The 57,671-nt window shown below is 60.9% G+C and carries 48 protein-coding genes and 1 tRNA gene (1 of these 49 running past the window's edge); 31 read left to right on the top strand and 18 right to left on the bottom strand.

Annotated elements, in window-relative coordinates; genetic code table 11:
• From QW881_RS04540 to QW881_RS04520, 5 genes are all read left to right on the top strand, one after another.
• On the top strand, positions 1 to 556 hold the end of the coding sequence (locus QW881_RS04540) for an FAD-binding oxidoreductase (protein ID WP_315755919.1). The gene continues 890 nt to the left of window position 1, outside the view; only the last 556 of its 1,446 coding nucleotides appear in the window; its start codon lies beyond the left edge, outside the window; it ends in the stop codon at positions 554 to 556.
• A complete protein-coding gene (locus tag QW881_RS04535; RefSeq protein WP_315755918.1) occupies positions 553 to 996 on the top strand; it encodes a DUF4383 domain-containing protein in 444 nt (147 codons plus the stop codon). Before QW881_RS04540 ends, QW881_RS04535 begins: the two co-directional genes overlap by 4 nt.
• A complete protein-coding gene (locus QW881_RS04530; RefSeq protein WP_315755917.1) occupies positions 993 to 2,096 on the top strand; it encodes a hypothetical protein in 1,104 nt (367 codons plus the stop codon). The genes QW881_RS04535 and QW881_RS04530 overlap by 4 nt, the downstream gene beginning before the upstream one ends.
• A complete protein-coding gene (locus QW881_RS04525; protein ID WP_315755916.1) occupies positions 2,080 to 2,385 on the top strand; it encodes a hypothetical protein in 306 nt (101 codons plus the stop codon). Before QW881_RS04530 ends, QW881_RS04525 begins: the two co-directional genes overlap by 17 nt.
• 159 nt (positions 2,386 to 2,544) lie before the next feature.
• Complete coding sequence (locus tag QW881_RS04520) at positions 2,545 to 3,516, top strand: S1C family serine protease (RefSeq protein WP_315716217.1); 972 nt, start codon at positions 2,545 to 2,547, stop codon at positions 3,514 to 3,516.
• A 19-nt stretch (positions 3,517 to 3,535) separates the two neighbouring features.
• Here QW881_RS04520 and QW881_RS04515 read toward each other — a convergent pair whose 3' ends face one another.
• A complete protein-coding gene (locus QW881_RS04515) occupies positions 3,536 to 5,470 on the bottom strand; it encodes a calcium-binding protein (protein WP_315755915.1) in 1,935 nt (644 codons plus the stop codon).
• 353 nt (positions 5,471 to 5,823) lie between these two features.
• On the opposite strand from QW881_RS04515, the gene QW881_RS04510 reads away from it, so the two are divergent.
• The 4 genes from QW881_RS04510 to QW881_RS04495 all read left to right on the top strand — a co-directional run bounded on the left by QW881_RS04510 (position 5,824) and on the right by QW881_RS04495 (position 9,521).
• Complete coding sequence (locus tag QW881_RS04510) at positions 5,824 to 6,891, top strand: phospholipase (RefSeq protein WP_315755914.1); 1,068 nt, start codon at positions 5,824 to 5,826, stop codon at positions 6,889 to 6,891.
• Positions 6,892 to 7,047: 156 nt separating this feature from the next.
• Positions 7,048 to 8,397, top strand: a complete 1,350-nt coding sequence (locus QW881_RS04505; protein ID WP_315756095.1) for a hypothetical protein — start codon at positions 7,048 to 7,050, stop codon at positions 8,395 to 8,397.
• A gap of 4 nt (positions 8,398 to 8,401) precedes the next feature.
• Positions 8,402 to 9,223 carry a hypothetical protein gene (locus QW881_RS04500; protein ID WP_315755913.1) on the top strand — a complete coding sequence of 274 codons (822 nt, stop codon included), beginning with the start codon at positions 8,402 to 8,404 and terminating at the stop codon, positions 9,221 to 9,223.
• A 91-nt stretch (positions 9,224 to 9,314) separates the two neighbouring features.
• Entirely contained in the window at positions 9,315 to 9,521 is a 207-nt protein-coding gene (locus tag QW881_RS04495) for a hypothetical protein (RefSeq protein WP_172111383.1), read from the top strand.
• A 64-nt stretch (positions 9,522 to 9,585) separates the two neighbouring features.
• On the opposite strand, the gene QW881_RS04490 is transcribed toward QW881_RS04495, so the two are convergent.
• From QW881_RS04490 to QW881_RS04480, 3 genes are all read right to left on the bottom strand, one after another.
• On the bottom strand, positions 9,586 to 10,248 hold the full coding sequence (locus tag QW881_RS04490; protein WP_315755912.1) for a DsbA family protein: 663 nt from the start codon (positions 10,246 to 10,248) through the stop codon (positions 9,586 to 9,588).
• A gap of 5 nt (positions 10,249 to 10,253) precedes the next feature.
• Positions 10,254 to 11,039, bottom strand: coding sequence for a sulfite exporter TauE/SafE family protein (locus QW881_RS04485; RefSeq protein WP_315755911.1), 786 nt, complete (start codon positions 11,037 to 11,039; stop codon positions 10,254 to 10,256).
• Positions 11,040 to 11,230: 191 nt separating this feature from the next.
• Entirely contained in the window at positions 11,231 to 11,725 is a 495-nt protein-coding gene (locus QW881_RS04480; protein ID WP_315755910.1) for a hypothetical protein, read from the bottom strand.
• A 191-nt stretch (positions 11,726 to 11,916) separates the two neighbouring features.
• Here QW881_RS04480 and QW881_RS04475 point away from each other — a divergent pair, with 191 nt between their 5' ends.
• Complete coding sequence (locus tag QW881_RS04475; protein ID WP_315755909.1) at positions 11,917 to 12,228, top strand: PsiF family protein; 312 nt, start codon at positions 11,917 to 11,919, stop codon at positions 12,226 to 12,228.
• An 83-nt stretch (positions 12,229 to 12,311) separates the two neighbouring features.
• A complete protein-coding gene (locus QW881_RS04470; RefSeq protein WP_315755908.1) occupies positions 12,312 to 13,397 on the top strand; it encodes an AbrB family transcriptional regulator in 1,086 nt (361 codons plus the stop codon).
• On the opposite strand, the gene QW881_RS04465 is transcribed toward QW881_RS04470, so the two are convergent.
• Positions 13,394 to 13,927 carry a disulfide bond formation protein B gene (locus tag QW881_RS04465; RefSeq protein WP_315755907.1) on the bottom strand — a complete coding sequence of 178 codons (534 nt, stop codon included), beginning with the start codon at positions 13,925 to 13,927 and terminating at the stop codon, positions 13,394 to 13,396. The genes QW881_RS04470 and QW881_RS04465 overlap by 4 nt on opposite strands.
• A gap of 173 nt (positions 13,928 to 14,100) precedes the next feature.
• Between QW881_RS04465 and QW881_RS04460 the strand changes: the two genes are divergently transcribed.
• The 11 genes from QW881_RS04460 (at position 14,101) to QW881_RS04415 (ending at position 28,221) form a co-directional block, all read left to right on the top strand.
• Positions 14,101 to 14,185 (top strand) — tRNA-Leu (locus QW881_RS04460).
• 163 nt (positions 14,186 to 14,348) lie between these two features.
• Entirely contained in the window at positions 14,349 to 15,554 is a 1,206-nt protein-coding gene (locus QW881_RS04455) for a tyrosine-type recombinase/integrase (protein ID WP_316158326.1), read from the top strand.
• A gap of 399 nt (positions 15,555 to 15,953) precedes the next feature.
• Positions 15,954 to 18,146: a DUF4189 domain-containing protein gene (locus QW881_RS04450; RefSeq protein ID WP_316158325.1), complete on the top strand. Its 2,193-nt coding sequence runs from the start codon at positions 15,954 to 15,956 to the stop codon at positions 18,144 to 18,146.
• Positions 18,143 to 20,200, top strand: coding sequence for a hypothetical protein (locus QW881_RS04445; RefSeq protein ID WP_316158324.1), 2,058 nt, complete (start codon positions 18,143 to 18,145; stop codon positions 20,198 to 20,200). Before QW881_RS04450 ends, QW881_RS04445 begins: the two co-directional genes overlap by 4 nt.
• A 103-nt stretch (positions 20,201 to 20,303) precedes the next feature.
• On the top strand, positions 20,304 to 21,260 hold the full coding sequence (locus QW881_RS04440; RefSeq protein WP_316158323.1) for a replication-relaxation family protein: 957 nt from the start codon (positions 20,304 to 20,306) through the stop codon (positions 21,258 to 21,260).
• Between the two features lie 6 nt (positions 21,261 to 21,266).
• Entirely contained in the window at positions 21,267 to 21,590 is a 324-nt protein-coding gene (locus tag QW881_RS32560; RefSeq protein ID WP_410052019.1) for a DUF3768 domain-containing protein, read from the top strand.
• Positions 21,591 to 21,651: 61 nt separating this feature from the next.
• Positions 21,652 to 22,254, top strand: coding sequence for a hypothetical protein (locus QW881_RS04435; protein WP_316158322.1), 603 nt, complete (start codon positions 21,652 to 21,654; stop codon positions 22,252 to 22,254).
• 261 nt (positions 22,255 to 22,515) lie between these two features.
• Positions 22,516 to 23,619 (top strand): FRG domain-containing protein, encoded by a 1,104-nt coding sequence (locus QW881_RS04430; protein ID WP_316158321.1) that lies wholly within the window; start codon positions 22,516 to 22,518, stop codon positions 23,617 to 23,619.
• Between the two features lie 213 nt (positions 23,620 to 23,832).
• The gene (locus QW881_RS04425; RefSeq protein WP_316158320.1) at positions 23,833 to 24,207 is read left to right on the top strand and encodes a helix-turn-helix domain-containing protein; all 375 of its coding nucleotides are present in this window, start codon (positions 23,833 to 23,835) and stop codon (positions 24,205 to 24,207) included.
• 881 nt (positions 24,208 to 25,088) lie between these two features.
• Positions 25,089 to 26,312 (top strand): type IV secretion system DNA-binding domain-containing protein, encoded by a 1,224-nt coding sequence (locus tag QW881_RS04420; RefSeq protein WP_316158319.1) that lies wholly within the window; start codon positions 25,089 to 25,091, stop codon positions 26,310 to 26,312.
• Between the two features lie 571 nt (positions 26,313 to 26,883).
• Positions 26,884 to 28,221, top strand: a complete 1,338-nt coding sequence (locus QW881_RS04415; RefSeq protein ID WP_316158318.1) for a hypothetical protein — start codon at positions 26,884 to 26,886, stop codon at positions 28,219 to 28,221.
• 32 nt (positions 28,222 to 28,253) lie between these two features.
• On the opposite strand, the gene QW881_RS04410 is transcribed toward QW881_RS04415, so the two are convergent.
• Positions 28,254 to 28,559, bottom strand: coding sequence for a hypothetical protein (locus tag QW881_RS04410; RefSeq protein WP_316158317.1), 306 nt, complete (start codon positions 28,557 to 28,559; stop codon positions 28,254 to 28,256).
• 123 nt (positions 28,560 to 28,682) lie between these two features.
• Here QW881_RS04410 and QW881_RS04405 point away from each other — a divergent pair, with 123 nt between their 5' ends.
• From QW881_RS04405 to QW881_RS04395, 3 genes are all read left to right on the top strand, one after another.
• On the top strand, positions 28,683 to 29,975 hold the full coding sequence (locus QW881_RS04405) for an SUMF1/EgtB/PvdO family nonheme iron enzyme (RefSeq protein WP_316158316.1): 1,293 nt from the start codon (positions 28,683 to 28,685) through the stop codon (positions 29,973 to 29,975).
• Between the two features lie 240 nt (positions 29,976 to 30,215).
• The gene (locus QW881_RS04400; RefSeq protein ID WP_316158315.1) at positions 30,216 to 30,449 is read left to right on the top strand and encodes a hypothetical protein; all 234 of its coding nucleotides are present in this window, start codon (positions 30,216 to 30,218) and stop codon (positions 30,447 to 30,449) included.
• Positions 30,446 to 30,724 carry a type II toxin-antitoxin system RelE/ParE family toxin gene (locus QW881_RS04395; RefSeq protein WP_316158314.1) on the top strand — a complete coding sequence of 93 codons (279 nt, stop codon included), beginning with the start codon at positions 30,446 to 30,448 and terminating at the stop codon, positions 30,722 to 30,724. Before QW881_RS04400 ends, QW881_RS04395 begins: the two co-directional genes overlap by 4 nt.
• Positions 30,725 to 30,974: 250 nt before the next feature.
• On the opposite strand, the gene QW881_RS04390 is transcribed toward QW881_RS04395, so the two are convergent.
• Positions 30,975 to 31,940: a replication-relaxation family protein gene (locus tag QW881_RS04390; protein ID WP_316158313.1), complete on the bottom strand. Its 966-nt coding sequence runs from the start codon at positions 31,938 to 31,940 to the stop codon at positions 30,975 to 30,977.
• A 341-nt stretch (positions 31,941 to 32,281) separates the two neighbouring features.
• On the opposite strand from QW881_RS04390, the gene QW881_RS04385 reads away from it, so the two are divergent.
• The 5 genes from QW881_RS04385 to QW881_RS04365 all read left to right on the top strand — a co-directional run bounded on the left by QW881_RS04385 (position 32,282) and on the right by QW881_RS04365 (position 38,018).
• Positions 32,282 to 32,524 (top strand): hypothetical protein, encoded by a 243-nt coding sequence (locus QW881_RS04385; RefSeq protein ID WP_316158312.1) that lies wholly within the window; start codon positions 32,282 to 32,284, stop codon positions 32,522 to 32,524.
• A 20-nt stretch (positions 32,525 to 32,544) separates the two neighbouring features.
• Positions 32,545 to 32,814: a hypothetical protein gene (locus tag QW881_RS04380; RefSeq protein WP_316158311.1), complete on the top strand. Its 270-nt coding sequence runs from the start codon at positions 32,545 to 32,547 to the stop codon at positions 32,812 to 32,814.
• A gap of 824 nt (positions 32,815 to 33,638) precedes the next feature.
• The gene (locus QW881_RS04375) at positions 33,639 to 34,028 is read left to right on the top strand and encodes a hypothetical protein (RefSeq protein ID WP_316158310.1); all 390 of its coding nucleotides are present in this window, start codon (positions 33,639 to 33,641) and stop codon (positions 34,026 to 34,028) included.
• Positions 34,029 to 34,065: 37 nt separating this feature from the next.
• Positions 34,066 to 34,851 carry a hypothetical protein gene (locus QW881_RS04370; protein WP_316158309.1) on the top strand — a complete coding sequence of 262 codons (786 nt, stop codon included), beginning with the start codon at positions 34,066 to 34,068 and terminating at the stop codon, positions 34,849 to 34,851.
• A gap of 440 nt (positions 34,852 to 35,291) precedes the next feature.
• A complete protein-coding gene (locus tag QW881_RS04365) occupies positions 35,292 to 38,018 on the top strand; it encodes a TrlF family AAA-like ATPase (protein WP_316158308.1) in 2,727 nt (908 codons plus the stop codon).
• 393 nt (positions 38,019 to 38,411) lie between these two features.
• Here QW881_RS04365 and QW881_RS04360 read toward each other — a convergent pair whose 3' ends face one another.
• From QW881_RS04360 to QW881_RS04310, 11 genes are all read right to left on the bottom strand, one after another.
• The gene (locus QW881_RS04360) at positions 38,412 to 39,245 is read right to left on the bottom strand and encodes a hypothetical protein (RefSeq protein WP_316158307.1); all 834 of its coding nucleotides are present in this window, start codon (positions 39,243 to 39,245) and stop codon (positions 38,412 to 38,414) included.
• A 59-nt stretch (positions 39,246 to 39,304) separates the two neighbouring features.
• Positions 39,305 to 43,381, bottom strand: coding sequence for a DEAD/DEAH box helicase (locus tag QW881_RS04355; protein ID WP_316158306.1), 4,077 nt, complete (start codon positions 43,379 to 43,381; stop codon positions 39,305 to 39,307).
• A 693-nt stretch (positions 43,382 to 44,074) separates the two neighbouring features.
• Positions 44,075 to 44,983, bottom strand: coding sequence for a hypothetical protein (locus QW881_RS04350; RefSeq protein ID WP_316158305.1), 909 nt, complete (start codon positions 44,981 to 44,983; stop codon positions 44,075 to 44,077).
• Positions 44,984 to 45,015: 32 nt separating this feature from the next.
• Entirely contained in the window at positions 45,016 to 47,127 is a 2,112-nt protein-coding gene (locus tag QW881_RS04345; RefSeq protein ID WP_316158304.1) for a hypothetical protein, read from the bottom strand.
• Positions 47,128 to 47,912: 785 nt separating this feature from the next.
• Entirely contained in the window at positions 47,913 to 48,983 is a 1,071-nt protein-coding gene (locus tag QW881_RS04340; protein WP_315755834.1) for a hypothetical protein, read from the bottom strand.
• 10 nt (positions 48,984 to 48,993) lie between these two features.
• Positions 48,994 to 50,151, bottom strand: coding sequence for a hypothetical protein (locus tag QW881_RS04335; protein WP_315755833.1), 1,158 nt, complete (start codon positions 50,149 to 50,151; stop codon positions 48,994 to 48,996).
• Positions 50,152 to 50,197: 46 nt separating this feature from the next.
• Positions 50,198 to 50,446, bottom strand: a complete 249-nt coding sequence (locus tag QW881_RS04330) for a hypothetical protein (protein WP_315716235.1) — start codon at positions 50,444 to 50,446, stop codon at positions 50,198 to 50,200.
• A 91-nt stretch (positions 50,447 to 50,537) separates the two neighbouring features.
• Entirely contained in the window at positions 50,538 to 51,554 is a 1,017-nt protein-coding gene (locus QW881_RS04325) for a hypothetical protein (protein WP_315755832.1), read from the bottom strand.
• A 100-nt stretch (positions 51,555 to 51,654) separates the two neighbouring features.
• On the bottom strand, positions 51,655 to 51,960 hold the full coding sequence (locus QW881_RS04320; RefSeq protein ID WP_315755831.1) for a hypothetical protein: 306 nt from the start codon (positions 51,958 to 51,960) through the stop codon (positions 51,655 to 51,657).
• 263 nt (positions 51,961 to 52,223) lie between these two features.
• A complete protein-coding gene (locus QW881_RS04315; protein ID WP_315755830.1) occupies positions 52,224 to 54,341 on the bottom strand; it encodes a S8 family serine peptidase in 2,118 nt (705 codons plus the stop codon).
• Between the two features lie 17 nt (positions 54,342 to 54,358).
• Positions 54,359 to 55,474 carry a phosphatase PAP2 family protein gene (locus tag QW881_RS04310; protein WP_315755829.1) on the bottom strand — a complete coding sequence of 372 codons (1,116 nt, stop codon included), beginning with the start codon at positions 55,472 to 55,474 and terminating at the stop codon, positions 54,359 to 54,361.
• A 230-nt stretch (positions 55,475 to 55,704) separates the two neighbouring features.
• On the opposite strand from QW881_RS04310, the gene QW881_RS04305 reads away from it, so the two are divergent.
• Positions 55,705 to 57,408: a hypothetical protein gene (locus QW881_RS04305; RefSeq protein WP_315755828.1), complete on the top strand. Its 1,704-nt coding sequence runs from the start codon at positions 55,705 to 55,707 to the stop codon at positions 57,406 to 57,408.
• Positions 57,409 to 57,671 lie beyond the last annotated feature (263 nt).

Here is a 57,671-nt window from a genome sequence, read left to right as displayed (position 1 = left end):
GACCGGCTGGGAGGTCGCCAAGGGCCTGCGCTGGTTCATGGAGACGAAGCTCGGCCCCGCCATCTCCGACAGCCGCTACACCCGCAACTCGCTGATGGCCGAGCCGGTCGCCAATCTGGCGCAGAAGGACATGCACCGCACCGACATCCTGCATGAATATTTCGTGGCGCCCGAGCGGTTCGGCGACTTCCTCGCCGCCTGCCGCGAGATCATTCCCAAGGCGCGCGCCGAATTTCTCAACGTCACCCTGCGCTACGTCGCCGAGGACAGGACACCCGCGCTCACGATCGCGCCGGTGCGCCGCATCGCAGCCGTGATGTCATTCTCACAGGCCACCTCGCCCGAAGGCGAGATCGACATGCTGCGGACGACGGAGGCGCTGATCGACCGCATCACCGCGATTGGCGGCGCGTTCTATCTGCCCTATCGTCTGCACGCCCGCCGCGACCAGGTCGAGAAGGCCTATCCGGCGGCCGCGCGCTTCGTCGCCGCCAAGCGGCAGTATGATCCGAACCTCCTGTTCCGCAACGCGATGTGGGACACCTATTTCGCATGAATACATCAGCAGCAGATGGCTTCGCATTGGACCGCTATCGCATCGCCGCGCTGGCGCTCGCCATGGCGCTCCTGTTCGCAGCCGCGACCGACTACATCCCGGCGTTCATCGATGCGCAGGGTCGCGTGTTCGGCCTGTTCCAGCTCGACATCTACAAGGATGCGCTGCATGTCGTCTCCGGCCTGTGGGCGCTGGCCGCGATGCTGACCCGCCGCAGCGCGCTGTTCTTCCTGCGCGTGTTCGGCACGCTGTACTTCCTCGACGGCGTGATGGGCGTGTTCACCGGCTCGGGCTATCTCGACCTCTCGATCGTGATCGACGGCATCCGCAACACCTCGTGGCTGGTGAGGGTTCTCTCCAGCCTGCCGCATCTCGCACTCGGCGCGATCGGCATCGCTGTCGGCTGGTCGCCGTGGCGCACGCAGGCCGCCGTCGCATGAGCCTGCGTCGCAAAGCGCTATATCTCGCCGGCGCCCTCGTCGCGGCCGCAGCGATCGGCATCGCCGCCACCGTGATCAGTGTCGAGACGGTCTGCGTCGCCGACGTACCGACACCCGCCGTGACCTCGGAGTTCGGCATCACCGATCCCGCTTATGCGCGATCGCAGGGTGACAGCTTCCTGACCTTTCCGGAATGGTACATCGTCCACGCCTATGCCGACCTCGCTGCGGTGACCGGGCAGGCATCGGAATCGGACTTCCACTATTTGTCGAGCATCTCCGGCTTCTGGCGCAGCCTGTGCCGCGCCACGCGGCAGGCCGCGGGCTCCGGACCCGCCACCTCGGATCAGAAGCTGACGAACTACATCATCGGCTTCAGCTTCACCGCCGAGATGGCGCTACAGGGCGCTTACGAGAAGAGCATCGGAGCGATCAGCTGGGAGACCACGAACGGCGTCAAGACGGCAGAGGACGCCTTCAACCTTGCCCTGCTGAAGGACTACGCCGCGTTCCTCTATCAGACACCCTGGTATCGGTATCCCTTCGCCGCCAAGCTCGGTGAGTTTTGGCGCGAGACGCCGTTCGTGCCGTCGTTCCGCGCGATGGAGCGGCGCGTTTCGCTCAGCCTGCAATATGCCGCGCGCGCCGCCTATGCGGCCGTCATCGGCCATGCGGCGGGCTACGATCCGGCCGTGCTGACCATCCAGAGCGTCGTCACCGGCCTGCCCGCCGCCGAGCTTGCAGTCGTTCCGGGAGTGAAGGTGATCCGCGAGGTCGCGGACGCCAAGGGCGCGAAGGGCGTGCTGGTGGAGACCCAGCGCTACGCCAAGTTCGATGCCTTCGCCAAGGAGCTCGGCCGTCATGACGGTGCTTCGCTCGGCGAAATCGCAGGCAACCATCGTATCCTGGTCACGATCGTGGTCCCGCCCGGCGACGGACGGCTGGCAGCTTTCGACGGGCTGCCTATATTCAGCGTGCCGATCCAGTCGCGCCCCGGTGCCCGTCGCATCGGTGTCGACGTGCCGGTCCGGTCACTGGTTCAGGACATCACCCGTTTCGAAGCCGCGGGATATACGTTCGAGCATGCTTACGACTATTGACCAGCATCCCCGATCCCGCGCCGTTCCCGTGAAGGGCGTGCTGGCAGTTGCCTTCGCCTGGTTTGCGGGCATGGCTGCCATGGCGCTAGTGATCAAGCCGGATGCGGTGGTCGTGTTCGGTCCGCCAGACCGTGTGATCCCCGCGATCGTTACCGCCGATGGAGCCTTGCTCGACGCCGGGCGTTTCCACCTCGCGGCCAGAACGGGAGCCGCCACGGTCGGCAGCCTCTACGCCGCCGGCGCATGGCTGGTCTGGCCCATCATCGGCAGGGGCTGCGGCCGCAGGTAGTCGGTGAAGCGCAGTTCCTCCTCGCGCGAGCGCGGAGCCCTCAGAACTGGCGCCGACGCCCAAAGATGTTAAGCTCGCGTTCACGCTGTGGCCGTCACGCGACACGAAGCAGAAGCTTGGTCGATGCACCCGGGGGTATCGACAGAGCAGGAGAACGAAATGCCTTCTTTGACCGAATGGAAAGTGCCATCCGCCTTCCAGCCTCGCGCCGAAGACTATCAATATGATCTTGATCAAGCCCTGTCCTCGATCGTGGGCCTGCATGCCATCATTCCGTCCGACGCGTTCAGCGCGGAAACGCTGGGGACCGAGCGCGCCGGCAATGCCGTCGTCATCGACGACGGGCTGGTGCTGACCATCGGCTACCTGATCACCGAGGCCGAATCCGTCTGGCTGCACCCCAATGACGGACGCGTGGTCGAAGGCCATGTGCTCGGCTTCGACTTCACCACCGGCTTCGGCCTGGTACAGGCGCTCGGGTCGCTCGACCTGCCGGCCCTGCCGCTCGGCTCGTCGGCCGCTACCAAGGTCGGCGATCATGTCGTGCTCGGCGGCGCCGGTGGGCGGACGCGATCGGTCGCGAGCCAGATCATCGCCAAGCAGGAATTCGCCGGCTATTGGGAATATCTGCTGGACGAGGCGATCTTCACCCACCCCGCCCATCCGAATTGGGGCGGCACCGGCCTGCTCTCGGCCAAGGGCGAGCTGATCGGCATCGGGTCGCTGCAGCTGGAGCGCGAGCGCGACAGCAAGGACGAGCACGTCAACATGATCGTGCCGATCGATCTGTTGAAGCCGATCATCGATGATCTCAGGCGCTTCGGCCGCGTCAACAAGCCGGCGCGCCCCTGGCTCGGCATGTACGCGACCGAGGTCGACGATCGCGTCGTCGTGATCGGCGTCTCCGACAACGGTCCCGCGGCCCGCGCCGAGCTCAAGGCGGGCGACGTGATCCTCGGGATCAACGGCGACAAGGTGACGAGCCAGAGCGAGTTCTATCGCAAGCTCTGGGCGCTCGGCGCAGCCGGCGTCGACGTGCCGCTGACGGTGCACCATGAGGGCGTCACCTTCGACGTCACGATCGCCTCGACCGACCGCGCCAAGCTGCTCAAGGCCCCGCGGCTGCACTGAGGCGGCCGCGAGCCTGCGCTCACGCGTTGACGTGCCAGGCCGCCGTGATCTGGTCGTGCAGCTGCGCGTCCGTCGGCAACTGTGATGCCACCGTGGGATCGAAACCCGGATGCGCCTGGGCGTAGGTCGCCATGGCCTGCACGAGCTGCGAAACGTGCGTATCGATCTCGAGACCGCCGGCCTTGATCTCCTGCAGCTGATAGGAGCCGCCAAGGAACCAGTCAGCCACCGTGACCTGCTGATGGGTGCCGAGAATGTCGATCTCGAGATCGTTGCCCGATTTGACGAACCAGAAATTGTCGGCCGTGTAGGCGGTGCCGAAATCGAGCGTGCCGGTCGGCTTCGCCAGCGACGCGATGCCATTGATGATGACGTCGCTGCCGTCACCGGGCACGTAGACATAGGTGGCGCCGACGCCGCCAACCAGGATGTTGTCGCCGGCCCCGCCCTGCAGCACGTCACTGCCCAGACCGCCGATCAGCAAATCGTCGTTGGCGGTCCCGAACAGCATGTCGTTGCCGCCGCCCGCGATCAGCAGCGCACCATCGGTTGCAGCAATGGTCGCGCCCGACACTGGATCGATCGTCACCGTTGTCGCCGCGTCGCTCAAGGCTGCGCTGAGCCAGTCGAGATTGTCGGTCTTGCCGCCCCAGAGCACGCCGATCGCCATGTCGATCAGGCCAGCATCCTCGCCGTCGAAGCTGGCGACGGCATCGATGAGCGCGACCTTGCCCAGGATGTCGACCGCCGATCCCGTGTCCCAGCGCGACCACAGATCGGATGACAGGTCGGCGACCAGCAGGTTCTTGGCCGTGTCCTGATAGAGGATGCCGTGCTCGTGGCCGATCACGCCGGGCGTCGTCGACATCACCTCGTCATGGTTCTGCGCCAGCAGCGCCGAATACTCGACCACGATCTCGGCCAGCGCCTTCTCGACCCCGCCATCTTTCAGATAGGTCGCAGCCGAGGTTGCAGTCACACTGTTGCCGAGCACACCGCCGCCGTTGAACAGGGCCTGAACGGCGCTGTTGCCGTAGCCGCTCGCATCGGTGACGGTCGAATAAGCGATCATGTCCTTCATCTTGTCGGACGGCGCGCCTTCGCCGCCCACACCGGCCGCGGGAATGCCGACGGCCGAAGCAATCGCGTCATCCTGCAGCGGCGCCAGCAGCACAGCCGCCGCCTTCTTCCAATCCTGGGCACCGTTGTCACTCGCCCACTGCATCATCGTCAGCAGCGCGATCGAGTGCAGGCTGACCGGATCCAGACCGAGATCTGTGCCCGCGCCGAGCACGGTCTTCTGCTCGGACGAGATGCCGATCGCAGCATGTGCGATGGCGAGCGCGCCGGCGACCGGTCCGAGCTGCAGCAACGCCAGGGGCGCTTCCAGCACGGGCGCCGCGGCTCGGACATATTGCAGGATCTCGCCGGCGACGGAGACCATATGGATGTCGGAATAGCGCTCGACGGGGTGCGACGTCAGCGCGCCCCAGAAGCCGTGCAGCTGATCGTAACGGACCTCGGCGGCGAACTCGAACGGCATCGCGTCGTAGGCGTAGACCACCTTGTCGTTGAGCGCAGCGATGTAGCCGGCAAGTCCGCCGCCCAACGAATGGCCGGTCAGCGAGACGTTCGATGTCGCCCACTTCTTGTAGTAGGCTTCCGCATCCGGGAACTGCGTCGGCCAGCCGGTCAGACCGGCGCCGCCAAGCCACGACGGCACGTCGGCGAGACTGTCGGTGCCGCGAAACGAAATGATCCGTGTCGATGGATCGCCCGCGAGCTGATAGGTCGCGGCCTCGAAATTGTCGGCGGTCGAGGTCACGCTCCCCGCCATCAGCTCATAGCTCCCGATGCGACTGAAATTGACCACCAGCGTCGGGTTGACGCCTCTGTTGTAGACGTCCATGGCGAGCACCGCGTTGATCAACGCGGCCGACGGCGACTTGGTCATGATGCGAATCCCCCCCTCGGCAGCCGATCGGCAGTTTTGACCCAGGGCAGTGCTCCACGAGGAACCCTCCGCTGCGCCGTCGACTCTCACCAAGTGCGACATCGCGCCCGAATTTTGTCAATCAACTATTGTCTGCGCGTGTATTCGCGCACGACTCACCTGCCGCGCGCGATGGCAGCGTCCGCGCTGTGTTGACTTGCAGGAGCCGCATCGCGAGATTGTGGCTTCGCGGAGCGAACACGCGTTCGGAAAATGGTCATTGCCCGGACGTCCGATTTTGCGTTGCATGACAGCGCTCGCCGGCAAGCAGACGAGACGGCCAGACCCGCGTATCGCGTATCAAGGAGACCTGCATGACGGATGCCGTGGTGGATGACATTCTCATCGTGTTGCCGCCACTGCTGCAGACGCTCGAAGCCCTGTCCCACGTTGCACGCTACCTGAACCCGCCGGATTTCGATCGCGTGATGGCTGATGTCGGCGATCCCGAGCGGACGCTGCACACGGCGCGGATTCATCTCACGTCGTGGCCGGCGGACTTCGCCCATATCCGTATCGCCTTCGACACCGCGGCGGACGCCGCGCTGATGTCGTTTGCCGGCCTGCGCGCCGTTCAGCGCGGTGAGGGCGACCTGGTCGATGTGTTCAGGGCCCTTCGTCAATTGCCACGCGCACTCGAGGCGCTGTTTCCACTGGCAGCGACGCTGCCGCCACTGAGCGAATTCTTCCTCGATCCCGCCGTCGATGGCGACAACGGGCTGCGCCAGTTGCTGGCCGCTTCTTCTGCAGGCAAGGACGCCGTGTTTCACGACCACAACGAGATCGGCAATCGCGGCGGCTTTTCGCTGTATGTGCCGGAATACTACACGGCGGACAGGGCTTGGCCGCTGGTCATGGCGCTGCATGGCGGCAGCGGCAACGGCCGCGACTTTCTCTGGAGCTGGCTGCGCGCCGCGCGCAGCCTCGGCGCCATCCTGGTCGCCCCCACCGCGGCAGGACCGACCTGGGCGCTGATGGGCGACGACGCCGATACGCCGAACCTCCTGCGCATTCTCGACCTTGTCCGCAGTCGCGTCGCGATCGATCCCGCCCGCATGCTCCTGACCGGGATGAGCGACGGCGGCACGTTCTGCTACGTCAGCGGATTGGCCGCAGGCTCGCCGTTCACGCATCTTGCGCCGGTGGCCGCGACGTTCCATCCGCTGATGGCCGAGATCGCCGACCGGGACCGTCTGCGCGGCCTGCCGATCCAGATCGTGCACGGCCGGCTCGACTGGATGTTCCCGGTCGAGATCGCGCGGCATACGGCCGACGCCCTGGCCAAGGCCGGCGCCAACGTCGCCTATCGCGAGATCGACGATCTCAGCCATTGCTATCCGCGCGAGGCCAATGTCGAGCTGCTGCGCTGGCTGTTGCGCTGAGCTTGCCTCTCCTTGCTACGACATGGCTGATCGGCAATGCGGCCGACACAATGTCGGCGGATTTTGTCCGCATTGGTTCTGCTCGGTCATACAGCGGGGGCGCTGCACACGGGCGGCCATGACGCCGCCGAAGGTCTACTCATGCCCTCGCCGCTGATGCCCTCGCCTGCCGCGTCCGTCGCGCAAGTCTCGTCCGCCCGCTCCTCCACCTCCGTCGTGCTCGCCAATGGCGTCAACCGTCTCGAGGTGACGCTCAAGCTCACGACCGCGATCCTGGCGCTGGCCGCCGGCGTCTACACCTATCTTGGCGTCCGCGAGCTGCTCAACGGCAGTCCGACCACGGTGTTCTTTGCGGCAGTCATCTACTCCGTCGCGGTCTCGGTCGGCATCTACGCCTTCTGGGTGTTCATGATGCAGTTCATGCCGCACGTCACCAGCGCGATCGGGCGCTTGATGATGGCCGGCTGCATGCTGCTGGGCTCGCTGATGATCGTCGCGATGTCGTCCTGGCTGAATGCGTCGGCCCTGGCCGGCGCCGCGGCGATCCAGCAGCATCTCGCCATCACCGTGCAGAACTACACGCGCGACCTCGACAGGGCCAACAGCCAGGCCATCGCCGCGCAAAGCCTGCTGCCGGACATCCAGCTCGCCTCCTCCCGCTTCGCCAAGCTGGCGGACGCCGAACGCGCGGGCTCGCTGACCGGCACCTCCGGATCGGGCACCGTGGTCCAGCTTCTCGCGCAGATGTCGACGCAGCTCGACGGACTGGGCCAGCAGGTCCAGGAGTCCGGCAAGCGCGTCTCTGCTCTCTACGAGCAGGGCGGCAAGAGCCTCGCCAAGATGCGCGAGCTGATCTCCGACCGCGGCCCGATCGCAACGCGCAGCGATGCCTTCGCCACGGAGTCGTTGAACCTGATGGGCGTGATAGCCAATCTGCAGCAGACCTCGGTGGCGCCTGCGGTGAGGCGCGCCGCGGCCTCACTGTCCGCCGGTTTCATCGCGCCCGCCGCGGGCGGACGCAGCGGCGACCTGGCGGAGCGCCAGACCGCCGTCGTCGGCAAGGTGGAAGGCGCGATCGCCACGCAGGCCGCCTCGCTCGCCGACGCCGCCGACAAGATCCTGGCGATGCCGCGCATCGAGCCGACCCGGTTCCAGACGCTGTCGCCCGCTGAAGCCGTGCTGCGCTACGCTGGCGACTTCATCCCGAGCTGGGCCGGCGCGATCTCGATCGACCTGATGCCGGCGGTGCTGGTGCTGATCCTCTGCGTCGTCCATGCCGCCATCCGCCGCGAGGGCCTGCCCGCCGTGAGCGCCTCCAGCCTGACGGCCGCCGATCTCGTCACCGCATTGCAGATTGCGCGCGAGGTCGAGGACGCCAGGCGGGCGGCCGAGCGACGGCCAGCCGAAACGCCCACGGAAGCGCCTCCTGCATCGGCCGTTGAGCCAGCGCCGGCCGCGGCGGATGAGAACGTGACGTCGCTGTCATCAGCTCGAATCGGGAAGTAGTCCCGTGGCTTCGGCGCTGAACCGACGCGTCCATGCCTGGCTCGCGGGCAATCCCGACGAGAGCATTCTGCGTTGGGTCTTCCGCAGCATTCTCGTCGTCACCGTCGCGGTTCTCGCGGCGGACCTGCTCGAGTTGAATGCTCCGCAGGTGCCATCGGATGCAGCCCCGCCTCAGCTCGACATTCGGCGCGAGGCGCCGGACCTGCCGGCCGAGTCACCATCCTTGCTGGCGCCCCTGATGAAGCGATTGATGCCGCTGCCGCAGGGCGATCGTGCCTTGCAGCAGCCGATTCAGTTCGAGCTGCGCGGCGGCGGCCGGCTGTTCGCGACCGGCACGATCACGCCCGGCAGCGCGCGCAGCTTTGCGGACGCAGTCGAACGTCATGGCGAATATATCAGGACGATCGTGCTGAACTCGCCCGGCGGCTCCGTCGCCGACGCGCTGGCGATGGGGCGGCTGATCCGCGCGCGGAAATTCGCAACCGAAGTGGAGGCAGGAAAATATTGCGCCTCGTCGTGCCCGCTGGTGTTCGCCGGCGGTCTCGAGCGCCGGGCCGGCGAGCGGGCGGTCATCGGCGTACATCAGATCGCCGCAGTCCCCACGTCCGGGACCGCCGTGAGGTCCGGCGACGACATGAGCCTTGCGCAGAACATCTCGGCGCGGTGCCAGCGCCATCTCGCCGAGATGGGCATCGATCTGAAGGTCTGGGTGCATGCGATGGAGACGCCGCATGACCAGCTGTTCACGTTCAAGCCCGACGAGATGAAAACGCTCAATCTCGTCACTTCGCCGCCGGAATCGCGGCCTGAAAAATCGCGCAGTTAGGATGTTCTGATCGCGGCGGACCGGGACCGCGGCGAGCGCGGAACCAAGTTTCGACCACGGCGTTGTTGGCCGTCACACTGGAGAACATGACATGCGGACATTCGTGGGAATGATCCTGGGGGCCCTCATCCTGGGGTTCGGCGTCTACATCCATGATTCGATGCAAACCTCCGAGGTCGCCAACGGGCCGACCGCGCAGACGCGCCGGACCATCGTGAACTGGGACGTCGCGGCGGATAGCTGGAATTCACTCAAGACCCGCGCGCATGACGACTGGGTTCGCATCTCGTCGAAGTAACGCGCACGACGCTGCTGTTTTCAAGGCGCCTCGGCCGTTGGTCGAGGCGCCTTTGCTTTGCCCATCAGTTGGCCGCCTTGGCCTTGCGCGCGTCGGCGATGACCTGCTCGAACTGCGCCATGGTCAGCACGCCGGGCACCCTGAACTTGCCGACGATGAAGGACGGCGTACCGCGGAAACGCAAGCCCCGCGCCTGCTTGTCGTTGCGCGCCAGCATGTCGTCGATGGCCTTGGCGTTGGCGGCGAGGTCGCGCTTGGCGCGGTCGACGTCGACGCCTGCTCCCGCGAGCAGTTCGTCGATGCGCGGCTCGGTGAGCTTCGAGCTGACGCCGATCAGCGCCTCGTGCGCCTTCGCATATTTGTCCTGATATTTGCAGGCCAGCGCCATCCGCGCGGCGGTTACCGAAGTCGGCCCGAGAATCGGCCACTCCTTCAGCACCCAGCGCACCTTGCCATCATCGTGGATGACCTGCTGCAGTTCGGGATCGAGCTTGCGGCAATACGGGCAATTGTAGTCGAACCATTCGACGATCGTGATGTCGCCCGAAGGATTGCCGAGCACCGGCGCGTCGGGGTCGCGCAGCACCGCGCCCTCGTCGGGCTCGTCGGCGTCCTCGGCGCGACTGTCGCGGGGCCACAAGGAAAGCGCCGCGCCTGCGCCAAAAAGCGTCAACACGTCACGCCGGCTGCTGGCGGAGGTGATCGCAGTCGAGGGGACGCACTTCATTGAGGTCAGCTCCAGATATGCAGCAGGCTGCGCGTCAGCATGTACAGCGCCACCACCGCGATCACGACGGAAAACACCACGTTCAATGCGCCGCGCCGTTCGGAGAGATGGCGCGCCAGGCGTGTGCCGGCAAGACCTCCCGCGATTCCTCCAGCGATGAACAGTCCGGCGAGATCCCAGGCGACGAGCCCGGACCAGGCATAGCTCGCCGCGGTGGTGAGCCCGAAGGTCGTCACCGCGACCAGCGACGAGCTGACCGCATTCATGATCGGCATGCCCGTCGCAGCCATCAGCGCCGGCACGATCAGGAAGCCGCCGCCGATGCCGAAGAAACCGGACAGCGTGCCGGTGGCGAGGCCGAAGCCGACGACCGCCGGGACGTTGGCCATGCTCATCTTCACATCGGGGGTGCCGATGCGGGCGCGCGTCTTCAGCATCAGCATGGCGATGACCATCATCACCAGCGCGAACAGCGCCAGCAGCTTCTGGCCGTCGATCATCTTGCCGAGCAGCGAGCCGATGAAGGCGCCGACGATGCCCGCCGTTGCGAACAGCGCCGCGATCGGCCAGATCACGGTGCCGCCGCGCGCATGATTGGCGAGATTGATGGCCGCGTTGGTGGCGACCGCGATGGCGCTCGAGCCGATCGCGATGTGCGGCTCGGGCACGCCGACGACATAGACCATCAGCGGCACCGCGAGCACCGAGCCGCCGCCGCCGACGAGGCCGAGCGAGAACCCGACCATCGCGCCGCAAAACAGGCTGAGCACACCTTGGACAGCAGAGATCATGGCGAGAGCAGGGTCATTTCCCGCACAGGAAGGCAAGCCCCAAAATCACCGGAGCAGCAATGCCGCCGCCACCGCTGCGAACCGCCGCGCGACCGGCGCCGATCCGAGCCCGGCCGGCGGTCTCGCGGCGTCGAAAGCGTCGGCCGGACGCCTGATGCCCCCGGCCGCCGGCAACGTCTCGTCAGCCCGGATCAGGCAGCGCCCTTCAGCTTCTTGGTGCATTCGCTGTAGTAGCCGCCGCCCTTCTGGATCCACTTCAGGCCGCCATTGGCGTTGGTCGCCTTGTTGGCATTGTACTGATCGACGCAGGTCTGCAGCCGCGCCTTGCCCGGCTTCTCCTTGGCGTATTTCGGGTCCACCGCGTTGGGGAACACGGCGGGACCGGTCGGCGCGGGAGCGGCCTCCTTGGCTTCGGATTTCGCCGCCTTGGCCGGCTTGGCCTCGGCGGCAGGCGCGGCCGGAGCCGCCGGAGCCGCGGCCGCGGCGGCATCGCTGCCGCACTGGGCCTTGCGGAAGTCGTTCCACTTCTGGCCGCCCAGCGTGCCGGCCTCCTTCGCCTGCTTGTACTTGGCGCTGCATTCCTGCGCGGTCAGCGCCTTCGCCGGGGCGGCGGCGAACGTCGCGAGCCCAATCACGGCCAGCGTAGCGAGTGACGAAGCAACCAATGATTTTGCGTGAAAACTCATCCTCGATCTCCCTGTGGAGCATGATGGAATGGGACGGTAATTCTAGCGAGACGCCCGCGACCGACAAAGCAGGCGGGAGCGTGGCCGCGCGAAAATATAATTTGCGTCGCGCGGCGATCCGGCTCATTCCATTCACTGCGGGTTCAGCATCGCCGGACATCGCGCCGTGCCTTTCGTTCGAGGACTTCAGCATGAGATTCACTGCCCGGGCGGCGATTGCGGCCATCGCAATGGCCACCCTGTCGGCCGCGGGCCCCGCCCGCTCGCAACCCGGATTGACGCTGCCGGCGCGGCCCGATGCCGCCACCGACAAGTTCGCCAGCCTGGACAAGGCGGCGCGGCGGACGATTTCCGTTGCCTGCTCCAAGGAGGCCGACGAGCAGGGGCTGAAGGGCAAGGCACGCGGCAAATTCCGCTCGGCCTGCAAGCGCGACAAGGCGGCGGCCGCCGCCGCGGCGACACCAGTGCCCGCTCCCTTGCCGACGCCCGACAAGCCGAAATGACCGGCCCCTGCGGGCGCATGCGCGCATGGCGCCTGCGCAGCGGCGGGAATTGTTCGCGCAGGCAGCTTTTGGCATAAGGCGCCGTGCGCCAGATCATCTCTTCCCTCCCCTTTGACCTGCCGAGCCGCGCCAAGACCCTGAGCGCGATCGAGACGCTCGTGCTCGGCACCGCCGGCGGCCTGATCTTCCTCGTCGCCCATCTGCCCGGCGGGCTGATCTCCGGCGCGATGATCGCGACCGCAATCGCCGCCATCGCCGGCCGCCCGCTGGCGATGCCGCCGATTCTGACCCAGACCGTGCTGCTGCTGCTCGGCATCTCGATCGGCGCCGTGGTCTCGCGCGAGCTGATCAACCACGTCAGCGCCTATCCGGTGACGATCGGCCTCCTGGCGCTCGCGACGTTCTGCTCGACCTTCGGCTCCAGCCTCTATCTGCAGCGCGTCCATGGCTGGGACCGCACCTCGGCGCTGCTCGCCGGCAGTCCCGGCGCGCTGTCGCAGATCACGATGCTCGCGGTCGAGCGCGGCGCCGACCTGCCGGCGATCGCCGTGGTGCAGACGCTGCGCGTGATCATCCTGACCGCGGCGCTGCCGCTGGTGCTGGCGGTGGCGGGCGTCGCTCCGGCCGCGCCGATCCCGCTCGGCCAGAGCGTCGCCTCGCCGCTCGGCCTGCTCGCACTGCTGGTGGCCTCGCTGGTCGCGGCGACGCTGATGCAGCTGATCAGGTTTCCGGCGAGCTGGCTGTTCGGCGCGATGGTCGCCAGCGGCGTCCTGCACGGCACCGGCCTCGTCGAGGGCGGCCTGCCGGAATGGATGCGCGGCGTGGCGCTGGTCGGCATCGGCGCCCTGATCGGCAGCCGCTTCGCCCGGATGCGGGTGAAGACCCTGGTCGGCCATATCAGGGCTGCGTTGGGCTCGTTCGCGATCGCGGTGGCGATCTCGGCGCTGTTCGTCACCGTAATCGTGCTGGTGACGCATGTGCGCTTCTCCGACACCATTGTCGCGTTCGCGCCCGGCGCGATGGACGCGATGATGGCGCTGGCGTTGACGCTGCACATCGACCCGATCTTCGTCGGCGCGCATCACCTGTCGCGCTTCGTGTTCGTCACCATCGCCACCCCCGGCATCGTCCATTTGTTCGGACGGCCGCAGGAGGACGTCGACGACTAGGTGCGCTTCCGGGCGATGCCCCAGCCCGCGATGGCGGCGATCAGAAGCGAGATCAGCACGCTGTAGCCGGCGAGCGACAGGCCGAGGAAGCGCCACTGCACCTCGTCGCAGCGCACGACCTTGACGCTGTCGAGCCGCTCCAGCAGGTTGCCCGCGCTGCCGAGATTGCCGATCGGCCCGGTGCATTCGGTCGGCCCCGGCCAGAAGCCCCATTCGACGCCGGAGTGATAGACGCCGAGCCCGGCATTGCCGAGCGCGGCCAGCGCCACCACGCCGACCCCGGCGAGCACCAGCGCGCGCGGCGCGCCGCCTTTGGCGGCGAGCGCGATCAGCAGCCCGAGCGGCACGATCGCATAATAGGCCCAGCGCTGCTTCAGGCAGAGCTCGCAGGGCTGCAGGCCCCAGACCAGCTGCATGTACCAGGCGCCGGCCAGGGTCGCCGCCGCGATGCCGGCCGCGAGCAGCGCCGCCGTCACCGCCGGGCTCATGGCTCCCGCCGCCGGGCGCGCCATCACAGACGTATTGGTCATCGATCCTCCGCAACGGGCAGGCATCCGGTCCAATGCCGGGCCGGTCCGGCTCCTACTCCGGCTCGCGAAAGCTGTCGAGATGCGCGCCCATCACGTCCGTGCGGGTTGACCCGGCCCGGCCGCCCGCTATAGTCCGCCCGCTTCGCTATGGTTCCTGCACAGGCCCGGCGAATGCCCCTGTGGCGGAACTGGTAGACGCGCTCGACTCAAAATCGAGTTCCGCAAGGAGTGCTGGTTCGATTCCGGCCAGGGGCACCAAAAGCCTTCCTCATAGTTTCTCATAGATGCTCAGAAGTCCCCATTTTACGGGGCACTTTTGCGATTTTCGCTTCCTCATTTGGCGTCACGGTGACTCTAGATTTCTACTCACAATGTGAGTAGAAATGGGAGTACAAATCGTGGACATGGGAAAGCTACTCACATGGCCCTGTCGCAATTTTCGATCACGAGCGCCAAGCCCAAAGCAAGGCCGTACATGCTCTCGGACGGCGATGGTTTGCACCTGTTTGTCTACCCCTCGGGAAGCAAACTCTGGCGCCTCCGCTACCGCTTTCACGGCAAAGCCAACATGCTCTCGCTCGGCGCGTTCCCGGCTGTTTCTCTGCTCTCGGCCCGGAAACAACGCGACGAAATCAAGGAGCAACTGGCGGCCGGCATAGACCCGTCTCTTCGCAAGCGAATGAACAAGCTGGCGGCGACCACCGCCGCACAGAACACCTTCGGCGCGGTTGCTGACGAATATCTTGCGAACCTCCAAAAGAACGGCGCAGCCGCTCAGACCTTCAGCAAGAACCGCTGGATGCTCCAAGACCTCACCGCGCCCATTCGCAACCGCCCTATCGCCGACATCAAGCCCATAGAAGTGCTCGACCTCCTCAAGAAGATCGAAGCGAGCGGCCGGCGGGACACCGCTCACCGCCTCCGCTCCGTCGTAGGCGCCGTCTTCCGCTACGCCATTGCGACCCTTCGCGCAGAGACCGACCCCACCTATGCACTTCGAGGTGCGCTCTTGAAAGTGAAGGTCAGGCACCGCGCCGCCATCACGGACGAGAAAGAGCTTGGTGCGTTTCTCATCGCCCTCGACCAGTACGAGGGCTGGCCCATTCTTCAATCAGCATTCCAGTTTCTCATCCTCACGATGACGCGGCCCGGCGACGTGCGCGGGATGAAGCGCACCGAAGTGAACTTTGAAAAGCGCCTATGGACCATTCCGGGCGAGCGGATGAAAATGCGCGAGCCGCATGACGTGCCACTCTCGCGCCAAGCGCTCGCTGTGCTCAAAACGGTCTGGCCGCTCAACGAAGAACATGAGCTTGTTTTCCCGTCCCTGCGCTCGCACAAGAAGCCGCTTTCCGAGAACGCGTTCAACTCTGTCCTCCGCAACATGGGGTACCCCCAGGACAAAGCAACGGCCCACGGCTTCCGCTCGACCGCCAGCACCATCTTGAACGGCCACCGCTTTGACCGGGACGTGATCGAAGCCGCCCTTGCCCACCAAGACCAAAACGAGATCCGCCGCATCTACAATCGCTCCCTCTACATGCCAGAGCGGACCAAACTGATGCAGGACTGGGCCGACCTCCTGGACACCTTCAAGGGCAAAAAATCGGTCCGGCGGGCGGCATGAGTAACTATGCGCATCTTGCGGTTGCGCGCTCTTTCTCATAGCATCGCGCTGTCCATCGGTGGTGAACCGGGGGCGTGCACGCTCTCTCTCAAGGGAGATGTTGCATGTCTACCAAGCCGCTCATCGTGGACTGGAAGGGGCTGCGGAAATTAGGCTGGCCCTACGCGCGTGCCCATACGTGGAGAATGATGTTCGACCCTGCTTACGCGGCCCGAGCATTTCCAAAATGCAGGAAGCTGAGCAGCCATCGAAATTCGCATCCTGTGTGGCGCGTCTCTGAGGTGCTGGCGTATTTCGAAGCCCACGGTCTGAAAGTGACTGAAGATTGGAACGCTCCTACGTAAGGGAGCTGGGCGGTCGGGAGTGCACATCTCGGCCGCCCATCTTGTGAGATGAACCATGCGCTGGTTCAAACAATACGCGCTGATATTTTTGGTCAGCTTGCTGAACAGCAGTCCCGCCTTTTGTTACGGCGCGATGGCAATTGCCGATTTTATCGGAACGAACAAAAAGGTACCCATCGTCGTTGTGAATGAGCCTTCGCCGACCGAAGCGCGCGAGACGGCTTTGCACCAGTGCGAGGCAAATACGCTGCACGAAAACTGTCGCATCGAAATCAGCTTCTCGTTTGAGTACTTGTCTGTCTTTATACCCACGGACGGCAAAATTCTCGACGGCGAGCTTTTCACTGCGCCGGGTACTACACCCGAGGATGCACGCGAGAACGCTCTTCAACTCTGCAGAAGTGCAAGGAGCGGAGAGCAATGCAGGGGTGACTTCTTAGTCTGGTCAGACGACACATCGCCACCAGCCCCTCGTCGGCCTAACGTTGCTGCCGTCGTTCAACCGGCTCCAACGACCTCTCCGCAAAATGACGTGACGCGCGTCGTCAGGGAGGTTGAGAATTCGGCCACAACCAGTCCGCAACCCGCTCGGCAATCTACCGACATCGTTGCTGTAGTGGGAGAAAGCCAATACGGCTGGCAGCTCGTCGCCGTGCCGGAATCCAGCGGAAGCGCCTTGGAAAAATGCGCGTCGTTCGGTTGGCGATCATGCAGGACAATCGGATTTATTCCCCCAGGTCGTTGCGGCTCCTATGCTACGAGCCCCGACGGGAAGGAGTTCCGCTTCGCCGTCGCAAGCAATCTGGAGGAAGCGAAAAAGCAAGCACTCCAATTTTGCTGGCCACCAGATAACAACTGCGCATCACGATGGGGCCAGTGCAATGTCGGCGCTCAGATAGCATTTACCGGCTCATCAATAGACGGCGAGTATTTCGCAAGAAAGCGAGCCGCGGCAAGAGATTCCGCTAACACTATTCCAAAGCCTCAACCGCCTACCATTCAACCGAATACTACTGCCGCACCATCAGTCCAGCTCCCACCCCAACGAGCACAAGCGACCTCTCCGCCCATTGTTGCCCAATCGTCCGCACCACCAGTTGCGAGCGAAACCGGCATCATCGAGTTCCGGTACCTAAACTATCTGTCGGTTGGAATATTGGCTGTCCTATTCATGTGGCTCCTGTGGGCGCTTAGCATCCGCACGCCGTACGATATCCTTCAAAAATATCTTTCAGTCGCCCTGTGGTCAGGGCTTCCAATACTTCTTGCCGTCTCGTTGCAACTAATCCTACTTGAGGGCGCTCAATACATTGCGCTTCCCCCGATCCTCATAACTCATTTGCCGGCATCTCTACAGCTCTACGGCATCGTCTATCTGTTAATCTACATAGCCAATCGCGCCCGCGTTACGGCATCCCCCCAAGAAGCTGAAGACGAAGGTCACACGTTCTTGCGCTTGCCCGCATTCACGGTGACGATACCCGTCGCACTAGCGCTGTACGTTTCGCAGCACCAATTCAAACTGGACACGGAGATTGCCGTTTGTTCGCTGTTGACATTCACCGTATTCGGCATCGGCTATTTTATACGACCCTATGACGCAGTCTCGCGTTCTGTTCTTGCCACTGAGCAACTCCAACCAGAAACTCCGGCGCAGCAGTCAATCGAGCCAGAGATTGCGTCGCAAATCAATGAGGTCGAAACACTCCTTGCTAACAAGTTGCCGGCGGTCATCCCACAAGCTACCCAAATCGTTCAACCGATGCCTCCCCTCGAAGGCATCGTCCTCAAGCTAAAGCGGTCGCAAAAGACCGGCGCCATGGGTGGCCTCATCTACATGCTTGACGCCCGTATCGATGCTTCTCAGGAAACCCTTTCTCTGATCGCGAAGCATAATCTTGGCGGCAGACTCATCTACGAGAGCGAGGCGAGGCAGAAGCATGTAGCCGCCGCACAGGGACATTTGGCGGCCACGCGAGGGGGCCCGAGCCTTTTGGCTCCGGCGTCCGAGCAAGCGAAGGGAGCCGCCGGTACCATTTGGAAACTTGGCCGTGCGGCTGTCAGCGCAGTCAGGGCATCGCTTGCACTGCGCATCACCGTAAACAGCTTGCTCTCCGGTGTGCACGTGGAATGCAAAAGCATGGAGGAATTACTGGAGGCGGAGAGCGCTATTCGGGAAGCAAAAGAAAACCTTGAAGGATTTTTGGAGACCGCGCAGACTTTTGACGGGCGCGAGGAAATTCATTGAAGCAGTCCCCTCACACACCGTTCCTGCGCGGCTTTACCGATGAGCGAGCAAAGGATCTCGCCGAGACGGCTTCCCTCTATGCCCGCGTTACAAGCGCGCACCGCGCGAGCGCATGGGCACGGCCGGACGCCGTCACACTCGTCAGCAACGCGATAGTCGAGCGAGTCTGCGAAGTAGTCGAACTGCCTGCATATCAGCCTCTCGGACGAGCGCTGGACGATTTCCAACAGGAAATGCTGCGGCTCGAAACGGCAATCTTTTCCTCGCCAACGGTCGATTTCTCCAGACCGATAACGCTGATAGAGCAGACCCAGCTCAATCGGCATTTGCGGTCACAAGAATACTTTCTCTCTCACGACGACAGGCTGGCCGAACAGCTAGCGGACACCATTGGCAATATCTCAGCAGGGTTGATCCAGTCGCTTCCGCCGCTCGTAGAAAGCGCCTTTACCGTCCCGCTTATCTCACTGCTCCACGATCCCAGCGATGTAGCCGATCGTATCGTCGGCACAATTTGTAGTAACGAGCTGATCGAGGTGGGACTGCTCACAGCAGTCGGCGAGCGCATCTATGAGAACATCTGCACTTATTCGGGCGTTCCCCTCGATGGAAACTCGAAGAGGCCGCTTATCAAGGCCTCAGATGCAGAATTGTCTCCCGAAGAGCTGGTCGAAACCTATTTCGCAGGCACGCCAATCCGCGACCTCCTTCTGTGCCCGCTTCCGTTCGCGCTTCCTGATGAGACGCGATTCAGCGGCCATTGGATTATCGCCCCGCCTGGGCGGGGCAAGACTACTCTGCTTCATGCCATGTTCCTCGATGACCTCCCGCGCCATGCCTCCATCGTCGTCATGGACAGCAAGGGCGACCTCATCAATCCGATAAAGAACATGGCCGCCGTTGCTGACAGGCTCGTCCTTATCGAGCCCGACAGTTACCACCCGCTTGCCCTCAATCCCCTCGATGTGCCGAGCGAGAACATTCCGCATACCATCGCGCTCATCGAGTACATACTGTCCGGGCTTTTGGATGCCAAATTCACCAACTTACAATCCGCGCTCTTCCGCCATGTCCTCCCGGCCATGTTGCAAGCGTTTCCGAATCCGACCATCGACACGCTGAAGCGCGTTCTGGCCGACGGCCTGACCCGAGACGAGGTCGAAAAGCTCGATAGCCGATTGAGGCAATTTTTCGAGAACAAGGCGAGCGGCTTTCACTCGAAAACGTACGCGGAGACCCGGAGCCAGATCATCTGGCGCCTCGACTTCATTCTCACCAACGACACCATGCGCGCCATGTTCGCCTCTCCCACCACTCGCCTCAAGATCGGGGAGGCAATGAACATCGGCAAGATCGTCCTCATCGACGCCAGCAAGGCGAAGCTTGGCGACGAGGGCAGCGAGTTCTATCAACGGTTCTTCCTGGCTCTCATCCTCGGGGCCGCTCAGGCGCGCTCAACGCTCAGACCTTCTGAAAAGCTCCCGGTGTATTGTTACTTGGACGAGTGCCAATGGGTGCGTAACGATCAGAAGCTTGCGACCATCCTGGATGAATGCCGCTCTCAAAAAATCGCGCTCATCCTCGCTCACCAACGCACGGACCAAATAACAAACCCCAACGTCCTTAGTGCGGTGGCGAACTGTGCTATCCGCTTTGCCAACAGCGACGACGAGGCAAAGTATCTTGCGCCGAAGCTCCGATGTGAACCGGAGTTCCTGCACAACCTACCGCGCGGGACGTTTGCCGCCTTCGTCCGCGACCTCACACCGCACGCCATCGCTCTAAAAGTCCCGTATCGGAACATCGAGGACTTGCCGCGCATGACTGCCGCCCAGCAAGTCGCCATTCGCCAGCGTATGCGGGACGATTACGGATTCATTCCGGAGCCCCCACCAATCCATGCCGCGGCTTCTTCGTTCTCGGCACGTGAAGCCCCGGCAAATGCCACCGCATCTCCGGCAAGAGCGGGTCACGATAAGCCCCGATCAGCCGCGACACGTCGCGACGACCCGCCACCGGCGAACGACAAACCTGAGACCGGCTCAACCTGGTAGAAAATGTTTCGTTAGCGCGTAGCGTCTCATAGCGACGCTGGCTTCCCCACCACACCTTTTGCTCACCGTTATTCGAGCGCGCGCTCCATGTTAATTCAGTGGCATGGATCAACGGTCACGCAATTCACGTTGGGATAGAGAGCCGAAGCTCGATCGGGCCGGCAGGCCGATCATCGCTCGGCTTTCTGAGGACGATCTCGCTATTTTCAAATTGCTGGGTCGGTATCGTTACCTCCCGTCTGACTATCTCGCTGCGCTCACCGGCCGGTCAATCCCCGCACTGCAGGCGAGACTTGAAGTCCTCTGCCGCAAGCCCAACGGTTACGTCAATCGGCCGCACCAGCAGCGCGCAAATGCCAACGCGAATACAAGACGTTTAATATACGAATTGGACGATAGGGGCGCGGACGAGCTTCGCAGCCGCGGCCTCACCTATTCTCGGAAGAAGTACCTGCGCAACTTCGCGCATGAACTGATGGCGTGCACGATCGCGGCGTCATTCGAGATCGGTGCTAAGAGCAGCAACACGATTCGCCTTATCGGGTGGCACGACCTCCTCGATAGCCCGCAAATGCCGAGTGCCACAAAGCGGCTCGCGAACCCACAGCTCCTTCCAATCGAGCGTGACGGGCGGGCCGAAAGTCTCGCGAGTGATTGGCGGCCGTTCGTCGTTGAGCGAAACGCCGGTTCGAAATCCTATGCATTCGTCTTCGGGTTCGAAGCCGATTGCGGCACCGAGCCGATTGATTCAGGCGACGACCAGCGCACGTCGATCCGCAATAAGTTCATCGCCTATCTCAACGCCCTCAACCAGGGTGTGCCGGCACGGCACTTCGGCGCATCCACATTTCTGATCCCCTTCGTCACGACTACGAAGACTCGAATGCTTTCCATGATCGATCTGTTAGAGCGGCTCAAGCCGGGCGCATATGGCAGGCGGTTTCTTTTCAAGCATATTCCCTCTCTCACCTCGTTTGAGAAGCCTGCACCCGCCTCAGGCCACATGCTTTTTGAGCCGTGGCAGCGGGCGGGATTCGAACCGTTCTCTTTGGCTGAGTGATGGATCATGCGCCGGGACCGGCGAAGAATCGTCGAACTTAACGACCAGCTCCGTACCACCTTCAAGGGGGGACGCGTGCAGATGACGCCCGACGTCTATGACCTCGAGCCTCGCCTGCGTGGCCGAGCGCTCCTCTTCCTGTCAAAGTATCGAAAGTTCGACCCCGAGAGCGAGCACGACTGGGGCACGTTTATCTTCGGCGGCTACGCGTTCGAATGGCGTATCGAGTATCGATCCGCAACTGGATCAGGCCTTTCGCGCGACCCGGCGGACCCACATTCGACCCTTCGCGTCCTTACCCTCTTCGTTGTCGCAGACGCCTTGCGGTAGCGCCATCCCCCGCTGGGGATAACCGGTGAGACGTGGGACGAACCGCGTTATCCTTACACCCATGGATATCGACACGCCGCGACCTGTCGCGACAAGTCCCGACAGCGATTTTACTCTCACGATCGATGAAGCGCTGGAACGATACGGGCGAGCTGGTCTACCGCGTACGCCGCGGAGCATTCAGCGCTATTGCGCAAAAGGCCATCTCGAATGCCGCTTAATCGAGACGCCCATTGGCGAGAAGTACATGATCTCGCCCGCATCCGTAGACAAACATATTGCGTACATTGAAGAGGTCAGCGCTAACGCGACAGGTCCCGACCTGACGCGACAAGGCGCGACAGGACGCGACAAGGCGCGACATGTCGGCGCCGAAGGCAGCACTTTGAACATAAAGGAAAAGCTAGTCCGGGGGGACGCGACAACCCCCGACAAGTCGCGACAAGACGTGCCAGAGACTGAATACGTCCAGCAGCTTGAAAAACGCCTCGTCGAGAAGGACGGCGAGATCGTGTTTTTGCGCGGAGAGGTTTCGGTCAAGAACGATCAAATCAAGGACTTAACCGAACGAGCAAGAGAGACCAATCACCTCATCGCAGGACTCCAGAGAATGCTTACGCCGTTGCTGGGGCACCCCGACGGCCCGAAGTCGGCCCCAAATTGACCGCCGCTCGACGCGCTTACTTTCCCGGTCTCAATCGTTTGGAGGTATCGCTTGCATACTACAACTTGGCAGATATAGTCTTGCATTTGGTTCGCATGGAGGACACATGCGACGGGTATCCGGACTGACGACGCTTTTTGCTTTTGTAAGCACAAGCACACCACTGGCGCTTACCCCTGCCTCACTTCGGTACTTTCGGTGTTCCTCAACAGGCGAGTATTGAGCTGACAATAGCCGTCGGCAGCCGGGTACATATGCGCAATGTTTAGCTTGCTCAATCCAGCTCGCTCCATACGGGAGCTTCTTGACTACCTCCTGGCTGAGGATCACGAGAAGTATCTGTATAGAGGGCAGACCAAAGATTATTCCACGTTGCTCCCGTCACGCTTTCGACGCGGTGTCACGGACAGAAAGCTCGATTACGACTGGATCAGCGTCGATAGCACAAAATCCAATCTGTCTCTGACTGACCGCGATCGGGTCAAATCCATGGTGCGTCGCAAATTGATGCGGACGCATGGGAAGGGTCTGGGCAATATTATTGCCCAGCAATATGGAATGGGTTCAGAGGTCGTTGATGTTACAGAGTGCCCTAAGATCGCTGCATTTTTTGCAACGCGCGCCTACCCCGCATACGACCATTTCGGAGGGAACGAGAACAACGGATATGGCGTCGTGTACCGAATACGAAGATGGCCCCAAATCAGAAACGTTGCTCATCTCGAAGACACCGTGCACGTCATGGAGCTTAAGGATTTCAAGGGAAAAGAAGTTGTCTGGTTTAAGAATCGCGTTGCATTGCCTGCACTAACCATATCGGGGGACGCCGAAACGGTTGCCATGCTGGAGAAGTATTTCAAAAAGTATGGTTCAATGGAAGCCGACATGAATACGGCTCACGCGAGGGTTACGTTCTCCAACGTCATCGATATCGCGGAGCCACTGGGTACGGCGCATGGTGGTTCGTTGCCCGATTTGTCCAATTCTCGGCTGGCAAGGCAACGAGGTGGTTTGCTCTATCCATTGATATGGCACAGGTGCTTGCATCCCACACGCGTCAAGCTTTCGAGGAACGGGAATAAGGACGAGTATTTCGCAACACCGGATCTGGTGGCAATAAAGGACATTGTCGCAGTCCACGACTTGAAGGGCGCGCCTGACTTCGAGGCGTTCTATTTTAGACATGGATCGAACATCATCACAGAGTACGCGCCTGACTATCTGTGGCCAAACCTAGCCATCGATCGAGCCTATCAATATGTGGCCGAGGTCTCCGCTGAAGTGGGGGCGAGATACCTGTCCGACTATGGCGTCTCTGTTCATGACGCTGTTCATGGCCTCGTCGATCCTGGTTATCGGACATAACTTCAAGCCTTGAAACCTCTGCCAGGCCGGTGTGCTCTACTCATGTTGCGATTGGCGGCGTGTCTGGCCGGTTGCCGCGACCAGCCGCGACAGATCGCGCCACGTCGCGAGTAGCTGACAAAATTTCGCTCGCGTTGTTTGATGGCGTTATCCACTCCGAAGTGGGGGACAAGTTGGCCATCGTCCGTTCGGCGCAACGTATAATGGCAAGGTATGGAAGGTCAGTCGGAACGGCACATCAGCAACATCTTGCGTGAGCGCAACATCGAAATTATCGGAGCTGACCTGGCCACGCGTCACGGATTCACGCAGGTCCCGAACTTCATTCTCACGAACAAAGAACTCTCTGTTGGAGCTAAGCTCGCTTACGCAATGTTGCTTAAATACGCATGGGGAGATGATGCCTGCTTTCCGGGTCAGGTGAAGCTTGCGGAAGACATGGGTTCAGGCGAGCGAAGCGTCCGCCGCTATCTCGATGAGCTCGAAAAGACCAAGCTCTTGGAGATTGTGCAGCGTGGCCTCGGTAAGACCAATCTATATCGGCTCTTCCTCACAGTGCAGAAGCAAGCCACACATGGCCGGCACTGAGCGGCCAATTTGGCCGCTCTTGAGCGGCCATCGTTGCCGAACTGGAGCGGCCAAATCAGCCGCTCTCTCTATATAAGAATACGCATTTAAGAATACTCATGATAAAAATACTCAGTTCAGGGAATGCATTTTCAAATAAGGGAATACAAGCAATCGACTGACCAAAAGTGCTGAACAGTTCGTATCCTCAGGACGTCCCACCCAGGCACCAGATTCATCAGGATAAGAGGGTACAACAGCTATACACCTGACTTGTACCCCTCGGTTCTTACCAATCGCCAATGTGTTCTGATAGCACGGCATAAGTCGCCCCCGCTTTGTCGGGCTCGCCGCCCGACCCCGCGCCGCCACTCATCAAGCAAAGCTTGATCGAGCTGGCGGCGCTCCGGCGTTCCTTCCCGGAATTCGCGTGCCGCTCCATTCCGTCCAGTCCCTCCGGAGCGCGCTGCGGTCTGCGCTCCCCGCACTGGAGTGCGTGGTGCTCGACTGGCGGCGCGGGGTCGGCCGGCTCACGCCGGACGACGCGCACCCTGACGGGTCCTCTTGGCGGATCTCGCCCCACGGTTCTCAATGGGGCAACCAAACATGGGCGAGATTCCGCCGGCGATGCGCGTCTCCGACAAAGCGGGGGCCGACATCACACCGGTATCCACACGGCATCCACACCTACCTAGCGAACCGCCAACAGCCTCCGGGGCTACAATAGACGGACCACGTCTCACGGCGTGGCGACAGCCTCGGGTAGTTCACCGACCACACCCCACCATAGGTCGCTCGGTGAGCCGCGGGTCGCTTCACTCCCACAGAAAGCGGCGCGCACGAATGGCAAACGCGAGCTGCGCCTGGCAGCACGGGTTTTCACCGGAGGCAGTCGCGACGTTATGGAGCAGGAGCCTATTTCTATTGCAACGACTGCTAGCGGCGGCGGCATCACGTTCTCGCGCGAAGAACGCGAACGCCACCTATACATTGTCGGCAAGTCAGGCAGTGGCAAAAGCACTCTGCTATTCAATCTCGCAATCGACGACATCAATAGGGGAGAGGGGATCGCCGTCATTGATCCTCACGGTGACCTAGCCTTCGACATTCTCGATACGATACCGCGCACTCGCATCAACGACGTGTGCTATCTCGACGTGACGGATATCGAGCGGCCGGTCGGATTTAATCCGATCACGCGCGTTGCGCCGGGAAGGCGGGCGCTTGCCGCGGCCGGGGTGGTATCGGCGTTCAAGCACATTTGGTCCGACAGCTGGGGGCCGCGACTTGAGCATTTCCTCTATCATGGCATCGCGGCCCTCATCTCGCGCCAGCATTCTACGCTGATCGACCTCCCACGGGTTTACATCGACGACCGCTTCCGGGAACGCCTTCTCCGCGACGCCAGCGACAGCGAGACGCTCCGGTTCTGGAACGAGGAGTTCTTGGCGTATCCGAAATCATTTCGCTCGGAGGCCATTGCTCCCATCCTCAATAAGGCGGGGCAAATTGCCGCGGCGCCTCAGCTCCGCATGATTCTTGGGCAAGTGGCCCCGCGATTCGATCTCGGGTTCACGATGAACAACCGGCGCATTCTGATCGCCAATCTCGCCAAGGGATCGATAGGGGAGCAGGCGTCTAACCTGCTCGGCTCACTCATCGTCTCTCATTTACAGCTCGTCTCCATGGACCGATCATCCGTTCCGCCTGACCAGCGGGTCGCTTTCTTCGCCCACATCGATGAATTCCAAACATTTAGTTCAGACGCCTTTGCGTCACTGCTTTCGGAGGCGCGCAAGTTTGCAACCCATTTCTGCCTTGCCAACCAGTACACGGATCAGCTCCAGTCCGCCGTGCGCTCCGCGGTGATAGGCAACGCGGGAACGCTGATCATCTTCCGCGTTGGCAGCCGCGATTCCGAGCTCTTGGCGCCTGAATTTCGAACGATGGAGCGCGGAACGCTTGCGGATCAAGAGCCTTTCACGGCCTGGCTTCGGCGAGGCACCGGCCAAGAGCGGATTTTCGTGGCACCTAGACAGTACGCGCGGCTCGGCACCGCGGATACGATCCGCGCGCAGAGCCGCCAACGCTTCGGGCGACCGGGCTGGGCGATCAACCGCGGATGAGCCAGGCAAGACCCGCGCGTCTCGTGAATTCGTACTTTCGCGCTCTGATCAGCATTATCGTGGACACAACCAATTGGTGTGGTAGTATCTGTCGCCAATTTGAAGACTAGCGCGAGGAGGGGGCTCCATGCGCGAGGTCGCGATAGCGTGCGCATTCCTGATCGGTTGGGCCACCGTAGCCCAAGCGCAATTTCAATGTCCGCCTGGAAGCACAGAAGTGTCAGGAGGTGGCGGCATCATGTGCCAATGCCCCGACGGCTCGTATGCGGGGTTATATAGTGGGTGTCGGCAACAATACACACCGCAGGTCCAGCAATCGGTTTGCCCTCCCGATACGGAGTATTGCGCTCATGTCGGATTGTGCTGCGGCAGGGGGAATTACTGCTCCAAATATGGCTGCATAGCGAGGGGCTCCATCGAGTGTGGCGGCTATTATTGCGCACCGGGACAAAAGTGCGCAATCGGACGCCGGGGATGTTACGCCGAGGGGGTTGTGGATTGTGGACCCAGACACAATAGCTCGTGCGATGAAGGACACGTCTGCTGGACGGCGCCCTATGACATTCCCGGCGTGGTGAAGAAAGGACAGCTTAGGTGCCCGACACCAGAGCAAGCATCAGAGCTAGAAGCACGCATTCGAGACCTCAAAGCCGAACAGCAGCAACATGAACAGCAAGCTCGCGAGGAGACTAGACGCAAAGAAGAAGAGCGCAAGGCAGAGGTCGCTCGCAAGAAGCAAGACGCAATTGATGCAAAGACGAGGACCGACCAGGAACGCAAGGAGGCGGCAGCTACCGCGAAGCAAAAGCTCGAGGAACTTGCTCGCGAGAAACTAGTTCGGGAGAAGGCGGCTCAGGAGAAAGCGGCAGCGGACAAACTCGCGGCGGTTGAGGCGCAACGTAAAGACGAAGCGGAGGCAAAGCAAAAAGCAGAGAACGCGAAACGCGCGGAAGATGCGCTCCTCAAGAGTCTCCAGGCTGAGAAAGAGCACCGGCGCACCGCAGAAAAGGCGGCGGCAGAGAAGGCGCCTCCCAATAAGGCGGCGACAGTAAGGGCAGTCGCGGAGGAAGCGAGGCTCGCCGCAGCTCTGCAGGGACAGAATGTGTCGCAGCCGCCGGGTGTTGTCGTCCCAGCGCGGGCGCAGCCCATAAACGTTGCTACGGCACGTGAGGTTCAACCCTATTCAGTCCTGGCGGCGGACGTTTACGCCGATAAAAGCAAGGCCAGCGCCAATTTCTTTGGGTTCCGCCGAATAAATGATGACTGGAAGACAACACTAACAAAGAGTGGACTTAATGCGTCCCAAGTTGGCGCGTTTGCAAATTCGAATTTTTACGGTTCGACTTATGTGAACCCCGACAAGAAGGAGATCGTTGTCGCGTTCCGTGGGTCACTTTATCCTGGCATTAGTGGTGGAAGTTTGAAGGATTGGGCCACTAACATTGGGGCACGTTACTTGCCGCTTAATGGGGTAGTCCGGCCAACCCAATATGAGGCAGCTTTGGCATATGCCAAGGCCGTCCGCGATATGTCTGAACGAGACTACAAGGGCTTTACAATCAAATTGACCGGACATTCCGAGGGTGGCAGTGAGGCAAGCTACGTCGGAAATCAGCTTGGCCTCAATACGTATACCTTCAATGCCGCAAGGAATTCGTTTTCAACACAGGAGAGTTCTGCACGCGCGGGTCGGCAGGTAAACGTGTACACAATTAAGGACTGGGTAGGCGATCCTGATACAACCGCCGACATCGCACGAATGGCAGGGAAAGGTCTTCTTCCCGGCAACACCGTATTTGTTAGTCCGACGGGTGGTCCTGACTTGTCAGTTGGGGAGCGTCACTCGATGGATAACGTTGAGGCTGGTTTGGGGGAGTTCTTACTTAGAGCCGAGCGAGGGCGACGGTAGAAGTTGTCGGATTTGAGAGAATTCGTGCTGGATTAAAAGCCCATTATGACAACGGCCCATAGACCCACAAAGATTGCGGCCAACATAAATGCACCTGCGATGATCACGATCCTGAGAATGCGTATCAAAAGACTCGTTTGCGAAGGCTTCACTGCTGCATAATTTCTTTTTCTTCGAATGAAGAAGATCGTGAGCCCAGACAGGAGCACAACCGGCACAATCGCGATCAGATATAAAAAACTTGTAATGCCCAAAGGATCAGAAAATATAAGTGCAACGGGAAAGAGAACGAGCCCGAGAAGGATGACGGCAACGAGAAAGCTTTCTATGGCGCTCACACGTCAATTCTAACACGCGATAGGCAGTGGAAAAGTGCGGCGTGCTATTGGCAACGGAATTGCAACGCAGAATCCACCCCAACAAGTGAAGTGATGGGAACTCGCAGACTGGCAGGGGCTTTCGTGAATATCACACATAAAGTGATTTTCTTGCTGCTCACGTCCGTTATTTTTGTCGGCGCTGCTTCCGGTGACCGTGAGGTGTGCGAGAGGGGGCAAGATGAAAAGTCAGTTTCCGCGTGCTCTCGCTTGATGTCCTCAGGGCAACTGGATTTGGTAGATCAGGCAATATTGCACGCTCTTCGTGGTACAGCCTATCGACAGAAGGGAGAATTTGACCCCGCAATTGCGGACTTTACCCGGGTCATCGAGCTCACCCAGAAGTACGCTTCAGGCAAAATAATCGCGTCGGCGCATGTGGTTCGGGCTGGCGCTTATTCCCTGAAGGGCGATCTCGAAAAATCTCTTGCCGATTATCGAGCTGCGCTCGCCTTGGATCCGTCCAATGATCAAGCTGCGAACGGGATTGAAAGAATTGAAGCGGCGCGGGCAGAGGCGGAGCAGTCTCGAAAGAATGCCGAGGCGACGACACTGCCGTCTGCGGCGCTGTCAACCGGGGTATCGCTCACAGAAGATAGGGAAAGGATTTTGAAGGCCAAGGACAGTTTCAAGGAATGTGACACGTGCCCCGAAATGGTGGTGGTGCCGGCGGGGTCGCTATTGATGGGTGCGCCCATAGGCGAGCTTTCCCGGATGGAAAACGAAGGCCCTTTGCACAAGGTGACGTTCGCGAAACCGTTCGCTGTCGGCCGGTTTTCCGTGACACTGGATGAGTATGATCGCTGCGCGGCCGATGGGGCCTGCGAGGGATACAAACCTTCGGACCGCGGCTGGGGACGCGGCCGTCGGCCGGCAATCAACGTATCGTGGCACGACGCCAGGGCCTATATCGAATGGCTTTCGAAAAAGACCAGCAGGAAATACCGATTCTTGAGCGAGGCCGAGCGTGAATACGTCACGCGAGCTGGCACGCTCACACCCTTCTGGGTAGGCCAAACCATCTCCTCGAAACAAGCGAACTTCGACAACACCACGTCATACGCCGGCGGACCCAGAGGTGAATATCCAAGGAAGACGTTGCCCGTTGATTCCTTTGCCCCCAATCCATGGGGCCTCTACCAGGTACATGGCAACGTTTGGGAGTGGGTTGAGGATTGCGCCAGTAACAATTATCAAAGCACGCCGACAGATGGCTCAGCCTGGACGGACAGCGATTGTAGTCACCGTGCCGTACGCGGCGGCTCCTGGTACTGCTCTGCCGGACAGCTCCGATCCGCTCACAGAAGTTTCGTGCCCGTTGATCGCAGGGACACCGATGTGGGATTCCGAGTTGCGAGAACGCTCAGCTCCAAGTGATGAACGTTGTACGTCAAGTTCAGGGCGTGACTGTGGTCTTCGCGCAGCGCGCCAAAATGGCTCAACAAGGCCCTAGAACACCACCGCCGATTTATTGGCTCCATTGAGCCATGTTTTTCGTGTTGAGTTACGTCGCACAATATTGTTTTTACGACACGAAAATCTCGTGCCGTCAATGGCGCGCCTATAATTCAAGCACCTTGCGTGCGCAATTTCGATGATTTGCTACAATGCAAGGGTATGACCAAGTTGCTTGAGGAGGCCATCGAACAACTGCGCGACCTGCCGGAAGATGAACAGGATGCCGCGGCGGACGTGCTGTTTGTTTACATCTCGAACGACGCGCGCGAATACCAGCTACGGCCGCATCAAGTCGCGGAGGTCCACCGCATTCGTCGCGGACTGCGCGACGGATCGACCCGGATCGCGACGGACGCCGAGGTCAAGACTGCTAGGCAAAAATTCCGATCATGAAAGTGCGCTTCACGTTGGAAGCGCTGACTCATATCGACGCCATCGGGTTCTATCTTGGGCACCGTAGCCCGGCCGCCGCCGCGCACATCGTTGGTCGCATCTTCGCCGATTGCGACCGGCTCGCGGAATTTCCGCATCTAGGGCATGTCGGCAGCGTGCGCGACACTTATGAATGGACGGTTGCAGGACTCCTCTACATCGTGGTGCACGAAATCAATCAGGACGAAAGCGAACTCATCATTATTGGAGTCTTCCATGGGGCACAGCGTCATTAGGCGGCCGGCTCGGCCTTCGGCCGCCACGCTCTATCGCGCTGATCGCGCCACCGAGCCCGCTTCCCTCTTTTTAGATCGGTCTCGTCCCTTGCGGGCGACGATCGTTGCCGCTCCCCTATTGTGCTCCTCGCCGGAGGCACTCGGTCCCGCCTCCCGCCCGAAATGGGCGGCGCTATGCTGAGGCTCCTGCGGGTGCCTTCTTAACCGGCCTCGTCGCTGCAGTCGGTCCCGCGTCCCGGCTGCGCCGTCGCTATGCTGACGCTCCTACGGCTGCGTTGTTTATGATTCGTGCTCGCTCTCCTTTCCCAGTCAGCCACATCGCTTCCAACGGATTGCTCGCTCCTAGCGTCTCGAAATCGGCAAACAGGAACAAGTTTGAGCCCTTCCCATTGGTGAGATGATCGAGCGCAGTGAGCATCCGATCAATCCGGTTTGCGTCCGTGGTTATTGTGAGGACCCGAAAATTCTCGATACCGAGATCGTGCACGTGGCGGCGTTGCCGGTTGGCTTCGAGGTAGGTTTGCAGCTTCTTTGAAAAGTACGTTCGGTGCGCGTTGCGATAACGTTCGACCGGCATCTCTCCCCTATCGATTTCGACCATGAAGTAGCTCTCTTTTGCATCGCTCATCCGCAGACCGAAGAGCACATCCGGCACCACCGCGTTCCGCCTCAACACGCCGCCGATCCTGATGCTCGCTTCCAGTTTGACCAGGCGATCACGGTTGCACTTCGGCGCATCATCCAAGATTTCGTTTCGTTCCAAGACGCGCAGATCACTTCGACTACGCGCGGCCAGCTCAAGCGCGACCCAGAATTCGGCGATCGAAACCGTGTGTTCGATAAAGCGCCAACCGGCGCCACGCTCGCTGTCGATGCCATCGAGCAAACGCCGCCGCACGTCTTCGCCGTGCTTGCGCAGCAACCCGGCGCCTTTCCGCGTCAGCGCATAGATTGTCGGGCGCGACCCTTCGTACAGCAACCGGCTCGCGACCTGCGCGACGGGCCGTTCCACATAGCCGTTCTCAAACAGTGCGAGCAGCGCCCGCGAAACATTTTGCGCGCTCCCGCCGTCAAGCGCGGCGAGCTGCGCCGCCGAGGCCAGCCGCAGCCGGGCGATATTCCGAAGCAGTTCGATGTTGCGCGGAGTCAGCCGCACTGGCCGCGGATCTTCCGGCCGTTCGAAAAATCTTCGCCGCTCCCGAGCAAACGTTTCCATAGAACTGATTATAGCGCGTCAAAGGACGTTCCTTTTTGGTCGTGTGCATGGACGCCTTTGTTGCGGCGGACGCTCCCCTATCAAGGGCGGCCAACGCGCCGTCGCCTCCGGCGATTCCACCCTTGACAGGGTCCGCGTAGCGCCGCTTTGGGCTATCCATGCAAACGACGCCCTGTTCTACGACCGCATCAACCAAAACATCTGTTGAAGAAGTACGAGCGTTTCCTTGTGCAGTGGCCATCCTTGCGCAGCCGAATCCGACGGTGCATCCTTAAGGCAGTCATCCGTCTTGTTGACCGGCACCCTACTCGGATGTCGGTCTTGCAAGACGGAGAATAGAGATGTTGCAACGAGACGCTCCTGCGGTTGGGGCAACCCAACCCCCTGCCGATCTCGCCTCCCTCATTCAATTCTATTCCATCGAACTCGCACCGACGGATGACGGCGGTCTCTATGTCGGCGTCACCGCGACCGTTTGCGAGCACGAGGGTGAGTTGGAGCTGATGGAGATGGGCTCGGGCCGTGTCGATACGCTCGACATGGCACTGCTGATGATCCGCGACGCGGTCGCGCCGCGTCACTGAAACCTCAATGGAGAGACGACATGAGTACCGAAGTACACAGGCCCGATTTCCGGGCATTCACTGTCATCAAGCGGGGCGAGGGTCAGGACGATTTCTGGCTTCCGATCGGCGCCGCCTTCGCCCACCAATCAGGTGAAGGATTTAACCTGATCCTGCAGGCACTTCCGCTCCCGGACAAGGACGGGCAGTGCAAGATCGTGCTACGCCCGCCGAAGGATGACGACTCGCGTTCGCAGAATCCCCCAGATCGAAGCGACCGCAACAACAAATCCGGCTCTCGACGCCGGTAGCCGCCCTCAGCTGAGGGCAGGCTCGCAAGCCGCCGGCATAGCCGGCGGCTTCTTTCTATTGATACGCGCCCCCATACCTCCCCTGTTGCCGTAAGTACCCCCGTATCTGTTTGGGGAACGAAAATTTCGCAGCGATTTCAAATTGATTGCGCGACCCCTTTTTCCCTCGCCGCGCGCGACTGGATACTACGTTGGTTTGTTTTTCTTGCTTATGTGTGCGCTGGCGCGCTGCTCCCGGAGGGAGTTCGAGATTGGTGCCTCGGGCCCGCGGCCTGAAGGCCGCCGTGCCCTCGTGCACGTTCCTGCGCCGACCCCTGCCCGACCGTGGACCGCCTCAATCCACAGCGGAGAAACGAACGGACCGCCGCCGGTCCGCCGGAGTACCGCCGGAGCGCTGGCGGCCAGTTCGTTTCGCTGTCTACCCGCCGCCGGTGCAGAGATAACGAACACCCAGTGTCCGGGCTATCGGACAGCAGAGCCGTCCGATAGTCCTCCCTGGGCGTCACGTTATGCCGCCCGGCGGCGTCCCGTTCGCGTCCCGTGACGGCCTTCCGCGATAGGCCACGGCCGGGGGCTGGCTGGTTGCGGCCGGCGGCGTCAGGAGCCGAGACAAAGAGGCTCCGTTTATCCAGTTGCCCCGCGTCGCTCTCCTCATGGTAGTGGCCGCAGCACGCCGTCAAGGGCCGCGTCGCTTGCGTGGCTGCCGTCCGCGCGCATCAAGGCTTTCCCCCTTGACCGCGCGCTTTGCCGGCCGCCCGCATGAGAGCGTCTCGCGGGGCAACCGTGAGAGGTCGAACTTATCAGCCCTCATTACTAATCATCGTATGGAAATCGAAGTCTGTGCGCAGTGGGACCGCATGAGTATGGCGGAGGCCGCGGCCCAGCTCGGCGGAAAATTCGATGCCGGGTATGGCATCGAGTCCGGCAATGTTGGCTACTTGCATGAGCCGTACTACGGCGAGCCGTACGCGACGAAGGCGCTTGTTCCGGAAGCCTTCCGGTACGGCCGAGCGCGGATCGCCGCCAGCTCGTTGCAAAAACGGCTACCGGATGCACTCCACATCGTGGAGACGCGCGAGCGACTTGATGCGTTCAGCGCGCCCGATGAATCGGCCATCGAGCGCGTGCGAAAGCACTACCGCGACTTTGTGGCGTTGTGCGCCCGCAAAGAGGACGAGACCGGCATACCGTGTCTCATTATCGCGAGCCAGTAGCTTGCCTCTCACCCGACGCTAAAGCGTCGGGTGAGCCATGTTCGCTGCAAAGCCCGCCGCGGCGATCCGCTTCCCGAATTATACATTGGACTTCCTGCCGCCGCGGCTGGCTCTTGTGGTATTCGTGGAGACGTTCTCGGAGACGCGACAGATGGCCTTCGACGCGGAAAAATTCCTCAACACCCCAAGGTTCGCTCTCGATCAGCTCGGGGTCCTTTCCAACGTTGCTGACTTTCTGACCTTTTCAGAGGACAATATCGCTCACCAGAAAGCGGTCGCTCTGCAAGGAGTGGAAAAAGACGTTGCAGACGCTGGCCTTGAGAAGCCTGAAGTCTTTTCGTATCGCGAACACCTCTTGCATAACATCGACTTTCGTTTCGATGTCGCGCTCCCAATGAGAGTGCGCTACGCGGCTCTAACAGCCTTCACGTCGACCATTGAATGGTCGATGACCGTCCTGAAGCCCTCATTTCATGTCACACAGCCGCCCAAGCGCACTGCGCTTGCGATTCACCTGCTCACCGTTTTCGCTGAACGTTGCGACTTGCCGTTGACGCATCAAATTAGATACTTGGAATTTCTCATTTGGGTACGCAACAGCATCATGCACAATGCCGGCGCTCTCAAAGGTTACAAGCACGAGCCAGATATCCGCGCGAGTATTTCCGCTTATCAGCCGAATTTCACAATCTCAAACTGGCACTACATCGGTGATACGGTAGAAATCAAGCGCGGCGCGCTTGAGCCGCTTATCGAGTCGTGGAGCGAGATCATTCGCGAGCTGTACACAGTTGCCACGAAAAGGAAGCTTCTGCTTTTCTAATTGTCCCTGCCGCCGCGGCGGTCTATTCCTCTCGGGGAAATGCTTCCCGCATTCGAGTAATCATCCACTCCGCAAAAATCTTATCGCCCTCGGGCCCGGGATGCGCCGCCGCAAATTCTTCTGTCAGCCTCCGGAACGTCGCCTTAAATCCCGGGCGATCCTTTAGCTCCTCGCACGTCTTGCTGTAAAATAGAGCGACCTGACGCTCCGAGTCCGACGCATTCCAGTCGATCTCTTTGTACCAGTCCGGCTCCTTGGGTTGCTCGTTCGCTCCCTTGAAACTCTCCATACGGTCGTTGACCGAACAATATCACGTCGACCAACCGCGCTAACCAGTTGTCCCCACGCCTTGAGGAAGGGGGACCCTTGCCCACATGGCGGCCTACGCATAGAAGTTGATACCGTTGGTCGGTACCCGTTCCAAGGGGTAGTATGCAGCCATGAGCCGCCTGACTGATTCTCTAGCCCCCGAACTGGCGACCCTCGTTGAGCATGGGGCCGTGCCGGAAGAAATTGCCGCCGCCGTCCGGAAATCGTCGGGCGCCCGCTTCTACAAGTGCGCTCTTCAGGTCAACCCCTTCGCGTACCTGGCGCGTCATGCCAAACAAACCCCGTTCAAGACCGAGGAGGACTACAACGCGGCAATAGTGGCGGTCTGCCTCAAGGAAGGAATCGAGGTCGTCGCCATAACCGATCATTTTCGCGTTGCAGCATCGCAAGGTCTTGCCGCATCGCTTTCTATTGCGGGCATCGACGTGCTCGTGGGATTCGAGGCCGCTTCGAGTGAGGGCGTGCACCTCCTGTGCCTGTTTCCGGGGACTACTTCGAAGGAGGAATTGGAGCGCGTGATAGGTGCGTGCGGCGTCACCAATCTGGCCGCCGAGTCCCCGCAGTCCGATAAAACCTGCGAACAGTTGCTCAAGATTATTCCAGGATACGGAGGCATCACGATTGCGGCGCATGCCTGCAGCCCGAGCGGCCTCCTGACGACGTTGAGGGGCCAGTCGCGGGCGCGCGTATGGCGATCCCCTGATTTGCTCGCAATCGCATTGCCCGGCGCGCGTAGCGCTACTCCAGAGAACTGTCGCAACATAATCGCCAACAAGGATCCCGCTCACGCGCGGCCTCGCGCAGTCGCAGTAGTGAACGCGAATGATGTCAGCGAGCCAAAGACGCTCGCTGACCCCAGTTCCACTACGTGGATAAAAATGACGAAGCCTTCCGTTGAAGGGCTCCGGCAGGCGTTTCTTGATTGGGAATCCCGCATTCGCCTCAACAGCGATCCTACGCCGAAGGCGCACACCGAGTTGATTGCCGTCTCCTGGGCCGGGGGGTTACTGGACGGACAGTCGCTTCGCCTCAACGAGTGTCTGAATGTGCTGGTCGGCGGTCGCGGCGCTGGCAAGTCCACGTTGATCGAAAGTCTCAGATACGCGTTCGAGCTGCCGCCTAAAGGGGACGAGGCAAAGCGGACGCACGAGGGCATGATCAAGAGCGTGCTGGGATCGGGTGCCGCAGTCCGGGTTTTAATCCGCTCCCCACTTCCCTCCCCGCAATACTATTTGATTGAGCGCATCTTCGGCAGCCGAGCCCGAATTCGGAACCAAGCCGGAGAACTCTTGCAAGACGTCAGCGCGCAATCTGTGTTCGGGAATATCGAGGTGTATGGGCAGCATGAGATTTCAGAGCTGACCCGATACCCGGAAAAGCTCGCACAGCTTCTCCGTCGCTTTACCGAACCCGCAGCGAGCGGCGCTGTCGCGAAAGCCCAGCTCAAGGAACAGCTTGAGAGGTCCCGATCTGCGATTGATACCGAGATCGCGGAGATCGAACGCATCGAGCAGGCCCTCGCCGCGCTGCCGAGCTTGAAGGAACATCTCAAACGATTTGCGGCAGCAGGTCTCGACGAGAAGCTGAAGGACAAGACGCTCATAGACGAAGAGAAGCGCCTCTTTGAACAGGCGTCTGAAATCGTGGAGGAGGCCGAGTCGCTCGCCGACGATGTGCTTGCCGCGGCTGAAACCGACGGCGCGCTCGTGGGCGATGACGCGAAAAAGCTTCCGAACGGCGCGATCCTCTCAAAACTGAATGCGGTTCAAACGAAACTGCTTCAGAAAATAAAAGCCGCGGGCAAAAGCATCGAGGCTGCCGCTGCCGAAGCATCGGCATCGGTTACGAAAATCGCTGCAGAATGGGCGCCCAAGCAGAAGGCCGCTGAGGAGGCGTATCAACAGACACTCAAGAAATTGAAGGCCGAGGGGCACGATGCGGCGAAGTTCGTCTCATACAAGGATCAGGTCGATCGCTTGAAGCCCAAAGAGACCGAGCTGAAGGCGCGAAAGAAAACCCTCGGGCAGCACCAGTCGACCCGACGCGACCTGCTTGCGAAGTGGGATGGCGCGAAAGCGGAGGACTTCCGGGAACTGCAGAGGGCCGCGCAAAGAGTATCGAAGCGGTTGAAGGACCGCGTTCGTGTAACAGTCCGGCGCAGTCCTTCTCTTCAGCAGTTGGAGGCCGTGGTCCGAAAGCATGTTTCTGGAAATATCAATCAGGCGCTGGAGCGCTTGCGGATGCTGGATGACCTAAGCTTGACGGATTTCGGTGCTGCCATCATCGAGGGGGCACCTTCGCTCATCAAGAAGTATGGCTTCAGCCAGGTCTCTGCAGAGAAGATCGCGCAGGGCGGAACGTCTCTCGCACTTGAAGTGGAAGAGTGCGAGATTGTTCCTGAGGCTGTCTTGGAGTTGAATGTCGGAAGTGAAAAGGCGCAGACGTGGAAGGAACTCGACCAGCTCTCAACCGGACAGAAAGCAACGGCCGTCCTTCTCTTGCTCTTGCTAGAGTCTGACGCTCCGCTCATTGTCGATCAACCGGAAGACGATCTCGACAACCGTTTCATTGTGGAGGTCATTGTGCCGACAATGCGGGAGGAGAAGCGCAAGCGCCAGTTCGTATTTTCATCGCATAACGCGAATATTCCCGTCCTTGGCGACGCGGAGCAGATCGTTGGTCTTACGCCGGTTGTCGAGGCCGGCATCGAGCACGCGACGATTCCGGACGAGCTGTGCGGCTCGATCGATACTCCCGCGGTGAAGGACCTCATAAAGGAACTGCTCGAAGGTGGTCAGGAAGCTTTCGAGCTCCGCAGGGAGAAATACGGATTCTAGATTCTCGGCTCTGCCATCCCCACGGCGCCATGCCTAAGCGAGCGCGGTAGCGCAAATTCAACGACAAGTCCTTCCTTGGCGACCCGCTGATATCGATTGCTGATCGTGCGCCAGGGTCGTCGATCATTGAGCCTCCAATTGTTCAAGAATAGGTTTAGAATTAGCGCTCGCAACAGTCCGTGGGTCACCGAGGTATTTCTTGTAGTTCGCTAGACCCTCGATCGCCTTATATTGCAAGGCCTGACCAAGGTATGCGCGAAACTTCCCACCGCTCACCTCGGCCGCGAAAGAGTCACGGATCGTCCCTCCGCTAGCGGTCCTCCAAGCCAGATGCTCTCTTGCTTAGAAGGACTCGTTAGAAAGAGGCAGCCGGCCGACTGCAAGCGATCTAGATTAGCGGTTCAACGAAGAGATTGGGCGCGCGCATTCGATCAACTCGTTAAGGAATCTTGGGTCGTGGCACCGATCTGTGAGATATTGGGTGTATGACGTCTGCTCCCCGCCACTCGGGTAACGCCTGATGACCACTTTCCACTCCGTTCTGTCCGCGGACCTTGTAGGATAGAGATAGCAGCGGTGGTACATCACCAAGTCTAGCGTGGATGTCTTGAGGACATTCGCTTTCGCGACCCGTCCCTCCGTGGGCAACAATTGGCTTCTTTGCAGAATTTCGTCCCGATATTCGTTCGCGCCATCAACCCGTCCAAAGCGCGATCGATAAACGGACTCATAGGTGTGCTCAATCGCCAACTTCAGGGCGTCGTCTTCGTATAGGTCTGGCCACCTGCGCTGCCACACTGAAATCGTGGCGGCGTTCTCGCGCTCGAAGTCCGCCAATTGATGCAGATTCTGAGCCCAAATCTTTTGAGCCATATAGCGCGCCGGGGGGAGAAATTGCACAGTCTGCAACTGAAAGAATGTACGCACTGCCAGTGATTTGCGCAAGGCGAGACCGCGCACGACGATGCAAGCGTCTGCGGCTCTCGTGACAGTAATATCCTGCGAGCGTTCAAGCGCGGCAATGATCTCAGCCAGGATGCGGCGCCGGGGGCCGTCGGCCAGTCCGAGCTTTGTTGCAAGTTGATCGAAGCGAATCGGCTCTCCGCCCTGTAGCTCTTCTAAGATGCTGGCCGTCAAAGGCTCCAGAGAGCCTGGCGCAAAGATGCGAATGTCAAGCTCTGCGCTAATAACGCGATCGACCAGCGTCAGAAATCTAAGCTGGTTCACGCCGGGCACACCAGCTAGGCGGCTGAATATGTCCCGGTGGTCAGGTGGGCCGAGTTTTTTCACAGCGATAGAGCCGGGAGCACACAGTGCTGGAGAGGGCCACCGGGGCCGAAGAGAGCCGCTAATCCTGCCATGTGTGGATACTTCTCATCAGTCTTGGCAACACTCTCCAAGAGCTCTGTCAGATTGCCGACCAAGTGTAGCCGTTCGCTTGCGCGTGAAAAGGCGACGTTCATTCGGCGCGGGTCGATCACAAAGTCGCTACTTGTCGGGAATTTTAGCGAAACGAAGGACACGATGACCGAATGCGCTTGCCTTCCTTGGCACCCGTCGATCGTCTGCACATCCGCAGCTTGGGAAACAGCATATCTTAGCTTCGACACTTGCGCAGCATACGGCGAGACAATCAGTAGATTTTCGGATGTATTGCGGATGCTGCCAACAAGCCGCGCGATCGCATCGATCTCCGCGTCGTTGTAGCGGCTTGTGCCATCCTGTTTCCAATGAGTGTCTTGAGAATGCGATGTATCGTGCCAAAATACGCGGTCATCCCTTTCGCGCTTTGCTAGTTCCCATATCTGGTCGCTATAGAACAGGCGTCGAACAAGCTCCGCGACAGACGGATGCATGCGATGCTGGCGCGAAAGTATCGTGACGAGTGATGGATTACGGCGGCCAATGGCCTCGAAGGGCGTTTCCGCCGTTGCAATCGCCTGCCGGAGAACTGTTGCGTGCGCGCGGGACTTTCCGGCGTCGCTTCCCTCGATCGTTTCTAGAAAGGGCGGCAATTGCCGCGAGTCGCCGCTCATGACGATTTTGGGCGAGGTTCCGTCACCGCGGGCGCGGATGAGTTTGGTCAAAACCTTGAACAGCTTTACCAGCCGCAGTTGGCTGGCCTCCTCGAAGATCACCAGGTCGCAGTGCACGTCCGGCAGCCGATCCAGGGCGTCGACACTGGTCACGATGATCGGGGCCGCGAAGCACGCGTATGGATCGAGCCGCGGCACGCCTGGCGTTAGGCCGCAAACGTCGTCAGGTTGGTCCTTGAGCTGCTGAAGCGCCTTCAGGCGCTGCCGCACCATCTCTTGCACGAGAGTTCGTTCGCGGGAGGTAAGCCCACGCCTCTTACCGAGTACGCGAGTTCGCCATTTTTCGTGCGATGGGATAAGCGCTGGCCCGTCAGTATCAGGGGATTCGGCCGTTTCAATGGCGCGCAATTCTCGCTGAACTCGGTCGATCGTTTCCTGAAGGCCAGACTCCGCAGACTTACTTTGGATTTCGTGGAGCAGTGCGGATACGATCCGTTTGTAGTGCTCCTGCGACCAGTTGTAGAGTTCTTTATCGAGACCTTTATCGTCACGGCCTCTTCGAGGAACAAATCGGTAGGGAACGTGCCGACCGCCTGAACGCTCACGCAATACGCGGACAAAATTGTCGAGCGCATAGTGGGTAGAGGCCACGACGACGATGCGTGCTGGCGGAAAGCTAGAGGTGCCCGCGCATTCGTCGAGGAACCGGATGGAAAGGTCGGCGACAAGTGCAGTCTTTCCGGTACCCGCTGCACCCGTAACCAACGAGCAGTTGAACGGCGATTGGCCCCTGAACACGTGGTCGTACAAAACGTCGATCGGATGTCGGGTGACTCGTGCGAATTCGCCTTGGAGATAGTGCCATGCAGGGAGGGCCGGTGTTGGAAAGCTGAGTTGTCGGCGGGGTGGGAGAACCTCCGATCCGACCAGGGGCGCCAGGACATTCCAAGCGAGTGTCGGCGCCGGCGAAGACTCCGCAGGTGTGAAATAGGAGGCTTTCAGGATGCGAAGTGGAGCGGCATCTGCTCCGAGGACCGCGTCCATTCCCTCATCCGTGAAGCTGATGCTTCCATCTGGAGCGATTTCGTCGGCCTCGTTCTCGCCCACGACCGTTAGGTAAGCTTTACTACCCTGGTATTCGATGGACTCGGATATACATTGAAATTCCCTGCCATCGTCAGCGAATCCCCGGACGTTCAGTTGCAGACGGCCTTCACGATCGCCATATCCCGAGCTGGCTAGGTGGTTGAGGAGCTGCTTACCCTGACTGATGACCAGGAGAGATTGACCTGAGCCGAACCCACTTTCTTCCTGCAGCTGAAAGGGAAAACTCGTGCCTGCCAGTTTGTCCAGCTGCGTATACTGCCAATTAATCCAGCTTAATTCCCGATCAAGAATGGCCGGTAGCTCCGCTCGGACTACGTGCTCCCGCGCGCGACGAAGCCACTCTTCCATCCACTTTCGGTATCGGTCGTAGTCCACGCCGAAAACTTGCTCGGCCACATTTCGTGCGTCGTCCTTTGACCCAACCCGAACAAACATCAAGGCGTTGTCGAGTATTCCCTCGGCGGGCACGCCCATCTGATGATCGCGCTGCCGGGCGCTCGACCACCGCCGCATGTCATATCGCGCAAGGCGATGCGCGGTCGGCAGGGAGTTACCCCGAAGAATAAGACCAATCTGGGAATCCTCGCCGGCAGCGAAATAGACATGAGGCTGCCCCAGGGCGCGGTCAAAGAGCAAACGAACGGGTACGCATTCAGAGAGAGCGTCGGATGCCCGGATGATATCCGCGTTCACGCAATCGCGGATGAATTGTCCATCGAGTTCGCCCACGAAGAAGGGATCGCGGCAGATTTCCGCGGCAAACAGTCTGTCAATTTCGCACGTGAGGTCTTGAGCGCGAGGCAGAGCATTTTCCAGCCAACCTGCCAACTCATAAACGACGTTGTCGTTCCAGGCCGCCCGGAATAGCGCGCTTGCCATCACTTCGGAGAGTATTACCGAGCCGTAGTAGATTTGCCGGATTGCCTTGCCGAGCGAAGGACCTCGAACCCAGTCTGCTGCGAGGAGCCCTTCCGCAGCAGGATCATCCAGTCCGATGACGGCAAGGTCCGCAATAGAAATTACTGGAGATCGGCCGGGCTTGACGAAATATAGGTGTTGGAACGCCGGATCATCTGCCCGGAAATCTTCAAGGAAGGCGCCCACGCGGCTCCATTCGGCTGCTGCCTGCACGAGGGAACGGATGAGTGTGATGCGATCGTGATGGTGTGGGTTGTGCGTCGACAGATAAACATGCAGCGGAATCGCGTCGCCGAGAGATTGGCTCAGGCCATAGGCTTGCGCGGTGTGAGAGAATCTTAGTTCCGAGCTGCGCCAGAAGACCGACTGCGCCCCGTCCTTAAGGAGATGAACTTTTGTGAGCGCAAGCTTGAAGTCGTCGGGATTGTCGATTTCTAGAAGCACTGTGTCGGCAGGAATATCAGCGCGTTGATGCGGTCTTTTTGTCTGGAAATCACGTCTGGCCGAACGTCCAGCAGCTGCTATGTATTCCTGCACCTGAAGCCGTTGCCGAGTGTCGTTCGCCCGATCGGCCGCGCTATTGATCGCGGAGCGTAGTTCCTGTCGCGCCGTTGTTCGGTCAAAGATCGTACGGTCGAGATTGAGCTGGTCGGACGTGAACGGGCCTTTTTGGCCTTCGTGAAAGGGCGCAATCAAGCCTATAATGCTCTTGATAAGAGCATCGGTTCTGCCCGTTTTCTCGAAGAACTGAAGCAACCCTGGCGTATCAGTTTCCAGGAACTTGAGTTCGGAGAGGATTTCCTGCTTGCTGTGAGGCAGGTGAAGGAAGGGCTCGCATGTGAATTTTGAGTTTCGGGCGACGCCGATCGTTAGCATTCGTTCCTGCAGATGGGAATATGCGTCCAGCCGCTCTATCGCGCTGATGCACCCGGACGCTTGGCAGTCATGTGTAGGGTTGTACACCAGACGGAAGTCCATCTCGGCGCCCCCGCAACGCGCGAGACGCCCGTCGCAAAGGAGGGCGAAGCCTTCGAGAACCGATTCGACAAGCTTAGTGTCACGAAGCAGGCATTCGTCGGCATTGCGGTGCTTGACCTGAACGACGCGCAGGTTGGTAATCCGCTGCGAAGGCTTGTCGATGCTCCATGCGAGATAGTCGTCGACATCTTCACAGCGGTATGCATCGTAGGTACCGTCGAGAATCCTCGGCATGAGGCGGAGCGAATACAGCCATTGGTAATAGAAGCCCCTAATGGCAATCAGCCCCCCCACCTCGCGAGGACCTTGGGGGGTATGGTCCATTGAAGCTTCTAGGGCTAGGATCGATGGCGGCATAATTCCCCCGCGGGTACGTGAAATAAGGAATCTCGCACAGATTGTTCGGCATCCTTCCTAACGTCAACCCGGTTGTGATGAACGTCTTGCCCAACCGGGTAACGAACCGGATGGTTGTCGCGGCACTCGACTTGCGTATAGGTGTGCACATGTGCCCACGGATGAGCAATTCGATCCGGGGGCACGCAAGGATGGGACTGTTTCGCAATTTATCTCTAGAAAACCATTACCTTATAGCATAGTTCGATTCCGCCCTCGGCACCACGAGCCCTCCCCGCCGTGCTTATGGCACTTCCGCTACCGATACGGCGGCAAGGAGAACATGCTCGCCCTAGCTACTTGCCCGAGATGTCGCTGCTGGCGGATGCGACGGCAACGACCCAACACGCTACCCCTGATCTCAATCGACGCCGACAACCCCGCACACGTTAACGTCGGCGATAACCTACTGTAACCTGGGCGCAACCATTACTGGCCCGCAAGCCGACCTCAACCTCGGCATCAAGACGTTCCTCAACGGAACGCTCACCAGCAATGTCGTGATCGATACGTCTGCGGTCTCCACCGACACCATCGACTACATCGTCACCGACCAAAGCGGCCTCACACCAACGAACACCCGGATGTCATCATCCAGGCGGCCACCACTTCTCCATCGGCTCAGTGAACAGCGTAAACTTCATTCAGTCCGTCACGCTGAACCCAGCGTCCATTCTCAAACGAAATATGACCACGCCGCCGTCTCTCATCTGTGACACCGCCCTTCCAAATCAATTCTCTTCCCGAAACGTCTTCGGACATATCGATGCTTGAGATGGTGTACGCTGACCTCGTTGCGTCCGCGGCCTCTACCAATACGTAGCTGACCGCTCTTAGGCGTAGCCAGCGATCCGCGAACTTGGGCCATATCGCTATGTTATCCGCGAACCCGCGCATTCGCATTGCGGGATACACTGTGGCTGCAGCTTCGTCACATCGCGGTCCGTCGGGTACGTCGGTCGGGAGAGGCCCGGCATCATCGAAGAGAAGCTCATTGATAGCGATTGGCAGTTTGTACCGTTCCTCCTGACCCTCTTCGACGTCTTCAGTGAACGCCTCTGAAAGCTGACGCCTCAGTTGAGCATTAAACTTCGTCTCGTTCGCGATCGGGTTCGTCAACCGCCCTCGTTGGCCGTCTATCGCTCCGCCGATCCGCCTAACCGAATCCGCGTGATATCCAAGATTGTGCATCCACAGCGGCTCAATGAATTCCCAGGTTGAGACGGCGATACATTGACCGGGCCGCGCGTGAATTTCGTAGTAAACTGCAGGCGCTGCTCTGCTACTGTAAAACATCGGCTGCCCAATCCTGTTGAGCCGGCCGAGCTTCGTGACCTTATCGGCCGGAGGATAGGAAATGCGATCAATGGTGTGGGGACGCTCGTCGCACACAACACCGCGGAATAACAAATTGTCCCGCGTCGGATAGTTGATCGCGACGCGATAGCCACCCAGCCTCTCGCGAAGCTGTCGCTTGAGCGTATCGATGTCTCTCCTCAGAATCTGTTCGCGCCAAAATATCTTTTTCATCGCTCTTAGATAATCGCTGAATCGGCCGCCCGTCAGCGGTCCCGTGGCGCGAGACGTTCGGCCAGCATCACGCGCCCGTCCTTGTAACTGAACCGATCAATCTCGTTGCTCAGTCCAATGACCACCAATCTCCGTTTCACCATCCAACGGCAATAGACATTCAGCAATGACCTCAACGCTGGCATCGGCCTCTCCATCAATCCGTACACCAGCCGCGCAAAACCGGCCACACCGCCAAGGACCAAGACAATACTCCAGACGCGATAGTTTTGAAGACTCCCCGTCGCCATGTTGAACGCGCCCAGACATCCAAGCGCCATAAGAATTGTAGCCGCCACCACCTCCGACGTTTTCGCCCGACCGTTAATAGACTTTACTATTCCTTCTAGCTGGGTCTCGATCAGCGCCCGAGCCTGCGCGTCGCGCTCTCGCAGGCTGTTCACCTGACCGCTCAGACTAGCGAGTTGCTTGGCTGCGCGTTCCCTCTCCTCCTGCGCCGCCATCCGTTCGGCGATCATCTCCGCTTCATGCTTTTCCCTGAGTTCCTCCGCCGTTGCCGCCCGCATAACTTCGAGCAAATGCTCCGCGTTCTCTGAGGTGACTACATCCTCGTTGTTCAACGTTTCATCAGCCAACTTCTGGACGCTGCGCGCGTCCTGCATAAGGAGATTGAACTGCTCCAACCGCTCAGGAGTAATGCGCGCCAATTGCGCGGCCAATGCGTGACGCACTTCCGGTCGGACCTGAAGAACCCGGTCACACGTCGCGATCAGATGCCCGCGCGGAATCGTCTCGTCAGCGCCGAGACCGGTTCGGAGCCATGCCGTTGTCGCCAAGTCTCGTGCATGAATAACCGGCCCTTCCTGGGTCTGATAAATCATGCGGCCTTCAAGACAGTATTTCCGGGACTGCCGCACGAAGATTGAATTACGGGTCACCATGACAAACCGGGTCTTGAACACATCGCCGCTCTGTTTACCCTCCCTGAGCCTCATCACGAGGGCCAAACATGTCGCGTCATGTTCCCGCGCCGGTCCGGGGTTACCCCACGTAACCGACGCAAAAAAGTCCTCCTCCTGCTCGGCCGTAAAGTACCGATGCGAGGCTGGAAAAGTATCGAGAGAAATCTGTCGTACCGTAATGCCCGCATTTTCCAGCGCCCGTTCCGGATTGTTTGCGACAGCAGTCACGAAATCCTGCCCGACCTCCCGCTTGATCATCGCGTTATGCGTATAACCACGCCGTTGCTCTGGCGGCAGCCCCAACATGCTCCGCAAGTTGCGCTGCATCTCAATACAGCTCGCCGGGAACACAATGAACGTCGCGCCGATCTTCTTTAGAGCGCTGATGATTGTCGCGATGTCGTCCTTTAGCGCTTTTCCGGAACAACCCAAATAATCGAGCGCGATCGGTGCATCCAAAACAATCGTTAGATCGGTCTTGCCTTCTGTATGAGTCGGCTTGAGGAAATCCTCAACCACCTCAGCCAACAGCCCGATTGACGATAGCCTAATGAGATGCGGCACGAATTCGGGCCGTCTCTTCATAAGATATTGCACAAATCGCGCGCACATATACCGATCGTTAGGATCTAGTGGCTGACCCCCTTCCTCCAAATGCGAGACCAACTCTCGTGCTTCGGCACCGGGCTCCATCTCGCCTAGTTGCGGCGCGAACGCGCCCTCACCCGATACGTCCATCATCACGAGAAATCGAATGAGAATATCCTTTAATTCCTCTCGGTTTTTTTTGTACGCAAGCAGATCAGTCACCCGTGGCGGAAACTTTTCGAACTCGTCGATGATCTGCTCGAATACCGTCACGATCGCTGGCGGCGCGTTATCGGTCGGATCGTCGTACCGCACTAGCCAAACGACACCTTGTCCGGTCTTGGCCTGTTTTTGCAGGATTCCCTTCCGCTCCAGCCTGGGGACGAATGTCGCGGCGATGTCTCCGGTAAACCTCCAGCGATAGAGCCGCCGGACACCTGCGGCGAATACGTGTGGATCAAACACCTTCCCGTTCATCAAAGACAGGATCGGCTCGAAAAATGGGATCAGAGCATCCAGAACGTCGGTGTCATTACCCCTCAACTCTGCCAACGCTGCGTACACTCGCAGGGCACGGCGTGTGACATTGCTCATAACTACTCTCCAACCAACCACGACATTCGCAGCCGAACGCGCATCGATGCAGGCGTTAAGTGTGTGCGGCCGCGTTCGGGCCTCACCCGCAACCCCTGATTCTATCGCGAGGCACATACTACCCGATTCTCGCCCCATAGAATCGCGAAGGTTCTGGTTCTGTTCTGAAGTAGCCCCAGCCCGGCGGGACCGTTCCCTCGTCCGTCCATCTAGGCGACTATTGGCGCCTCGGTTCGGCTAGCCCGTCCCGCAAAATATTCTTGGCGGGGCGTCCGACGATCACGTTGGAATTAGAACCGAACCGGCCCTCACTTGGGACCAAAAATGATGTGAGTAGAGGTGTGAGTACAGCTTAGCCCGTCCGAAAGATGCCCTTCATTTGCAGGCTTTCTTGGGGTTGTTCGATTCCGGCCAGGGCACCATTTGGGCGTTCGCCAGCGTCCGTTTCACCCTCAAAATCAAGCTTAAGCCGCCGTTTGCCCTTCGCCGGCGTCCGCCCCGTTCTGTTGGTATCCGCCCCTCTGCTGGTATCCTTGATGGGAGTGCGCGGGGGTCATGGTATCGCGAGCTTTGGGTGGAATCGAACCTATGCCGGCCAAATCCGCCCCCTATTTCCGGCACCTGAAGCCGGCAGCGAAAGACTACAAGCGCTCAAATGAAGGCGGGCTCTTCATGCTCGTCACCGCGACCGGATCGTAGCTTTGGCGCTTCGCCTATCGCTACGACGGCAAGCAGAACCGCTCGCCAACTAACCTCCATAGGCTTCCTTCGCTGACAAGCGTAGGTCAGTCGAACGCCGGCGGAAGCCCCAACTCGGGGATCCTGTCGCGCTGCGGATCCTGGAAGTCGAACAGCATGCGGCCAGGGATCCTGCCAATCTCGAGATTTTCGATGAGGAACGCGCGAACACCGAAGTGGCCCTTGAAGTCCTGCCGCACCTTATCCCAGTCCGAGAAGGCGCAGAACTTCTCCTTGGGAATCGTGCAGGGTTGGGTCGGTGGATTCTTCTGCGAGAAGCCGAGGGGATGCCAATCGCGGTAGAGGCCGCCGACGAGCTCCTTGGCGGCGTAGTGCCCGCAGAAGAAGGTCTGCGCCAGCTCGCAATAATGCGGGTAGAACGGCTTGAAGTTGTCGATACGGTAGGTCTGAATGCCGGTGTCGCCGAACTCCTTGAGCTCCGCGTCGTGAAGCTTGCCGGGCTTGAGAAAGCGATCCTCCGGCGCAACCCCGGCCTCGACATTGCTGACGACCTGCAACAGACCCCGCGCATTGGCCGGATAGAGATCGATCTGCAGGGGAAAGATCACGACTGATACACGGTATCCGGCGACATAGCCGATGCCGAACAGGTCGAGCGCTTCCTTGACCGTATGACCCTTCAACTCCTCGTAGTCGGCGACGAAGGAGTACTTCTGCCGGGGCGGACCGAGCTGGGTCAGCGCGTCGATGCCGAGGGCGGCATCGGAGGGGCTGCGCGAGATCATGCGGATGACATAGCGCACACGTCTGTTGCTGGCGAGATCGTCGATCGCTTCATTGACCGACTTCCTGCGAATCGGATCCTGCGACACGTAGAACAGCGCCAGCGACGGACCGGCCGCGGAGAACAGGATGCCACCAACCAGGCAAAGGAAGAACGCCGCCTTGAAGAACGAGGTGACCTCTTCCGGTTTTGACCTGAGCGCGATGCAGGCGAACACCGTGGTGATGAGCAGCAGGATCAGTCCGACCGCCAGCAGCGCTGCGGTCGAGGATGAGGCGAGCACGAAGCTCAGCACCTGAACGAAACCATCGATAGCCTTGTCCATATCATCTCCCTCCGTCGTGAAGCCGTAGAGCTTCCAGAACCCGGTCATGACTACCAGCTCAGTCCTTGTCGGCGGTGCAGCGTCCGCCCGAGAAGCCAGCGAAGGCGGCACAGGTCTTGAAATTGAGCGAGAGCTTGTACAGGTCCGTTCGCTTGGCCGTCTCCTCGTTGCGCCCGTTCTGGTAGGAGAAGGCGAGCGCGACGTTCGGGTTGATGTCATACTTGATCGTGCTGTCGAGCCAGCTGCCGCTCTGCCCGGAATAGACCTCGCGCCACCAGTGATAGGTGACGGCGCCGCTCAGACCGGCGAGCGGCTCGGCCCAGGCCGGCAGCGTTGTGCCGAAATCCGCAACGCGGAACAGAAACGTCGCTTCGGGGCCGATGCGCAGCGAGCGGCCGAGACCGGAGAAGCCGATCGGTACGACACCGCCCTGGCGCTCGTCATATTGCACCTTGAGGTCGGGGCGGAAATTGGTGGTCACGAAGGTGCCCGGAATCTGCCGGTTCACGCGCAGATACATCGGCATCCATTCGAGCTTAGCCTGCCCAGTGGTCCGGTTCAGGATCCCGTCGCGGGTCTCGAGCCAGCTGCCGCGGATATAGTCGGCGCCACCGATCGGGTTGATGAATCCGACCTCGGCGCTGCCGCCGACGGTGATCGCATCCCGGCTGTCGTCGCTTGCCGCGGCGGAATGCGCTTCCTTATCGACCTTCACATAGGACGCCAGGCTGGCACCGATGAAGCGCGAGTAGTCTTCGTTGAGATAGCTGTAGGCGAGACCGACCAGTCCATTGACCTGCCAGATCGTGTCGGCGGCCGTGTTGTTGCGCGCCCAGGACAATTCCGCACCCGTCGCCTTCTCATTGGACTGCGGCTTGCCGAACATGTCCACATCGGCGAAGTCCTTGCGCACGAACCAGATGAAGTCGCTGACCGGCTGGAGCTCGGGCGCCGTCTTCACCGCCAGCGCTGCGGCTGCGGCCGACGCCCGCTGCGGGTGCGGCGTGGCGGCGACGGGCCACTGCTGCCCGCAGCCTTGTTTCAGGCGCTTGTGCCCATAGTCGCGCGCGATCGCCGTCCAGTCCGGCTCGGCCGCGGGGGCGGTCTTGTAGCACGCGAAGATGTCGTCAGCAGCTGCCGTCTCGGCTGCGGCCTGCGCCGCAAGGATGCCGCCCGCGACGGCGACGGTGAGATTGGCGAGGCTCATGCGCTTCATCGGTACCTCCCTTCATGTGGTGGACTGGATCCCGCCGGTGCCCGCCTCAGTTTCCGGCGGCGCGGACCTTCTGGTAGATCAGCGTCACGATGTCCTTCACCAGTTCGCAGCCGGCGAACTCACTCGGCGTGTAGCTGGCGCGGCGCCACCCCCGCAGATGCCGGCCGATGTCGTAGATGTCATAGGCATCCAGGCCGAGATCGCCGGCGAGCGAGGTGGCCTCGGTCGCCGAGGGCCACTGGCGATGGAAATAGTCGAGGACGTATTGCTCCACTCTGTCGCGCGTCGTCGTCATGGCTTGCTCCGGGATTGAGGAATTGAGGCCGCGCGCAGGCCGATGAAACCTGCAGGACGCGGCCTGCAGGTTTCATCCGCCGCTCGCCGCATCACTTGCCAAACAGAGGACCGACGGACGGAAGAATGACCGCCGTGACCGTTCCCTTTGCGCCGTCCGGAGACGGATTGCCGAAGCCGAGGTTTGCAGGCGACGGGAAATTGCCTGGCGATCCTCCGCCCGTGCCCTTGCACCAGCCATTGGCCGGCGCGCCCTTGCCGCCGGGGCCCGGATTGCCCGGGCTGCCGCCCCGACCGGGGAGCCCGGCCCTCCCGCCGACATTGTTGATCCGCGAATAGCTCAGGACTTCGTAGGCAGGTCTGGTCGTGACGAAGACGAGATCGGCGCCTTGTCCCCCAGCGCCGGCGTCACCGCCGCGCCCTCCGGGACCGGCAGCGCCTCCCGTCCCGCCGGGGCCGCCACCCTCCTTGCAGTCGAACAGGCTCGTGGCCCCTTCCTTGCCGTTTCCGGCCCGGCCGCCGTTGCCGCCTTTCCCCCCGGTCCCACCATCGCCGCCGTCAATGCCGCGGAAGAGAAGGACGAGGTTGAGAAGACCAGCCGGGATCGGCCCTTTCGGATCGGAGAGCTCTCCGGCGACCAGATAGACGTCGGGCAGTTGCCGGGTCTGTCCGGCAACGGCAGGCCCGCCAGGGCCGCCGGGGTAACCGGGATTGCCGGTCCGGTTGGTCTCGCCGGGATTGTCGGCGCCATTGGGACCTGCAGGGCCGTCACTGCCGACGGCGGCCACGGCCTGCGGATCGCGCTGGATGATGCTGTAAGTGTCCGGGTTGGCGAACTTGATGCGTTGCGCGGCCACCACGATGTAGGGATAGTTCAATCCCGTCAGCGTCAGCTTTGCCCCCGCCGCGAAGGAAATCTCGTCTGCCTTGATGATCTGCTGCGCGAATTTCTCCTCACCGCTGATCGGAATCAGCGTCTGCGTCAGCGGAGCCGCCTTGATCGCGGCCGCGATGTCGGGCGGCAGTGAGCCTGTCGGAATCTGCTGTTGCGCCAGAGCGACGCTGGGCAACAGCATGGCGGAGCAGGCCATCAGTCGAAGACTCTTCATCTACAATCTCCTCAGGTCATCATGATTGTTTGAATCAGCGGCCCGCTTTCGAGACGCCGCGCCTGGACGGCGAGCTGCCATCCAGGTCGCCGAACAGCGCCTAGCGAGATCCCGGAATCGGGAAACGGACGTTTCCCTCGGCGCTGTTGCGGGTCACGTTGCCGCCGAGCGAGACATCGCGGTTGACGTTGAGCCGCGGCTCGTTGGTGGAAGGATCACGGCTGATGTTCGGATAGTTGGTCGGAGGCGGGACTGGAGCGTGGAAGTTCTGCAACCGCTCGCTGTCGGTTTGTTGATGCGGCTGATAGGTCGGCGCCAGGTCCTTGAGGTTCTGACCGGAGGCCTGGGACATCAGCAAGGGCGAGATGATCAAGCCCATCACGATACGGATATTGGATCTGCGCATTGAATCCTCCTGTTGTCTCGTTTGCACGGGAGGAACTATGCCGAGGTGGTGTGAGACGATCGTCAGGACATCGCAAGTGCATCGTCAAAAATGCATTGGAACGACGCCATCTGCACTCACGCACTTGCGCTTATGGCGTGCGTCGGCACGGCACGCTGCGCAAGAGGCATCGGATGCGGGCTGGGAGTCGAGGCGCGCGCCTGTGCTGGCTCACTGTCTGCCAGCATGCTGCAATTGCGCGGCGGCGAACCAGGGAGTCGGGCTCAGCGCAAGTTTGGGCTGCGCGGATAGGTCCGCGGCGGCAGGCCGGGGTGGCCGCTCGCACGCAGGATGAAACCGCCGATACGGGCCTTGTCACACGGCGAAGCGGCGACCGCATCCTGCTTGATCGGCTCGAGCACGGCGGCGCCCGGCGGCGGGACGTCGGAGCTCGCCACGGGACCGTCGGTCACCGCAAGCGACGCAAGCACCGGGCCTGGTTGCAGCGATGCGAGATAATCTGCGAGCCTACGTACGAGTTGCGGCGCTGCCACGCTGGTGCCGCGCATCGCCACCACCGAACCGCTCCGGGTACCGGCCGCGAGCACGCCCCAATGCGCGGGCCCCTGGTCGGCGATGGCAGCACAATCGGGCTCCGCGCGCCCCGGCGTCGGACCGCTCGCCGTATAATCCGTCGGCTGGCCCGCGGCATCGACGGCGCCGACCACGAGCGCGCCCGCGCCGGTCGCGAGCGCCGACAGTGTGTCCTCGCGAGTCATGGGGCAGCCGCTGCTGTCCGGATCGCTGTAGCTGCCATCCAGCGCCGCACGCTGATAGCCCCCTGCATGATCGAAATAGGACTGGCGTCCATGCTGCACATAGCCCAGCGGGATATCGTCGCGCTGGATGTAGAGATGTGCGGTCAGCGGCGCCTCCGATCCGTTGGTGACGGAAAGCCGCCAGCGTCCGGCCGGCGCTGGATGCCTCACGCTCCAGCGCGCGGTGGTCGGATTGACCGACAGATGAAAGCGGACGCGATCGGGCTGGCCGGCCACCTTGGCCAGGTGGCCATTGATGGCGGCGATCGGCTTGCCGTCATCCTCAAGCACCTGCACATCGCCATCACCGAATCCATCGATCATGCGCGGCACGCCGCCGGGCGGCGTCAGGCTGACGCCGACACGCGGCCATTGCTGCGCGATCGCTTCGCCGTCGAGCCAGATCTCGAGATGATTGGACGTACCGTCATCCGGCAGCATGATCCAGTCGATCTGATCAGAGGCGCCGGGCTGCACAGCCATCCGGCCCGTAGTTCGCTCGCGATAGCTGTTGCCGGCCGGCAGCACCAGATAGGTCGGGCCGCCGCGTTGGTTGCGGCGCTCGATCATCCGCGACAGAGCCTGCTCGATCTCGTGGCTGCCGTTCTTGGGGCCGGCCGCGATGCCATAGCTGAAATTGATGACGAGCGGCAGCTTCGGGCTGATCCGGTCGGCCCACAGCATGATCTGACGCGCCCCCTGCAGCACGTAGCTCGCCATGGTGACGCCGGTCGTATCGCCGGACACCGGCGACGGCAGCTGCACCGCCAACAGAGGCCGCTTGCTGGCGATATCGTCCGCGGCCGGATCGTAGCCGCCGGAGAGATCGAGGATGTGTGTGCCGTGCGAGACGCGTTGCGCCAGCGGCTTGTGCTGATCATTGCCGAAATTGGTCATGCCGAACGCGCGATAGATGTCGGCCTCGCTCGCATTCGCCGCAAACAGCACGTCGAGCTCATCGCCGGTGAGCCGCTGCCCGGCGGCGACGCCGAAATCCTTGGTCCGGCGCTCGACATCCTGCAACCAGATCGCTCGGATGCGCGATCTGCCGCTCCTGCTGCGAAAACGGCGGTTGGCAAAGGCGATGCCGTCATCGATGACGCCGATCGCGACCTGCCGCGTCAAATCCGTCAACGGCTTGCCGAGATCGGTCGGCGCGGCGATGACAGAGTCGAAGCGCAGGCCTGGAATCGGCGGGCCGATATGGATCGCCGTGAAGAGACCGTTGGCGGCAGTGCGATTGGCGATGTCTTCGGGCCGGTAGATGAAGAACTGCACATCGCGCGGATCGTCCGGCGGCGGAACGCGACCGATGCGGATGTCGTCGATCAGCTTCGTCAGCAGATCGAATTCGTCGGCCGACATGCGGATGGTCAGCGCGTCAGCAGGCTCGTCCGGCTCGTGGCCGGCGGCCACGATGGCGGCCAACTGGCCGAGATGGGCCACATAGCTGCCGTTGGCCTCCGGCAGCAGTTGGATCTGCGCGCTGCACCAGTCCAGCCTCTTGCCGAGCGGCCTGTTGCGCAACTCCCAGTCCAGATAGGGATTGGCTCGTTCGGCCCGATCTCCTCGCCAGTCTCTCATGCGCCTGTCCTTTCGTGTCAGCCGACGATCAGGCGGCACTCGGCGAGCGCCTGCGTCCAGAGATGCTGCAAGATCGGCGAGACTGGAACGGTCGATGGCGTGCCGGCCTCGATGATCGCGCCGCCCCCACCCTGCTCACTGGCGACGTTCGCAGCGGCCGATCGCCTGTAGGACATCGCCAGCACATCGTCGTAGCGGAAATCGTCGTTGAACCCCCGCCCGTCGAACTTGCGCATCGTGACCTGGCCGCAGCCGGAGCAGCGCGCAATGAACAGCTCCGCCAAGGTCCAGCCCAGCACCATACCGGCCACGCTGTCGACCGGAAAGTGCACGCCGGCGACCGTCCGGTTGATGGCAATGCGCTCGGCGTGGCGCATCAGCTGCACGAACACTGGATCGGTCGCATCGACATCATCCCGCCCGGTCCTCGCCTTGCGCATGAGGGCATTGATCACGAAGGCCGCGGCAAAGGATTCCGTGGCATGGCCGCTCGGCAGCGAGCCATGCCCCGGCGTCTGGATCATCGGCTGTATCTGCGGTGAGTATTCGATTGGGCGCCGGCAGGTGAGCGCATGCTTGACCCGCATTTCGATCGTGGTCGTCACCTGCAGGATCAGCGCCAGCAGCTCGGCGGTGTGCGGGCTGCGGCTCGGATTCCAGTATCCGACCAGGCCCAAGAAGCTGGTGAAATCGTGCAGCTCGGCGAGGATCTCGCTGCTGCGTTCCATCCGCAGCGCGGCATAGTTGAACACCCAAGCCGCTTGTCTGGCGAAGTCCGCGGCATTGGGACGGATCATGTGCACGATCGGCGTGAACGTCTCATCGCTGCGGCCACGGTACTGAAGCGAGATCGAGGTCTCGCCTTCGTCATAGACAAGGCCCGACAACAGCTCGCCCGCGAAGATGCGCAGTCGCACGTCGCGCGACCAGCGATCGAGCGCCTCCGGCCCGGCAGTATAGTGATCAGGCGTGTGTGACGGCTGGTTCCAGTAGCCGACGACGCCCTCCCGGCTGGTAATCAGCGCGCGTGCGCGCGATGAGGCGCGGGCACGGCGGCCCTCGCCGCTCTCACCGCTTTCGCCGCTTTCACCACTTTCGCCGCTTTCTCCGCTCTCACCGCTTAGCCATGCCATCTGCCGCCTCCCTGCCTGGCCCGGCGGACTTGCTCCGCCCGTTACCACTGAATGGTCGTTTTGACGGCACGCGCGGTCAAGCCGCCCGCCTTCGAAATGACGGCGTTTCACGGATTTTTCACGTTGACAGCAAGGGTGTTGGAGACTTCACTACTCAATCATTGGTTTCCGTATTTTCACGACTGATTACATCATGGTTGTGGGCGACGAATGTGAGCTCCGATCCAAAATTGCTGATCAAGCTTCTTGGTCCGTTTCGCGTGGTCAAGGCTTCTGGCGAGGATTGCACGCCCAGGGGACGCAAGGCTTGCGCCCTCATTGCGATGTTGGCGCTGGCGCGTGAGCACAAGCGATCGCGGGTCTGGATCCAGGACAGGCTCTGGGGTAGCCGCGGCAAGGAGCAAGGCGCGGCCAGCCTTCGCCAAAGCCTGACCGAAATCCGCAAGGCGCTGGGCGACTGCCGCTCCCTGCTGTGCGCTGACAGCTTCGTCATTTCGCTCGATCCAAAGCTATTTGAGACCGACATCGCCCGTTACACTACCACGTCACCGCAGCAGGAGATGGCGCCTCCCCAAGGTGAGCTTCTTGAAGGCTTTGACATTGCAGAGGAGGAGTTCGAGGATTGGCTGCGCGAGGAGCGTGCGCGATTCCAGACGCACGTCGCGCCGGCGCCTGAACTCCGCCACGCCGCCAATCTCGCGACCGACCTCGCAGCGCACCTGCAGCCCGCCGAGGAGCGGCCCTCGCGAAACCGAATCGTCCTGATCCCCGGCTGCCGGACAGGCCCGTCAGATGCTGCGGTCGTGACGGATAGCCTCGTCGATTCCATCGCCAAGACGATCAAGGAACTGGGCGTAGCCACGATCCAAGATCGTCGCGACATGAGCGCGTCGGCCGCCTGGCCGGCGGACACTTTGCCTGGAGATGGCTCGATTTGTGACGATGGCTCCTCGGCCGGCACGCTCTCCCTGCGTTCTGATGTGTTCGGATCTGACACGAGCAAGATCGTTCGGCTCGCGCTGTTGCAGCGCCCTGCCAACACGCTGGCATGGTCGTCGACATTGCAGATCAACGGCGAGGGTACGCTCGACCTGAACGACACCAATGTGATGAGAACCATCAACCTGGTGGTCAACTTCGCCGTCGATCAACTCGCTCATATCAAGGATGGCGCTCCGAGGTCTGCCTCTCATCTATGCTATGCTGGTATCCTGCGCCTGTTTCGACTTGGCAGAGCCAACTTCGAGTCCGCCGACAAGCTGTTCGCGGCTGCTTTCGCGGCCGAGCCACGCGGTATCTATCTCGCGTGGCGCGCCTATTTGCGCACCTTCATGCTCGCCGAGCGCCAGTTCAACTGCCGCCAGACGCTTGAGGCGGAGGCTTTCGATCTGATGTACCGGGCGCTGGAGCTCGAACCCTACAACTCCTATGTCGCTGGCCTGAGCGCGCATGTCCATTCCATGATGCGACGCTCGTACGTTGCCGCCTATGAGCTGGCCGAGCGAGCCATTCAACTGAACCACGCCAACCCGATCGCCTGGGCCTGCCTGGGAATCGCAAAGAGCTATCTCGGCAAACCAGAGGACGGCTTCCAGCACACATTGCTTGCCCGTACGATCGCTGGTGCGGCGCCTTTCCGTTTTCAGCTCGATGCCCTGAGCTGCATTGCGGGAACTATGGCGGGAGAACTGGACAAGGCCGTCCATCTTGCAGAAGCCAGCCATGCTCTTGCTCCGACCTTTGCTCCCCCCTTGCGATATTTGTCGGCTCTCTATGCGCATAATGGGCACCGTGAGCTTTCTTTCGAGATGGTTCGCAAGCTACAGACAACGGAACCAGACTTCTCATATGACAAGCTGAGGGATAAGGCCTATCCCGCGGCTGGCCTCCATCGGACATCAATCATCAACTCGCTGCCAGCCCAACAGTTCTAGCGGCGTCACGCTTCATCCGAGAGGTTGTGGAGCGGCAGACGCGATCGCTTACGGTCGCAACGCAGTCCACGCGCACGACTGATGACGCGGGCGAAGGCCACGAAAGAAAAACCCAAGGACGCCTCATCCGACGAGCCGCTTCAGAATAGCTCGAACGATCGTCTCTGCGTCAGAGCAACAAGGGTTCTGGACTGCACCCCTTAAGTGAGACACGATAATTTCTGTGACAGGCATTTCGAGGATGACCTGTGGCAGCAAGAGGG

Source organism: Bradyrhizobium sp. SZCCHNS3016 (genome assembly GCF_032484535.1).
In the GTDB taxonomy this organism is placed as follows: Bacteria; Pseudomonadota; Alphaproteobacteria; order Rhizobiales; family Xanthobacteraceae; genus Bradyrhizobium.
The sequence above is the reverse complement of the archived record's forward strand: the minus strand, read 5'-3'. Positions and strand labels throughout refer to the sequence as shown.

What these genes read in the sequence shown, in the direction of transcription:
- QW881_RS04310 (WP_315755829.1), bottom strand. Translation starts at nt 55,474, where the DNA reads ATGGCATGGCTAAGCGGTGAGAGCGGAGAAAGCGGCGAAAGTGGTGAA.
- QW881_RS04315 (WP_315755830.1), bottom strand. Translation starts at nt 54,341, where the DNA reads ATGAGAGACTGGCGAGGAGATCGGGCCGAACGAGCCAATCCCTATCTG.
- QW881_RS04505 (WP_315756095.1), top strand. Translation starts at nt 7,048, where the DNA reads ATGCCCTCGCCTGCCGCGTCCGTCGCGCAAGTCTCGTCCGCCCGCTCC.
- QW881_RS04325 (WP_315755832.1), bottom strand. Translation starts at nt 51,554, where the DNA reads ATGAAGAGTCTTCGACTGATGGCCTGCTCCGCCATGCTGTTGCCCAGC.
- QW881_RS04530 (WP_315755917.1), top strand. Translation starts at nt 993, where the DNA reads ATGAGCCTGCGTCGCAAAGCGCTATATCTCGCCGGCGCCCTCGTCGCG.
- QW881_RS04475 (WP_315755909.1), top strand. Translation starts at nt 11,917, where the DNA reads ATGAGATTCACTGCCCGGGCGGCGATTGCGGCCATCGCAATGGCCACC.
- QW881_RS04515 (WP_315755915.1), bottom strand. Translation starts at nt 5,470, where the DNA reads ATGACCAAGTCGCCGTCGGCCGCGTTGATCAACGCGGTGCTCGCCATG.
- QW881_RS04455 (WP_316158326.1), top strand. Translation starts at nt 14,349, where the DNA reads ATGGCCCTGTCGCAATTTTCGATCACGAGCGCCAAGCCCAAAGCAAGG.
- QW881_RS32560 (WP_410052019.1), top strand. Translation starts at nt 21,267, where the DNA reads ATGCGCCGGGACCGGCGAAGAATCGTCGAACTTAACGACCAGCTCCGT.
- QW881_RS04400 (WP_316158315.1), top strand. Translation starts at nt 30,216, where the DNA reads ATGACCAAGTTGCTTGAGGAGGCCATCGAACAACTGCGCGACCTGCCG.
- QW881_RS04490 (WP_315755912.1), bottom strand. Translation starts at nt 10,248, where the DNA reads ATGAAGTGCGTCCCCTCGACTGCGATCACCTCCGCCAGCAGCCGGCGT.
- QW881_RS04335 (WP_315755833.1), bottom strand. Translation starts at nt 50,151, where the DNA reads ATGAAGCGCATGAGCCTCGCCAATCTCACCGTCGCCGTCGCGGGCGGC.
- QW881_RS04510 (WP_315755914.1), top strand. Translation starts at nt 5,824, where the DNA reads ATGACGGATGCCGTGGTGGATGACATTCTCATCGTGTTGCCGCCACTG.
- QW881_RS04370 (WP_316158309.1), top strand. Translation starts at nt 34,066, where the DNA reads ATGTTCGCTGCAAAGCCCGCCGCGGCGATCCGCTTCCCGAATTATACA.
- QW881_RS04340 (WP_315755834.1), bottom strand. Translation starts at nt 48,983, where the DNA reads ATGACCGGGTTCTGGAAGCTCTACGGCTTCACGACGGAGGGAGATGAT.
- QW881_RS04450 (WP_316158325.1), top strand. Translation starts at nt 15,954, where the DNA reads ATGCGCTGGTTCAAACAATACGCGCTGATATTTTTGGTCAGCTTGCTG.
- QW881_RS04355 (WP_316158306.1), bottom strand. Translation starts at nt 43,381, where the DNA reads ATGGACCATACCCCCCAAGGTCCTCGCGAGGTGGGGGGGCTGATTGCC.
- QW881_RS04425 (WP_316158320.1), top strand. Translation starts at nt 23,833, where the DNA reads ATGGAAGGTCAGTCGGAACGGCACATCAGCAACATCTTGCGTGAGCGC.
- QW881_RS04375 (WP_316158310.1), top strand. Translation starts at nt 33,639, where the DNA reads ATGGAAATCGAAGTCTGTGCGCAGTGGGACCGCATGAGTATGGCGGAG.
- QW881_RS04395 (WP_316158314.1), top strand. Translation starts at nt 30,446, where the DNA reads ATGAAAGTGCGCTTCACGTTGGAAGCGCTGACTCATATCGACGCCATC.
- QW881_RS04525 (WP_315755916.1), top strand. Translation starts at nt 2,080, where the DNA reads ATGCTTACGACTATTGACCAGCATCCCCGATCCCGCGCCGTTCCCGTG.
- QW881_RS04350 (WP_316158305.1), bottom strand. Translation starts at nt 44,983, where the DNA reads ATGAAAAAGATATTTTGGCGCGAACAGATTCTGAGGAGAGACATCGAT.
- QW881_RS04365 (WP_316158308.1), top strand. Translation starts at nt 35,292, where the DNA reads ATGAGCCGCCTGACTGATTCTCTAGCCCCCGAACTGGCGACCCTCGTT.
- QW881_RS04480 (WP_315755910.1), bottom strand. Translation starts at nt 11,725, where the DNA reads ATGAGTTTTCACGCAAAATCATTGGTTGCTTCGTCACTCGCTACGCTG.
- QW881_RS04420 (WP_316158319.1), top strand. Translation starts at nt 25,089, where the DNA reads ATGGAGCAGGAGCCTATTTCTATTGCAACGACTGCTAGCGGCGGCGGC.
- QW881_RS04440 (WP_316158323.1), top strand. Translation starts at nt 20,304, where the DNA reads ATGGATCAACGGTCACGCAATTCACGTTGGGATAGAGAGCCGAAGCTC.
- QW881_RS04330 (WP_315716235.1), bottom strand. Translation starts at nt 50,446, where the DNA reads ATGACGACGACGCGCGACAGAGTGGAGCAATACGTCCTCGACTATTTC.
- QW881_RS04345 (WP_316158304.1), bottom strand. Translation starts at nt 47,127, where the DNA reads ATGAGCAATGTCACACGCCGTGCCCTGCGAGTGTACGCAGCGTTGGCA.
- QW881_RS04320 (WP_315755831.1), bottom strand. Translation starts at nt 51,960, where the DNA reads ATGCGCAGATCCAATATCCGTATCGTGATGGGCTTGATCATCTCGCCC.
- QW881_RS04520 (WP_315716217.1), top strand. Translation starts at nt 2,545, where the DNA reads ATGCCTTCTTTGACCGAATGGAAAGTGCCATCCGCCTTCCAGCCTCGC.
- QW881_RS04485 (WP_315755911.1), bottom strand. Translation starts at nt 11,039, where the DNA reads ATGATCTCTGCTGTCCAAGGTGTGCTCAGCCTGTTTTGCGGCGCGATG.
- QW881_RS04495 (WP_172111383.1), top strand. Translation starts at nt 9,315, where the DNA reads ATGCGGACATTCGTGGGAATGATCCTGGGGGCCCTCATCCTGGGGTTC.
- QW881_RS04430 (WP_316158321.1), top strand. Translation starts at nt 22,516, where the DNA reads ATGTTTAGCTTGCTCAATCCAGCTCGCTCCATACGGGAGCTTCTTGAC.
- QW881_RS04435 (WP_316158322.1), top strand. Translation starts at nt 21,652, where the DNA reads ATGGATATCGACACGCCGCGACCTGTCGCGACAAGTCCCGACAGCGAT.
- QW881_RS04380 (WP_316158311.1), top strand. Translation starts at nt 32,545, where the DNA reads ATGAGTACCGAAGTACACAGGCCCGATTTCCGGGCATTCACTGTCATC.
- QW881_RS04465 (WP_315755907.1), bottom strand. Translation starts at nt 13,927, where the DNA reads ATGACCAATACGTCTGTGATGGCGCGCCCGGCGGCGGGAGCCATGAGC.
- QW881_RS04385 (WP_316158312.1), top strand. Translation starts at nt 32,282, where the DNA reads ATGTTGCAACGAGACGCTCCTGCGGTTGGGGCAACCCAACCCCCTGCC.
- QW881_RS04390 (WP_316158313.1), bottom strand. Translation starts at nt 31,940, where the DNA reads ATGGAAACGTTTGCTCGGGAGCGGCGAAGATTTTTCGAACGGCCGGAA.
- QW881_RS04535 (WP_315755918.1), top strand. Translation starts at nt 553, where the DNA reads ATGAATACATCAGCAGCAGATGGCTTCGCATTGGACCGCTATCGCATC.